Annotated in this window: 51 protein-coding genes, 4 tRNA genes and 3 rRNA genes (2 of these 58 cut by a window edge); 31 read left to right on the top strand and 27 right to left on the bottom strand. The window is 46.9% G+C overall.

Annotated features, from left to right (window positions below; all coding sequences use genetic code 11):
- From H3L97_RS11460 to H3L97_RS11445, 4 genes are all read left to right on the top strand, one after another.
- A protein-coding gene (locus H3L97_RS11460) for a monovalent cation:proton antiporter-2 (CPA2) family protein (protein ID WP_097114239.1) crosses the window boundary here: on the top strand, positions 1 to 479 show its 3' portion. Its footprint begins 1,408 nt before the window's first position; only the last 479 of its 1,887 coding nucleotides appear in the window; its start codon lies off the left edge, out of view; the stop codon is at positions 477 to 479.
- 341 nt (positions 480 to 820) lie between these two features.
- Entirely contained in the window at positions 821 to 1,024 is a 204-nt protein-coding gene (locus H3L97_RS11455) for a dioxygenase (RefSeq protein ID WP_097114238.1), read from the top strand.
- Positions 1,021 to 1,410: a VanZ family protein gene (locus H3L97_RS11450; RefSeq protein WP_097114237.1), complete on the top strand. Its 390-nt coding sequence runs from the start codon at positions 1,021 to 1,023 to the stop codon at positions 1,408 to 1,410. The genes H3L97_RS11455 and H3L97_RS11450 overlap by 4 nt, the downstream gene beginning before the upstream one ends.
- Positions 1,411 to 1,593: 183 nt before the next feature.
- Positions 1,594 to 1,794, top strand: coding sequence for a hypothetical protein (locus H3L97_RS11445; RefSeq protein ID WP_097114236.1), 201 nt, complete (start codon positions 1,594 to 1,596; stop codon positions 1,792 to 1,794).
- Positions 1,795 to 1,874: 80 nt separating this feature from the next.
- On the opposite strand, the gene H3L97_RS11440 is transcribed toward H3L97_RS11445, so the two are convergent.
- A complete protein-coding gene (locus H3L97_RS11440; RefSeq protein ID WP_097114235.1) occupies positions 1,875 to 2,654 on the bottom strand; it encodes a segregation and condensation protein A in 780 nt (259 codons plus the stop codon).
- A 584-nt stretch (positions 2,655 to 3,238) separates the two neighbouring features.
- Complete coding sequence (locus H3L97_RS11435; RefSeq protein ID WP_097114234.1) at positions 3,239 to 4,006, bottom strand: tRNA threonylcarbamoyladenosine dehydratase; 768 nt, start codon at positions 4,004 to 4,006, stop codon at positions 3,239 to 3,241.
- 111 nt (positions 4,007 to 4,117) lie between these two features.
- Between H3L97_RS11435 and H3L97_RS11430 the strand changes: the two genes are divergently transcribed.
- Positions 4,118 to 4,582: a universal stress protein gene (locus tag H3L97_RS11430; protein ID WP_097114233.1), complete on the top strand. Its 465-nt coding sequence runs from the start codon at positions 4,118 to 4,120 to the stop codon at positions 4,580 to 4,582.
- A 58-nt stretch (positions 4,583 to 4,640) separates the two neighbouring features.
- Positions 4,641 to 5,471 carry a DUF1853 family protein gene (locus H3L97_RS11425; RefSeq protein WP_179655823.1) on the top strand — a complete coding sequence of 277 codons (831 nt, stop codon included), beginning with the start codon at positions 4,641 to 4,643 and terminating at the stop codon, positions 5,469 to 5,471.
- A 3-nt stretch (positions 5,472 to 5,474) separates the two neighbouring features.
- Here H3L97_RS11425 and H3L97_RS11420 read toward each other — a convergent pair whose 3' ends face one another.
- On the bottom strand, positions 5,475 to 6,026 hold the full coding sequence (locus tag H3L97_RS11420; RefSeq protein ID WP_224446341.1) for a hemerythrin domain-containing protein: 552 nt from the start codon (positions 6,024 to 6,026) through the stop codon (positions 5,475 to 5,477).
- Positions 5,996 to 6,832 (bottom strand): ferritin-like domain-containing protein, encoded by an 837-nt coding sequence (locus tag H3L97_RS11415; protein WP_097114230.1) that lies wholly within the window; start codon positions 6,830 to 6,832, stop codon positions 5,996 to 5,998. Before H3L97_RS11415 ends, H3L97_RS11420 begins: the two co-directional genes overlap by 31 nt.
- A 225-nt stretch (positions 6,833 to 7,057) precedes the next feature.
- On the opposite strand from H3L97_RS11415, the gene lolA reads away from it, so the two are divergent.
- Entirely contained in the window at positions 7,058 to 7,675 is a 618-nt protein-coding gene (gene lolA, locus H3L97_RS11410; protein WP_097114229.1) for an outer membrane lipoprotein periplasmic chaperone LolA, read from the top strand.
- A gap of 145 nt (positions 7,676 to 7,820) precedes the next feature.
- Here lolA and H3L97_RS11405 read toward each other — a convergent pair.
- Positions 7,821 to 7,914 (bottom strand) — tRNA-Ser (locus H3L97_RS11405).
- 267 nt (positions 7,915 to 8,181) lie between these two features.
- On the opposite strand from H3L97_RS11405, the gene H3L97_RS11400 reads away from it, so the two are divergent.
- The 3 genes from H3L97_RS11400 (at position 8,182) to H3L97_RS11390 (ending at position 10,822) form a co-directional block, all read left to right on the top strand.
- Positions 8,182 to 8,271: transfer RNA gene (locus H3L97_RS11400), tRNA-Ser, on the top strand.
- 142 nt (positions 8,272 to 8,413) lie between these two features.
- Complete coding sequence (typA, locus tag H3L97_RS11395) at positions 8,414 to 10,222, top strand: translational GTPase TypA (RefSeq protein WP_097114294.1); 1,809 nt, start codon at positions 8,414 to 8,416, stop codon at positions 10,220 to 10,222.
- 111 nt (positions 10,223 to 10,333) lie between these two features.
- Positions 10,334 to 10,822, top strand: coding sequence for a GNAT family N-acetyltransferase (locus H3L97_RS11390; RefSeq protein ID WP_097114228.1), 489 nt, complete (start codon positions 10,334 to 10,336; stop codon positions 10,820 to 10,822).
- A gap of 479 nt (positions 10,823 to 11,301) precedes the next feature.
- On the opposite strand, the gene glyS is transcribed toward H3L97_RS11390, so the two are convergent.
- From glyS to H3L97_RS11360, 6 genes are all read right to left on the bottom strand, one after another.
- A complete protein-coding gene (gene glyS / locus H3L97_RS11385) occupies positions 11,302 to 13,365 on the bottom strand; it encodes a glycine--tRNA ligase subunit beta (RefSeq protein WP_179655826.1) in 2,064 nt (687 codons plus the stop codon).
- Positions 13,362 to 13,988 (bottom strand): hypothetical protein, encoded by a 627-nt coding sequence (locus H3L97_RS11380; protein WP_097114226.1) that lies wholly within the window; start codon positions 13,986 to 13,988, stop codon positions 13,362 to 13,364. Before H3L97_RS11380 ends, glyS begins: the two co-directional genes overlap by 4 nt.
- Positions 13,988 to 15,265, bottom strand: coding sequence for an AAA family ATPase (locus tag H3L97_RS11375; RefSeq protein ID WP_097114225.1), 1,278 nt, complete (start codon positions 15,263 to 15,265; stop codon positions 13,988 to 13,990). Before H3L97_RS11375 ends, H3L97_RS11380 begins: the two co-directional genes overlap by 1 nt.
- A 175-nt stretch (positions 15,266 to 15,440) precedes the next feature.
- The gene (gene ptsP / locus H3L97_RS11370; protein WP_097114224.1) at positions 15,441 to 17,210 is read right to left on the bottom strand and encodes a phosphoenolpyruvate--protein phosphotransferase; all 1,770 of its coding nucleotides are present in this window, start codon (positions 17,208 to 17,210) and stop codon (positions 15,441 to 15,443) included.
- 1 nt (position 17,211) lies between these two features.
- On the bottom strand, positions 17,212 to 17,481 hold the full coding sequence (locus H3L97_RS11365) for an HPr family phosphocarrier protein (RefSeq protein ID WP_097114223.1): 270 nt from the start codon (positions 17,479 to 17,481) through the stop codon (positions 17,212 to 17,214).
- 275 nt (positions 17,482 to 17,756) lie between these two features.
- Entirely contained in the window at positions 17,757 to 19,070 is a 1,314-nt protein-coding gene (locus H3L97_RS11360) for an MFS transporter (protein ID WP_224446342.1), read from the bottom strand.
- Positions 19,071 to 19,200: 130 nt separating this feature from the next.
- On the opposite strand from H3L97_RS11360, the gene H3L97_RS11355 reads away from it, so the two are divergent.
- The 3 genes from H3L97_RS11355 to H3L97_RS11345 are packed head-to-tail and all read left to right on the top strand — an operon-like array spanning position 19,201 to position 20,654.
- A complete protein-coding gene (locus tag H3L97_RS11355; protein WP_097114221.1) occupies positions 19,201 to 19,596 on the top strand; it encodes a PTS sugar transporter subunit IIA in 396 nt (131 codons plus the stop codon).
- 51 nt (positions 19,597 to 19,647) lie between these two features.
- Positions 19,648 to 20,265 (top strand): riboflavin synthase subunit alpha, encoded by a 618-nt coding sequence (locus H3L97_RS11350; RefSeq protein ID WP_097114220.1) that lies wholly within the window; start codon positions 19,648 to 19,650, stop codon positions 20,263 to 20,265.
- 53 nt (positions 20,266 to 20,318) lie between these two features.
- Positions 20,319 to 20,654, top strand: coding sequence for a hypothetical protein (locus tag H3L97_RS11345; protein ID WP_097114219.1), 336 nt, complete (start codon positions 20,319 to 20,321; stop codon positions 20,652 to 20,654).
- Between the two features lie 267 nt (positions 20,655 to 20,921).
- Here H3L97_RS11345 and glnD read toward each other — a convergent pair whose 3' ends face one another.
- Complete coding sequence (gene glnD, locus H3L97_RS11340; protein WP_097114218.1) at positions 20,922 to 23,450, bottom strand: [protein-PII] uridylyltransferase; 2,529 nt, start codon at positions 23,448 to 23,450, stop codon at positions 20,922 to 20,924.
- 85 nt (positions 23,451 to 23,535) lie between these two features.
- Between glnD and H3L97_RS11335 the strand changes: the two genes are divergently transcribed.
- Entirely contained in the window at positions 23,536 to 26,100 is a 2,565-nt protein-coding gene (locus H3L97_RS11335) for an AsmA family protein (protein ID WP_179655822.1), read from the top strand.
- An 81-nt stretch (positions 26,101 to 26,181) separates the two neighbouring features.
- Positions 26,182 to 26,895 (top strand): tRNA adenosine(34) deaminase TadA, encoded by a 714-nt coding sequence (gene tadA / locus H3L97_RS11330; RefSeq protein ID WP_097114293.1) that lies wholly within the window; start codon positions 26,182 to 26,184, stop codon positions 26,893 to 26,895.
- On the opposite strand, the gene tilS is transcribed toward tadA, so the two are convergent.
- Positions 26,880 to 28,187 carry a tRNA lysidine(34) synthetase TilS gene (gene tilS / locus H3L97_RS11325; protein WP_097114216.1) on the bottom strand — a complete coding sequence of 436 codons (1,308 nt, stop codon included), beginning with the start codon at positions 28,185 to 28,187 and terminating at the stop codon, positions 26,880 to 26,882. The genes tadA and tilS overlap by 16 nt on opposite strands.
- A 746-nt stretch (positions 28,188 to 28,933) precedes the next feature.
- On the opposite strand from tilS, the gene H3L97_RS11320 reads away from it, so the two are divergent.
- Both H3L97_RS11320 and folK read left to right on the top strand, forming a co-directional pair.
- Positions 28,934 to 30,595, top strand: coding sequence for an electron transfer flavoprotein-ubiquinone oxidoreductase (locus H3L97_RS11320; protein ID WP_097114214.1), 1,662 nt, complete (start codon positions 28,934 to 28,936; stop codon positions 30,593 to 30,595).
- A gap of 51 nt (positions 30,596 to 30,646) precedes the next feature.
- Positions 30,647 to 31,126 (top strand): 2-amino-4-hydroxy-6-hydroxymethyldihydropteridine diphosphokinase, encoded by a 480-nt coding sequence (gene folK / locus H3L97_RS11315; protein WP_097114213.1) that lies wholly within the window; start codon positions 30,647 to 30,649, stop codon positions 31,124 to 31,126.
- Positions 31,127 to 31,178: 52 nt separating this feature from the next.
- Here folK and H3L97_RS11310 read toward each other — a convergent pair whose 3' ends face one another.
- The gene (locus H3L97_RS11310; RefSeq protein ID WP_224446343.1) at positions 31,179 to 31,649 is read right to left on the bottom strand and encodes a SixA phosphatase family protein; all 471 of its coding nucleotides are present in this window, start codon (positions 31,647 to 31,649) and stop codon (positions 31,179 to 31,181) included.
- 103 nt (positions 31,650 to 31,752) lie between these two features.
- Here H3L97_RS11310 and H3L97_RS11305 point away from each other — a divergent pair, with 103 nt between their 5' ends.
- From H3L97_RS11305 to H3L97_RS11250, 12 genes are all read left to right on the top strand, one after another.
- Positions 31,753 to 32,172 carry an OsmC family protein gene (locus tag H3L97_RS11305; RefSeq protein WP_097114212.1) on the top strand — a complete coding sequence of 140 codons (420 nt, stop codon included), beginning with the start codon at positions 31,753 to 31,755 and terminating at the stop codon, positions 32,170 to 32,172.
- 248 nt (positions 32,173 to 32,420) lie between these two features.
- Positions 32,421 to 33,080 carry an amino acid ABC transporter permease gene (locus H3L97_RS11300; RefSeq protein WP_097114211.1) on the top strand — a complete coding sequence of 220 codons (660 nt, stop codon included), beginning with the start codon at positions 32,421 to 32,423 and terminating at the stop codon, positions 33,078 to 33,080.
- Complete coding sequence (locus tag H3L97_RS11295; RefSeq protein WP_097114210.1) at positions 33,070 to 33,738, top strand: amino acid ABC transporter permease; 669 nt, start codon at positions 33,070 to 33,072, stop codon at positions 33,736 to 33,738. The genes H3L97_RS11300 and H3L97_RS11295 overlap by 11 nt, the downstream gene beginning before the upstream one ends.
- A 4-nt stretch (positions 33,739 to 33,742) precedes the next feature.
- Positions 33,743 to 34,495 (top strand): amino acid ABC transporter ATP-binding protein, encoded by a 753-nt coding sequence (locus H3L97_RS11290; RefSeq protein WP_097114209.1) that lies wholly within the window; start codon positions 33,743 to 33,745, stop codon positions 34,493 to 34,495.
- Positions 34,496 to 34,577: 82 nt separating this feature from the next.
- A complete protein-coding gene (locus H3L97_RS11285; protein ID WP_097114208.1) occupies positions 34,578 to 35,456 on the top strand; it encodes a cysteine ABC transporter substrate-binding protein in 879 nt (292 codons plus the stop codon).
- A gap of 570 nt (positions 35,457 to 36,026) precedes the next feature.
- Positions 36,027 to 37,565: ribosomal RNA gene (locus tag H3L97_RS11280) — 16S ribosomal RNA — on the top strand.
- Between the two features lie 161 nt (positions 37,566 to 37,726).
- A tRNA-Ile gene (locus H3L97_RS11275) sits at positions 37,727 to 37,803 on the top strand.
- Between the two features lie 21 nt (positions 37,804 to 37,824).
- A tRNA-Ala gene (locus H3L97_RS11270) sits at positions 37,825 to 37,900 on the top strand.
- Positions 37,901 to 38,383: 483 nt separating this feature from the next.
- Positions 38,384 to 41,271, top strand: a 23S ribosomal RNA gene (locus H3L97_RS11265).
- 134 nt (positions 41,272 to 41,405) lie between these two features.
- Positions 41,406 to 41,517, top strand: a 5S ribosomal RNA gene (gene rrf / locus H3L97_RS11260).
- The 16S, 23S and 5S rRNA genes sit together here with 2 tRNA genes alongside, the layout of an rRNA operon.
- Before the next feature lie 232 nt (positions 41,518 to 41,749).
- Positions 41,750 to 43,423, top strand: coding sequence for a 30S ribosomal protein S1 (rpsA, locus tag H3L97_RS11255; RefSeq protein ID WP_097115174.1), 1,674 nt, complete (start codon positions 41,750 to 41,752; stop codon positions 43,421 to 43,423).
- A 13-nt stretch (positions 43,424 to 43,436) separates the two neighbouring features.
- Positions 43,437 to 43,742: an integration host factor subunit beta gene (locus H3L97_RS11250; protein WP_097115175.1), complete on the top strand. Its 306-nt coding sequence runs from the start codon at positions 43,437 to 43,439 to the stop codon at positions 43,740 to 43,742.
- 83 nt (positions 43,743 to 43,825) lie between these two features.
- Here H3L97_RS11250 and pyrI read toward each other — a convergent pair whose 3' ends face one another.
- The gene (gene pyrI, locus H3L97_RS11245) at positions 43,826 to 44,284 is read right to left on the bottom strand and encodes an aspartate carbamoyltransferase regulatory subunit (RefSeq protein WP_097115176.1); all 459 of its coding nucleotides are present in this window, start codon (positions 44,282 to 44,284) and stop codon (positions 43,826 to 43,828) included.
- A 24-nt stretch (positions 44,285 to 44,308) separates the two neighbouring features.
- Positions 44,309 to 45,244, bottom strand: coding sequence for an aspartate carbamoyltransferase (gene pyrB, locus H3L97_RS11240; protein ID WP_097115177.1), 936 nt, complete (start codon positions 45,242 to 45,244; stop codon positions 44,309 to 44,311).
- Between the two features lie 301 nt (positions 45,245 to 45,545).
- Here pyrB and H3L97_RS11235 point away from each other — a divergent pair, with 301 nt between their 5' ends.
- Complete coding sequence (locus H3L97_RS11235; RefSeq protein WP_097115178.1) at positions 45,546 to 46,574, top strand: ABC transporter substrate-binding protein; 1,029 nt, start codon at positions 45,546 to 45,548, stop codon at positions 46,572 to 46,574.
- Positions 46,575 to 46,632: 58 nt separating this feature from the next.
- Here H3L97_RS11235 and H3L97_RS11230 read toward each other — a convergent pair whose 3' ends face one another.
- The 6 genes from H3L97_RS11230 to H3L97_RS11210 form a co-directional block, all read right to left on the bottom strand.
- On the bottom strand, positions 46,633 to 47,229 hold the full coding sequence (locus H3L97_RS11230; RefSeq protein WP_097115179.1) for a dual specificity protein phosphatase family protein: 597 nt from the start codon (positions 47,227 to 47,229) through the stop codon (positions 46,633 to 46,635).
- Positions 47,230 to 47,284: 55 nt separating this feature from the next.
- Positions 47,285 to 47,422, bottom strand: coding sequence for a hypothetical protein (locus H3L97_RS11225; RefSeq protein WP_179655906.1), 138 nt, complete (start codon positions 47,420 to 47,422; stop codon positions 47,285 to 47,287).
- Positions 47,423 to 47,437: 15 nt separating this feature from the next.
- On the bottom strand, positions 47,438 to 47,737 hold the full coding sequence (locus tag H3L97_RS11220; RefSeq protein ID WP_097115180.1) for a hypothetical protein: 300 nt from the start codon (positions 47,735 to 47,737) through the stop codon (positions 47,438 to 47,440).
- Between the two features lie 99 nt (positions 47,738 to 47,836).
- A complete protein-coding gene (locus H3L97_RS11215) occupies positions 47,837 to 49,669 on the bottom strand; it encodes a lytic transglycosylase domain-containing protein (protein WP_371271294.1) in 1,833 nt (610 codons plus the stop codon).
- A 45-nt stretch (positions 49,670 to 49,714) separates the two neighbouring features.
- A complete protein-coding gene (locus H3L97_RS12110; protein WP_263480783.1) occupies positions 49,715 to 49,849 on the bottom strand; it encodes a hypothetical protein in 135 nt (44 codons plus the stop codon).
- Between the two features lie 147 nt (positions 49,850 to 49,996).
- Positions 49,997 to 51,409 (bottom strand): dihydrolipoyl dehydrogenase, encoded by a 1,413-nt coding sequence (locus tag H3L97_RS11210; RefSeq protein ID WP_097115182.1) that lies wholly within the window; start codon positions 51,407 to 51,409, stop codon positions 49,997 to 49,999.
- A gap of 452 nt (positions 51,410 to 51,861) precedes the next feature.
- Here H3L97_RS11210 and earP point away from each other — a divergent pair, with 452 nt between their 5' ends.
- Positions 51,862 to 52,938, top strand: coding sequence for an elongation factor P maturation arginine rhamnosyltransferase EarP (earP, locus tag H3L97_RS11205; RefSeq protein WP_097115183.1), 1,077 nt, complete (start codon positions 51,862 to 51,864; stop codon positions 52,936 to 52,938).
- Positions 52,939 to 53,168: 230 nt separating this feature from the next.
- Here earP and H3L97_RS11200 read toward each other — a convergent pair whose 3' ends face one another.
- The 5 genes from H3L97_RS11200 to minC form a co-directional block, all read right to left on the bottom strand.
- The gene (locus H3L97_RS11200; protein WP_097115184.1) at positions 53,169 to 54,500 is read right to left on the bottom strand and encodes a tetratricopeptide repeat protein; all 1,332 of its coding nucleotides are present in this window, start codon (positions 54,498 to 54,500) and stop codon (positions 53,169 to 53,171) included.
- A 150-nt stretch (positions 54,501 to 54,650) separates the two neighbouring features.
- Positions 54,651 to 55,580 carry a LysR substrate-binding domain-containing protein gene (locus tag H3L97_RS11195; protein ID WP_097115185.1) on the bottom strand — a complete coding sequence of 310 codons (930 nt, stop codon included), beginning with the start codon at positions 55,578 to 55,580 and terminating at the stop codon, positions 54,651 to 54,653.
- Between the two features lie 3 nt (positions 55,581 to 55,583).
- Positions 55,584 to 55,910, bottom strand: coding sequence for a cell division topological specificity factor MinE (gene minE, locus H3L97_RS11190; RefSeq protein ID WP_097115189.1), 327 nt, complete (start codon positions 55,908 to 55,910; stop codon positions 55,584 to 55,586).
- Between the two features lie 2 nt (positions 55,911 to 55,912).
- Positions 55,913 to 56,728 (bottom strand): septum site-determining protein MinD, encoded by an 816-nt coding sequence (minD, locus tag H3L97_RS11185; RefSeq protein ID WP_097115186.1) that lies wholly within the window; start codon positions 56,726 to 56,728, stop codon positions 55,913 to 55,915.
- Positions 56,729 to 56,800: 72 nt separating this feature from the next.
- Positions 56,801 to 57,671, bottom strand: the 3' portion of a protein-coding gene (minC, locus tag H3L97_RS11180; RefSeq protein ID WP_097115187.1) for a septum site-determining protein MinC. The gene runs 26 nt beyond the window's last position; the window shows 871 of its 897 coding nt (coding positions 27-897); its start codon lies beyond the right edge, outside the window — the gene reads right to left on this strand; the stop codon is at positions 56,801 to 56,803.

Raw genomic sequence — 57,671 nt, 5'->3', positions numbered from 1 at the left:
GCGCGGCAGGTTTGCATCAAGCCAAATTGCTGATAGTGTGTGTGGGCGACAACCACGATTCCACCGAAATTGTGGCGTATGCACGGCACAATTATCCGCATTTAATCATCATTGCCCGTGCGCACGACCGCTTGCACGCCTTTGATTTGAAACACGCAGGCGCAAGCTACATCATTCGTGAAACGGCAGATTCAGCCATGCGAAGCGGACGCATTGCCTTGGAATGCTTGGGTTTGAGCAGCGAAAAAGCGCGTGAAGCCGCCAAATTTTACGAAGCACGCGACCGTTATCAGTTGGAACAAGCGTCCAATGTGTACCGCGCTGGGCAGTCGTTTTTTGACAATCAGGAAATGATGGATTTGGCACGCACCACCGATGAAGAAACCCATCAACTGATGATGAAACTGTTGCGCGGCGAAACGGTGGAATGGCAGGAAAACCCCGACAGTTGGACACGCCGACAAAAGGGCATTTCGTGATTTTTCAGGCAGCCTGAAATGTTTTTTGAAACGCAAACCGTTTGGCATTCATGTATTTGGCTTACTTTTTCAAAAGTAAGTCGCCGAAGGCAAAAACGTTGATTTTGTCGTGTGCAGTAGGGGCTAATGACAATTTGGGTGCGAAGTTGGTTTTTCAGGCAAACACCGCTTCGCTGTCAAATTCAAGGAAAAAATGCGAGTCAATGCCACCCATTGGCGCGTATTTTTGACGCAGAAGTTGGCGATTTTGATGAAAAAACAATCGCGAAACGAATTGTCATTAGCCCCTAAGGCTGCCTGAAACACCGAACCCATTTGATTTTCAACAAAAAAAGACAACCATGAATGAAATTACCCAACAAATCCAAACCGACAGCGCAGGCAATGTTGCCGAAACCCTCCAATTTATGCTGGAAGAATGCGCCCTAGACCAATCTCCCGACCGCCCAACCGTAGCCCAATGGCGCGACATTTTGCAAACGCGCGGGGGGAAATTTCAACGTTTGGCACAAATCTGCCAAACATGGCTGGACGAAAACCCATGACTTTACCCAAAAATAAATGGTTGCTGTTTGCCTTGATTTGGCTGGGTGTGGGCGTGTATGGTCTGATTTTTCGTGAAAGTACAGGCAGCCACGCCGCGCCTTTTCCGCATTTTGATAAAATGGCGCATGGTATGTTGTTTTTTGTGCAAATGTGTTTGATTTGTAAAGCCTATTTGCAAGAAAATCAAACCATAGCTTTGCGTTTTTGGTGGCTTTTTGCTTTGGCGTATGCGGGTTTGAGCGAATGGGCGCAAGCCGCTTTCACCACCACGCGCCAAGCCGATGTGTGGGACGCGCTCGCCGATATGGTGGGGGCAAGTTGCGCCCTTTATTTGGGCAATGCGGTGCAGCAAGTGCGAAAAAATCGCGTCAATACAAAAACCTAATAAGTTAAAGATTGCAAAATGTGATGATTGCCGCTTTGTGCCAACTAGACAATTTACCCAAATTTAGGCAAAATAAGCCAAATTGAAGTTTGAGTATTTCGCTGCTAATGCCTTTTTGCTGTAAATGCTTGTTTCAATTTAAATAAATTTAGTCATCAATATTTTTTGCGAAGGAGCCTGAATATGGCACAAACGAAAATCACCATTACTGGTCTGAACAACAAAGCAGACGGCGATAAATTAGCAGAACAAACTTCTGGCGTTGTAGGCGTTAAATTTGTGAATGTGAATCATGAACAAGGCTATGCGGTTGTTACCCATGGCGATGATTTTAATGTGGATAATTTTAAAGCCGCCGTTGCCGCAGCAGGTTTTGGCGCGTAATCTTTAAAATGATATTGCAAAACGGTTTCAGCATGGTGTTGAAACCGTTTTTGCTTTTTCAGGCTGCCTGAAACGGCTTTTTAGGTGTTTGCCGCAATATCAATCTCGCCAAATGCTTGGCTTTGCTCGCAACGCACCAAGCCTTCTTTGATTAATTCCAGCAAGGCGATGAAATTGACCACAACGTGTGCCACGCCCTGTTCGGCTTGAAAAAGCTGGCTGAAACGGCATTGACCTTCGTTTTGCAAACGGCGCAAAATGTGGGTCATGCGTTCGCGTACGGAAATGGCTTCTTGAATCACGGCATGGCTGCGCGAATTTTTGGCGCGCGACAAAATGCCCAACCACGCTTGGGTTAAGTCGGCTGCCTGAACTTCGGGCAAACGTGCTGCCACCGCAATTTCCAAAGGCAAATACACCCATGCAAAATCGCGTCCTGCGCGTGGCAGCGCGTCCAATTCTTGCGCGGCAAGTTTCATTTGTTCGTATTCCAACAGTCGGCGTACCAATTCGGCGCGTGGGTCGGCTTCTTCGTCTTGGTTTTCGCTTTCGGGCAAAGGCAGCAGCAGGCGCGATTTAATTTCAATCAGCACCGCCGCCATGAGCAAATATTCGGCTGCCAAATCAAATTGATGTGTGTCCATTTGCGCGATGTAGCCCAAATATTGTTCGGTGATTTGCACCATGGGAATGTCCAGCACATCAATGTTTTGCTTGCGGATTAGATACAGCAGCAAATCCAAAGGCCCTTCAAAACTGTGCAAAATCACTTGTAGGGCATCGGGGGGGATAAACAAATCTTTGGGTAAATCGGTAACGGGTTGCCCAAAAATGTAGGCGATGGTGTTGTTTTCACTCATATTGTTTTTGTGAGATGGGGTTCAGGCAGCTTTTCACTGCCCTACAAAAAATAAAATAGGTGTACTTTTTAACAAAGTAAGCCAAACAAACCGAAAAATAAAGATGATTTCCAATTTTTTCAATGGCTTAATCTTTTCAGGCTGCCTGAAATGTTTGTTTAAACCGAAACCGTTGGGCATCCATGTATTTGGCTTACTTTTTTAAAAAGTAAGTTGCCGAAGGCAAAATCCATTTGGGGTAGGGTAGTGAAAGCCTGAAACTTTTGCAAAACTCAATTCGTAGGGGCAGATTTCATATCTGCCTTTTTTCAATTTATTGATAACGCGATTTCGGGATAAAAGTGATTAATCAATTTAAGTCAATTTGCTCCCTCTCCCTGTGGGAGAGGGCTGGGGAGAGGGTATGCTGCTCAACAAGCCCTCTCTCCAACTCTCTCCCATAGGGAGAGAGGGCAGGTTTGTTGGCAAATTGACAGTGACTTATCCCGAGTTCACGTTATTGATAAAAGCAAGTCTAAACAGGACAGATGTGAAATTTGCCCCTATGAACTGAGTTTTGCAAAGGTTTCAGCCTGCCTGAAAATTCATTTTTTCGGTTTCACAATGTGTTCAATCGCAGCGGTGGCGCAATGCAAGCCGAAACTTGCCGTTACCAGCATGCTTGCGCCATAACCTGCACAGGATAAGCCTTGCGGGGCGGTGGGGTCGGTGTCGCAGGCTGCCTGAATTTGGGGCGGTGTGATTTGTTCGCGTGAATAAACGCAGGGTACGCGCATTTTGCCTTCGCGTGGCAAGCCGTGCTTTTTGCGTAGGGTGTAGCGGATTTTGGACAGCAAAGGGTCTTGGGTGGTTTGCGACAAATCGGCGGTTTCAATCAGGGCGGGATTGCGTTGCCCACCTGCACCGCCACTTATGATAAAGGCTTGTTTGTGTTTGAGAAAATAATCTATCATGGCAACTTTAACGCGCATTTGGTCTATGGCATCTATCACAAAATCAAAGGGTTGGCTAAACAGTTCGGGCAAATTGTGTTCATCAACAAAATCTTCAATTTCATGCACGATACAGTGGGGGGCGATTTGGGCGATGCGCTCGCGCAGCGCGGTTACTTTGGCTTTGCCAAAATCGGGCGTGAGGGCGTGTAATTGGCGATTGACGTTGGAAATGGCAATGTTGTCCAAATCAATGAGCGTGAGTTCGCCTATGCCACTTCGGGCGAGGGCTTCTACTGCCCATGAGCCTACGCCGCCCACCCCCACCACGCAAACGTGTGCTTGTGATAATTGTTGTAAACCGCGTTCGCCATACAATCGTGCGATGCCACCAAAGCGGCGGTCGTGTTGTTGTGTCATGTTTTATCCTTAATCTGTCTCAAATTTGGCGTGATTTTGTTTGTGGTGTGTTTGGGTTTTGGATTATACTTGATTCGGCAATCCCACCATTAACTTGAATGGAGAATTTTTATGTACAAACATTTGCTTGTTGCCGTTGATGGCAGCCACACGGCTTTGAATGCTTTGAATCATGCTTTGGGTTTGGCGGTGCAAAGTGGCAGTCAAATGACTTTGGTTCACGTTGCCAACCCCAGCGAATACATGACGCTTGCGCCTGAATTTTTGCAACACGAAAGCTATGAGGCGGCAGCCGTTGCCAGTGGCAATGATGTGTTGAGTGAGGCGAAAACCATCGCCCAAAACGCAGGGGTGCAAAATGTGCAAACGCATTTGTTGCTCGCCACCAAGGGCGCGAAGGAAATGGCGCAAGAATTGGTGGATTTTGGCAATACGCAGGGCGCGGATTTGTTGGTGTTGGGAACGCACGGTCGCACGGGTTTGATGCATTTGTTGATGGGCAGCTTTGCGGAAACGGTTATGCGCCACAGCAATTTGCCTTTGTTGATTATTCGCAGCCAAGGCGAAGACGAATGATTTGATGGTTTCAGGCTGCCTGAAAAGCGTTCAGGCAGCTTTTTTGTGGGATAAAAACATGAATCACGCCCAAGATGCTTTGTATTGGCGATTGCGCCACCCGATTGTCCGCGATTTGGCAAGTGTGTTGCTTGCGCCACCGTTGTGGCTCAATCAGCATGAATTGTCGCGTCCGCAATTATTGGGGGCGCACGGTTTTCGGTATTTGCTGGATTTGGACGACAACCCAAGCAGGCTGCCTGAACATCTGTTGCACCCTTTGCTGGGCAAATATGCGGAAAACTTGCTGGCATTTTGGTTGAGCAGCGCACCGCATACGGCTTTGTTGGCGCGAAATGTGGCGGTGCCGCCTTTGGGGGAATGCGATTTTGTGGCAAAAATCCATGATGAGGTTTACCACATTGAATTGTGTTGCAAATATTTTGGCGGACAAAATGTGTGGCGCGGACTCAATCCCAACGATACGCTGGCAAAAAAAGCCGAAAAAATCCAACAACAAATCCAACTTTCGCAACATGAACACGCCCAAAAAATTTGGCGTGAAATGGGCATTTCAGGCAGCCTGAAACGCGCTTGCGTGATTCGCGGCAACATTTTCACGCCGCAAGCGCAAATACCAGCCGAATGTGCGCCAACCGCTTGGCAGGGTTTTTGGTTTGACGATTTTGGCAAATTGGCAGATTGGGTGGCGCAACAGCCTTTGTTTTCAGGCAGCCGCGTGTGTCATTTGGCGCGAAATGCTTATCTTGCGCCCGCGCGTGTTGCGTTTGAACAAACCCAGTCGTGGCAAGACGCACCGCCCGATAAACAGGGCATTTGCGCGATTGTGTTGCCGCGCCCAGACGGTTATTGGCATGAACACAGTCGCGCCATGTTTCAGGCTGCCTGAACATCAACCCAGCCGCCTTTGCGCCATGATTTTGCCGATTGCACGCAATTTTTCTGGTGGAATGAATTGCTTGCCCATTTCAAATAAAGGTTCTTCGTATTCAATGTGTTGGGCGTAAGATTGCGTGAATTTTGCCACGTTTTGTGCCGATAAAGTTACCGTGTCGCCCAACAAAATTGCGTTCAATTCTTGCGCCAAAATGCGCCAATTTTCTTCCAACACATCGTGTTCAGCCGCCAATTTGGCGATTAAATCGTGCGATTGCGGTGCGTATTGTTGCAGCAATGGGAAAAAATCCACTTCTTCATCAGCATGATGCAAAGGCGCGGCTTGATTGAAATAAGTCAAAATTTGCGCCACGCTGCCGCGTACCACATCATTGCAGCCGTGTTGCGCCAAATATTCAGGCAGCCGCAATAATTGTTGGCAAAAATTCTTGATTTTGCCATGACAGGCATACAGCATTTCTATGGGTTCGTCCCAAGTGGCTGATTTGGCTTGAATATTGTTTAAATTCAACATTTTCAGGCTGCCTTTCCATGCGTTTCGTGCCACGATTTTTCAAAATCTTCCAACATCGCCATCTCAAATTGGGAAAAACCTGCTCGTTCACGCGCTTCCAAATTCACATAGCCGCGAAAAATGAACATATCAAATCTTCTCAACAGGTTGCGGAACAAACCCATCGGCTCCAAACCGCGCTGTTCGCACAAATGCGCATACCAGCGCGTGCCAATTTGCACATGCCCCACTTCATCGCGGTAAATGATGTCCAACACATCGCAAGTGGGCAAATCGCCACGCTGTTTCACTTTTTCGCGGATTGCGGGGGTAACGTCCAAACCACGCGCCTCCAACACGCGCGGCACGAGTGCCATGCGCAACAGGGGGTCAAATGCCGTTTTGTATGCCATGTCCCACAAATGTCCGTGCGCGGAAAAATCGCCATAATCGTAGCCGTGTTCGCGCAAACGGTCGCGCATTAAGGTGAAATGTTGCGCTTCTTCATAAGCCACTTTCAGCCAATCCAGCGTAAACTGTTCGGGCAGCGTGCGAAAGCGGTATGCCGCGTCCAAAGCCAAGTTAATTGCATTAAATTCAATGTGGCAAATCGCGTGCAACATCGCCGCATAGCCTTCGGGCGTGGACGTTTTGCGCTGTTCCACTTTATAAGGTGGCACCAGTTCGGGTTTTTCGGGGCGACCTGCCACGAAAACATCGCGCGGTAAATCTTCGTTTGGCGCAATTTTCAGGCTGCCTGAACGGTAATCCGCGTCAATTTGAAAGATGAGTTCACATTTTTGCGTGGGGTCGGTTTCGCATAAAGCGCGTTCCAAGCGCGGAAAAATGTTGTCTTGCATGAAAAATCCTTTCAGCCAAAAAGCAATAATGTGTGAAAACTTTAAAATTCGGTTAAAATAAAGCCATTTTGTTATTCAAAATAAAACACTTAACATTTTCAAGCAACTTAACAAACCATTCGCTAACATTCAGGCAGCCTGAAAATGTTAATATAGCCGCCGTGTTACAACGTAACAGCCATTTTTTCCACAAACATGAAACATTTTACTCCGAAAGGCGATACCATGAAGCATTTCAAAAAAACATTATTGGCTTTAATTGGCAGTGTTGCTCTGGCAAACGCCGCCCACGCAGGCGCGATTGACGCGCTGAAAAAATTCAACCAAGACACAGACGGCTTAACAGGCAGCTTTTCCCAAACCGTACAATCCAAAAACAAAACCCAACGCACATCAGGCAGCTTTAAAGTGTTGCGCCCTGGTTTATTTCAATGGGAATACGTCAAACCCTACAAACAAACCATTGTGGGCGATGGGCAAACCGTGTGGTTGTATGATGTTGATTTAAAACAAGTAACCAAATCCAGCCAAAACCAAGCCATTGGCGACAGCCCCGCCGCCATTTTGTCGCACAAAACCGCGCTGGAAAGCAACTACGCCCTGAAAGAAGAAGCCAGCAAAAACGGCATAGACTATGTATTGGCAACCCCCAAAAAGAGCAATTCAGGCTACCAATACATTCGCATTGGCTTTCAAGGCGACAAGCTGAACAATATGGAATTGAAAGACGGCTTTGGCAACATCACCCACATTCAATTTAGTGGTTTGAATATGAAACCGAATTTGTCCAAACAACACTTTAAATTCACACCGCCCAAAGGTGTGGACGTGTTGAGCAATTAAACCCACACAGCAAAAAAGCTGCCTGAAAAACCATTCAGGCAGCTTTTGATTTATTTGAAGTTTTGAATTTTTTATCCCAAGTCGGTATTGAAAAAGGCAACAAAAAAGCCCTGAAACATTTCAGAGCTTGTTTGTTCTCAACTTTTGGCGGAGTAAGAGGGATTCGAACCCTCGATGCAGATTTTAGTCCACATGCTCCCTTAGCAGGGGAGTGCCTTCAGCCTCTCAGCCATTACTCCGTTTTCGGAAACAACTTATGAAAGTGCGTACTATACCCCCAAATTTTTTATCGGTCAAGTGCATTGGGTAAAAATTTTATTTGTGATTGAATTATCAGCATTTTTATTTTGAAGAAGCAGAAAAATGGGCTGTGGAAAAATGTTTTTGCATTGAGTATGAAATAAATATCATTAAAAATCATTTTATTAAATCAAAATTAGCCAAAAAATCAAAATAAGACTTGGCAAAAAAACAAAACATCGGTATAGTAGCAATCTTTCAAAGACGGAGGCTTGGCAGAGCGGTTTAATGCAACGGTCTTGAAAACCGTCGAGGGTTTGCGCCCTCCGTGAGTTCGAATCTCACAGCCTCCGCCAAAATTCAAAAACGGTCTGAATCGCAATTTCAGACCGTTTTGTTTTGTCTGTTTTTTGCATTTCAGGCAGCCTGAAAAGTGAAAAAACCGTGTATAATGCACGGTTTTTATTTTTTGATTCAATTATTTTTGTAAAGCAAACCATGAAACAAATCCGCAACATCGCCATCATCGCCCACGTTGACCACGGCAAAACCACACTCGTAGACCAACTTTTGCGCCAATCAGGCACATTCCGCGACAATCAACAAGTGGAAGAGCGCGTGATGGACAGCAACGACATTGAAAAAGAGCGCGGCATCACCATTCTCGCCAAAAACACCGCCATTGAATACAACGGCTACCACATCAACATCGTGGACACCCCCGGACACGCCGACTTTGGTGGCGAAGTGGAGCGCGTGTTGGGCATGGTGGATTGCGTGGTGCTGTTGGTGGACGCGCAAGAAGGCCCGATGCCACAAACCCGTTTCGTTACCAAAAAGGCTTTGGGCTTGGGCTTGAAACCCATTGTGGTGATTAACAAAATTGACAAACCTTCTGCCCGCGCAAGCTGGGTGATTGACCAAACCTTTGAATTGTTTGACGCTTTGGGCGCAACCGATGAGCAGTTGGATTTCCCCATTGTGTACGCCTCTGGTTTGAGCGGTTTTGCGCGTTTGGAAGAAGACGGCACGGAAACCGATATGCGCGTGTTGTTTGACACGATTTTGCAACACACACCTGCACCGTCTGGCGATGCGAACGCGCCTTTGCAGTTGCAAATTTCGCAGTTGGATTACGACAATTACACAGGTCGCTTGGGCATTGGTCGCGTGTTGAACGGCAAAATCCGTTCGGGTATGCAAGTTGCCGTGATGAATCATGAAGACCAAGTCGCCACAGGTCGCATTAACCAGCTTTTGGGTTTCAAAGGCTTGGAACGCGTGCCTTTGGACGAGGCGGAGGCGGGCGACATCGTCATCATTTCGGGCATTGAAGACATTGGCATTGGTGTAACGATTTGCGACAAGGAAAATCCTGTTGGCGTGCCGATGTTGAGCGTGGACGAACCGACTTTGACGATGGACTTTATGGTGAACACCAGCCCATTGGCAGGTACGGAAGGCAAATTCGTTACCAGCCGCCAAATCCGCGACCGTTTGAATAAAGAATTGCTGACCAATGTGGCTTTGCGCGTGGAAGACACGGAAGATGCAGACGTGTTCCGCGTTTCAGGCAGGGGCGAATTGCATTTGACGATTTTGTTGGAAAACATGCGCCGCGAAGGTTATGAGTTGGCAGTGGGCAAACCGCGCGTGGTGTACCGCGAGATTGACGGTCAAAAATGCGAGCCTTACGAGAATTTGACGGTTGATGTGCCTGATGACAATCAAGGTGCGGTGATGGAAGAATTGGGTCGCCGCCGTGGGGAATTGACCAATATGGAAAGCGATGGCAACGGTCGCACCCGTTTGGAATACCACATTCCTGCGCGTGGTTTGATTGGTTTTCAGGGCGAATTCATGACGATGACGCGCGGCACAGGTTTGATGAGCCACGTTTTTGACGATTACGCGCCTGTGAAACCCGATATGCCGGGTCGTCATAATGGCGTGCTGGTGTCGCAAGAGCAGGGCGAGGCGGTGGCTTACGCTTTGTGGAATTTGGAAGACCGTGGTCGCATGTTTGTGTCGCCCAACGACAAAATTTACGAAGGCATGATTATCGGCATTCACAGCCGCGACAACGATTTGGTCGTGAACCCATTAAAAGGCAAAAAATTGACCAATATCCGTGCAAGCGGCACAGATGAAGCGGTGCGTTTGACCACGCCCATCAAATTGACTTTGGAAAGCGCGGTTGAATTTATTGACGATGATGAATTGGTGGAAATCACACCCAAATCGATTCGTTTGCGTAAACGCCATTTGAGCGAAGCGGAACGCCGCAAACATTTCAAAAAAGATTGATGATGTGATTTTTCAGGCTGCCTGAATGGGATTTTTTCCGTTTCAGGCAGCCTTTTTTTGTAAAAAACGGTTAAATCGGCTACAATTTGCGTTTTCTTTTAAGCCCATCATATTGTGTTTATTACCCATTTACGACCCGCCCGCCCCAGCGATTGCGTTGCCATTTTTCAGGCGCATTATTACGCTGTTCGTTTGGCGTGTTTGCAAAGCTATGACGCGATAATACGCCATGAATGGTTGGCTTTATTAAATGAAAACAGCTATTTACGCGATATGAATCAACCCAACATTGCCTTGTGGGTGGCGGAATATCACGGTGCGGTAATGGGTTTTTTTCAGTTGGATTTGTTGCGGGCGCATTTGTCGGCGGTGTATGTGCATCCTGCGGTGCATAAGCAGGGCATAGGCACGGCGTTGTTGCAGCGTGCCGAACAACTGACTTTGGATTCGGGCGCAAGCGCGTTGAGTTTATATTGTCCCAACAATGCGTTGGCGTTTTTTCGTTTGAACGGCTACCAAACTTTGTCGGAGGCTTTTTTACCTTTGAATCAAGACGTTAAAGTACCGTGTCGTTTGATGCGCAAATATTTGGATAAATGACATTCGGGCAGCTTTTCATTGTCCGACAAAAATAAAATGGGGTTTGTTGGGATTTGCGCTCTATCGCCACTCGGGCGACTGACTTTTTGAAAAAGTCAGCCAAACAACTTGAATGAAAACGGTCATTTTTATTGTGTTTCAGTGGTTGATATTTTCAGGCTGCCTGAAATATTGGTTTGCAACACAACCTTTTGGCATTCATTCATTTGGCTTACTTTTTTAAAAAGTAAGTCGCCGAAGGCAAAATCCATTTTTTTGTAGGATAATGAAAGGCAGCCTGAAACTTTTGCAAAAATCGGTTCGTAGGGGCAGATTTCATATCTGCCCCGTTTGAGCTTGTGGCAATTTTCATTTTTATCAATAAATTGAAAAAAGGGCGGATATGAAATCCGCCCCTACGTCAGCTTGCAAGTGGGTTTTGCAAAAGTTTCAGCCTAAAAATGTGCTTTCAGGCTGCCTGAATGATTTTGATGTGGATATTATTCGCTCAACAAAGCAATGTCCGCCACAGCATTCATCAAATTTGCCAACAAGTTCAACAAATTCAAGCGATTTTGTTTCACAGCCACATCATCAGCCATCACCATCACGCCATCAAAAAATGCGTCCACTTGCGGTTTGATTTTTGCCAATTCGGTTAAAGCCGACACAAAATCCTGATTTTCCACCGATTTTTGCACAATCGGTTGCAAATTTTGCACCGCTTGGAACAAGGCTTTTTCCTCGTCTTGCGCCAACAAATCGGCACGCACTTCGCCCAAATCGCCATCGGCTTTTTTCAACAGATTTTGCACGCGCTTGTTTGCTGCCGCCAAAGCAGCCGCTTCGGGTAATTGCTTAAATGCTTGAACCGCTTGCAATTTTGCCAACAAATCGTCCAAGCGGTCGGGGCGTTGCGCCAACACAGCCACCACCACGTCTTGCGCGAAATCGTTTTGCAACAACACCGCCAAACGCGCTTGCATGAAATCCGCCACTTCCGCCACCGTGTTTTCAGCCAGCAAATTGGCAGGAAATTGCGCCGCCACAAAATCCAATAAATCTTTGATAGACAAAGGATAATTCATCAGCATGCGCAACACGCCCAAAGCGGAACGGCGCAGCGCGTAGGGGTCTTTGTCGCCCGTTGGAATCAAGCCAATGCCCCAAATGCCGACCAGCGTTTCCAGCTTGTCTGCCAGCGCAACGGCTGTGGCGATGGGGCTTTCAGGCAGCGTGTCGCCCGCAAAACGCGGATAATAATGCTGCTCAATGGCTTGCGCGATTTCGGGCATTTCGCCATCAAGTTGCGCGTAATATTTGCCCATAACCCCTTGTAATTCAGGGAATTCGCCCACCATTTCCGTCAGCAAATCGGCTTTTGCCAGCATTGCGGCACGTTCCGCCACCGTTTTGTCGGCATTCAGGCAGCCTGCAATGTAAACCGCAATTTTTTGCAATCTTTCAACACGTTGTGCTTGCGAACCGATTTTGTTGTGGTAAACCACATTCGCCAATTTGGGCAAACGGCTTGCCAAATCCGCTTTTTGGTCTTGTTTGTAGAAAAATTCCGCGTCCGACAAACGTGCGCGTAAAACACGTTCATTACCGTGAATAATGTGTGAAGAATCAGCCGTTTGCAAATTGGATACCAGCAAAAATTGGTTCATCAATTTGCCGTTTTTGTCCAAAAGCGGGAAATATTTTTGATTTTGCTGCATGGTCAAAATCAGGCATTCTTGTGGCACCGCCAAGAATTTTTCATCAAAACTGGCTTGTAAAACAACGGGATATTCCACCAAAGCGGTTACTTCGTCCAACAGACTTTCATCGGCGGCAACGGTGGCGTTCAGGCTGCCTGCGATTTTGTCCAATTCAGATTTGATGTGGTTTTTGCGTTCGGCAAATTGGGCGATGACTTTGCCTTGTTCGGCTAATTGTGTTGCATAATCATCGGCTTGGGAGAGTACGATTGCGCCTTGCGACAAGAAACGGTGTCCCAAAGTTTGATTGCTGCTGTCCAAGCCCAGCACGTTAATCGGCACAATTTGATTGCCATGCAAAGCCATCAAGCCGTGAACAGGACGCACAAAGGTGTGGGTGCTGCTGCCCCAACGCATGACTTTGGGAATGGGCAATTTTTTCACGGCTGCCTGAACGATGTCGCCCAGCAAAACAGCAAGTGTTTGACCTGATTGGGTAAATTCATGCGCGTACACATCTTGTTTGCCGTCATTGATGATTTTCAGGCTGCCGATTTCCACACCACACGAACGCGCAAAGCCTTCCAAAGCCTTGCTTGGCACACCGTCTTTCATGCCTACCGCCACCGACACGCCTTTTTTGACGATTTGCTGGTCGGCTTGTACGGCTTTGACGTTTTGCACCGCCACCGCCAAACGTCTGGGCGAGGCGTAGGCGGTAAAATTCAATGCACCATCAATCAGTTGGGTTTTTTCCAAACCTTCGGCAATGGCTTGCGCGAAGTGCTTGCCCAAGTTGTTCAGGGCTTTGGGGGGGAGTTCTTCGGTGAGAAGTTCAATTAAAAGGATTGGGGACATTATGTTGTTTCCTGATTGTCAAATTGTAATAAAAATTGGTCGATTTCTTCTTGTGTTAAAAGTGCATTAACTTTTATTCGGATACCAAATTTTGATAGTCCTTCCAGTAGTTTTTGGATGTGCATTAATTTTCCATCTTTACTTTTTTGATGATTACTAACATCTTGATTAGAAGTTATTTTACTTCCTGATTCTTCAAGATTTTTTTGAAAGACACCAAAAACTGGATTTTCTTCTCTTGTCTTTTCAACACTAATAGGGTTCTTATCAGGATTACAGATAATAGTACAATGAATATCTATTTGTTGTAATTTAGTAGTATTTTGACTGTGAAAACCAAAAATAGAAATTCCATCATATATTTTTCTTAAATAATTAGAAATATCTATTTTCCTCCATGGTTGATTTTTAAATTCAACAAAATGTATTGTATTACCATTTAATGCTAATCCATCCGATGAACAAACAATGTTTCCAACTTCTTTTGCTAGTGCATCAAAATCAATCATTACTATATCAGATTCTACAAAACTGGTATTTGTGTTTTTATCGACACACAATTCAGTAACTGTCTTTTGTTTTGTTTCTGAACGTAGTTTAATTTGATGAAAACTTTGAATTGGCATCAATACATTCCTTCTAATGCAAGCGCAAATTTCTTAACAATACCACCCATCACATTTTTAGTTTCATCTGAAAAATAAGTACCATACATACCTTTTTCTGCCCAATAGAAATTTCTATGAATGGAGATATTTTTTGAGTAATGGTGTAAAGCAGATACCATATATGGGCTGTGCGTTACTACCAGTACTTTCACACTAGATTGAGCCAGTAAGCAAATTATTTCTGCATATTTTTTCTGCCATTCAGGGTGTAGATTGACTTCAGGTTCATCCAAAATCAAAATATCATTTGGATTTAAAATATTATTTTTAATTAAAATATCTATCATACCTAATGATTTGATACCTGAAGCAATATCCATTGATGGAATAACGACACCATTTCTATTTAGGAAAAAGTCCTTTTGATTATTATCATAAGCAAAATCCCCCTGAATGGATTCGTGAATCATTTCATGAATATTATAGAAAATCTCATGATTTGAAATATTATCTGAATTAAATAATTTTCTGGTCAAGTCCTTTGTATGCAATGGGACAGTTTCTTTTGCACGACTTTGTTCAGTTAGTTTAACACCTGCACTCATAATTAATTTAAAAAATTGAATGACTGAAGGGGTCTCAATATAAGTGATTTCACTAAAATAAAAATTCTCTAAATTAGATAAATTGCCTTTAATTTTAGATTTTGAATTAAATGCAATATCTAATTGATGATTATTTTGTAAAAAACTAATATTTGACGAACTTGTAATCAAACTTTGAAATTCTGAAAAAAATGCTCGCTCCAATGCCAATTTTTGTTTTAAATTTGAGTTGTTTGTTTGTTGCAAAAAATCTTCAATATCACGAATATAAAATTCAAATCTTTCATAAACACTTTCAGTAATCAAATTATTACTCAATAAGTCTTTCAATAATTGAATTAATGATGTGAAATAATTGTTTTGCAATTTCCCAGATTTAATTCTTCTTGTTAAGAAAAAACTATTTATTTGAGTATATTTTTGAATGTCTTCTAACTGTTTGTCATCTAATTTTTCTAAATTAATACTGTGTTCAATTAATCTACTAATTTGTCTAAACCGTGTAAAAATTTCATAGGATAATTCCTCTTGAAACTCTTCTTCATAACCAATAATTCCTTTAACCAAAGCAAATAAAGTTTTACCAATAGTACTTTTGCCTGTATCGTTTTCTCCACAAATAACGGTTAAACCATTAAATTGGATGTTGGCTTCTTTTACAACACCGATATTTTTAATTTTTAATTCCATGATATATACCTTTAAAAGTTAAACTAATTTTTTAATTACTTGAGACCTTAGACCTTATTTGTGAATATGTGGACAAGTGTCTCATTCATGTTCATCGGCATAAAGTGGTTAACCCAATTACTCAAACGCCAATTCAGGCAGCCTGAAACCCAAAAACCGCCATTTTACTGAATTTTCAGGCTGCCTGCATGGGTGCAATGCCGTTGGGGTCAAATTCGTTCAATTTTTTCAGCAGTGCATCGGTTTTATCGGGGTCTTCGTTGCGGACGATTTTGATGATGTCGTTTTCCAAATCTTCGGTGTCGCTGCGCAAAATCACGTCCTTTACATCAAGTAAATTATTGATGTTCATTGAAAATTTTCTCAATCCCAAACCCAACAACAGACGCGTGTAGGTGGTGTCGCCTGCCATTTCGCCACACAATGAAACGCCTTTGCCCACGCGATTGGCGGTGCGTATGATGTGCGAGAGCAATTTAATCACAGCAGGGTGCGCTGGCTGATACAAATGGCTGACCGCGTCATCGCTCCTGTCCACCGAAAGGGTGTATTGAATCAAATCGTTGGTGCCGATGGAAACAAAATCCACCCATTTCAATAAACTGGATACGGTTAAGGCTGCCGATGGGATTTCTATCATGCAGCCCACGTCCACTTCGGCAAAAGGTTCGCCGCGTTCGGTGAGCTGTTTTTTGGCGGTTTCTAAATGAACAAGGCTTTGTTTTAGTTCAGATAAACTGGCTATCATCGGGAACATCATGCGGATTTTGCCATGCACGGCAGCGCGCAAAATCGCCCGCATTTGGGTGCGAAACATCACAGGTTCGGCGTGGCACAAACGAATGCCCGTCAAGCCCAAAGCAGGGTTTAAGGCAGCGTTGGGCGTACCGTTGTTGCCAAACCAGCGCGGATTTTTGTCCACGCCCAAATCCACCGTGCGGATTGTGAGCGGCTTGCCTTTCAATTTTTTGGCAATGTCGCTGTACACTTGATACAACTCTTCTTCTTCGGGCAGCGTGTCGCGGTTGAGATACAAAAATTCGGTACGCAACAAACCCACACCGTCTGCGCCCAAATTGTGCAGGGCTTTGATGTCGTCTGCGCTTTCAATGTTGGCGAGCAGTTCAATTTCTTCGCCATCGGCGGTGGTGGCGGCGGTTTTTTTCAGTTTGTTCAAAGCCCTTTGCCGACTGCGAAAGGCTTTCAAACGGCGGCGGTATTCTGCCAACACAATTTCATCGGGATTGATGATGAGTACACCGCCTATGCCGTCCACAATCACCCATTCGTGTTCGCTGATGAGTTGTCGCGCATTGCCCACGCCAATCACAGACGGAATATTCAGGCTGCGTCCCAAAATTGCGGTGTGGCTGGTGCTGCCACCGATGTCGGTAACAAAACCTTCAATGCGTTGGTCTTTGAAATAGACCGTGTCGGCAGGCGACAAATCGTGGGCGATGAGTATGGTGTCGTCCAGCAAATTGGCGTCCAGTACGATTTCGGTGCTTTTGCCGACCAAGTTTTTTTGAATGCGCTCAACCACTTGGAGCATATCTTGTTTGCGTTGGCGCAAATATTCATCGTCAATTTCATCAAATTGTTGGCTCAAACGGTCGGTTTGGATTTTCAAAGCCCATTCGGCATTGATGGCTTGTTCTTCTAAAATATCAATGGGTTCGCGCGATAGGGTTACATCGGTCAGCAACATCAAATGCAGGGAAATGAACGCGCCCAATTCGGTGGGGGCATTTTCGGGAATGGCGCTGCGTAGCTGCTCCAACTGTTTGCGTGTGGCTTTGATGGCGGTTTCAAAGCGATTGATTTCGCTTGAAATTTCATTTTCATGCAGATGATATTGTGGCACTTCCGACACGCCGCGCACCACCAAATGCGCCCGTCCAATGGCAATGCCTTTACCTGCCGCATAGCCGTGTAACACAATCATTTTATTCCCCTTCGCCAAAATAATCGCCCACCAAATCAACTAGGGCTTGCATGGCGGCGATTTCGTCTGTGCCTTGGGTTTCAATTTCAATTTCGGTGCCTTGGGCGGCAGCGAGCATCATCAAGCCCATGATGCTTTTGCCGTTTACCCGTTTGCCATTGCGCGATACCCACACTTCGCTTTGGAATTGTGCGGCGGTTTGCGTGAATTTGCTGGACGCGCGTGCGTGTAAACCCAATTTGTTGATGATTTGAACGGTTTGATTTGGCATGATTTTTTTCCTTGTTTTTTGGGAGATGGGTTTTCAGGCTGCCTGAAAATGTTGTTGGGACACACATTAATTTACAGTAAAGCAAATACAAAATGAGACACCATGTAGGGTGCAACTTGTTGCACCAAACTCATGATTTATCAGTAAAATGGTGCAACAAGTTGCACCCTACACTTATCCTATTTTTAACTGTATTTGGCTTACTTTTTTAAAAAGTAAGTCGCCGAAGGCAAAATCCATTTTTTGTAGCGCAGTGTAAAGGCTGCCTGAAAAGTTTAATTGTGCTTTTTGGTGTGCAAAAATGCAATGCCCAAAGTGGCAAGCAACAACACCACCGCCGAACCAAAATACAGTTGATTTTTCTGCCAGCCTGCGTCCAGCAAAATGCCAACTGCCAAGGGCGATACAATCGAACCCAATCGCCCCACGCCAATCGCCATGCTCACACCTGTGCTGCGAAATTCGGTGGCATAAAGCGTGGGATTGATGGTGTACAAACCCGCAATGCAGCCGTTAATCAGCGCACCCAATGCGATTGCCAGCACCAATGCCAACGACAAAACCGATGTGGCTGGCACAAACGCACACACCGCCAAAGCCGATAACACGGTAAATGCCAACAGCACTTTGCGGCTGTCCCAACGGCTGACCAAAAAGCCGAATGCCAATGAGCCGATTGTGCCGCCTATGGAAATGCCCATGCCTACGGTTTGGCTTTTTTCTTTTGCCATGCCTGCGTTTTCCAGCAAACTGGGTGTCCACGAGCTGATGAAGTAAAACGATGCCATCACGCTCACAAATGCCAACCAAATCAACAAGGTGGTTTTGATGTTGTCGCGTTCAAACAGGCGCAAAATGGACGCTTTTTGTTGGGGGTTTTCGCTGGTGTGGGGCAAATCCCAATCGCCTGCCAAGCCGATTTTGTTGGCAATTTGGTTCAATCGTGCTTTGGCGTTGGTGGGGCGTTTGCTCATCAAAAAATCCACGCTTTCAGGCAGCCACACCAATACAATCAACCACGCCAAAGCCGTTGCCACCGCGCCTGTTAAAAACACGCCACGCCAACCGTATTCGTTTTGCAACATCACCGCCGCCATGCCGCCCAACATCGCGCCCACGCCAAATCCTGCCGCATAAATGGCAATGGCTAAACCGCGCCATTTTTTGTTGGCGTATTCGCTGACAATCACGTTGGTGCAAGGCAAAATGCCGCCTACGCCTATGCCCGTTATCACGCGCGATAGGGCAATGCTTTCAAATGAATGGGCAAAATAGGTCATCAACATACCGCCTGCTGCCAATGCGGTGGCAAGCAACAACACGGGACGGCGACCCCATTTATCGGCAAAAGGCCCCAACAGCAGCGACCCTGCCGCCATGCCCAACAAACCTGCACTCATTAAAGTGCCAATTTGTGCGCCGTTTAAACCCAATTCGCTGGTAATGCTTTTGGCGGTAAATGCCAATGCCAGAACATCAAAGCCGTCTAACATATTGAGCAATACTGCCAATGCCACCACCAGCCATTGTTGTAAACCCATGGGGCTTTGGGCAATTTTGTCGCGTAAATCCATTTGTTTATCTCGCAAAAAATGCTCAAATATAGCAGATTTTACCGAAAATGGCTGCCTGAAAACGCACCGTGCCACCCTTTCAGGCAGCCTGAAAATCGGCTACACTTGCCGATTCCTTGATTTTGTCTGTGAAAGATAATAAACCATGATTGGGATTTTAATCATTACCCACGAAACCATGGGCGCGGCATACACGCAGCTTGCCCAACATTTTTTTCCCCATTTGCAATCCGACCACATTCGCATTTTGAACGTGGAAAACACCGATGACCACCACAACATCATCACACGCGCCCAAAATATGCTGCCTGAACTCAATCGCGGACACGGTGTGTTGATTTTAACCGACATTTTTGGCGCAACCCCCTGCAATGCCGCGATGAAAATGATTGTGCCACAACAATCTGCCATGATTAGCGGCTTAAACGCGCCCATGTTGATTCGGGCGATAAACGATTCCAGCCGCGAGTCGGATTTGGACGCTTTTGTCGCGCGTGTGAAACAATCGGGTATAGACGGCATTATGGCATTTTGTGAATAGCATTCAGGCTGCCTGAAAAAAATTCATCAATCAAATCATAAGGAAAAAATCATGTTCACAGGAATTGTACAAGGCATGGGCGAACTCATTGCCATCAACCAAAAAAGCGATGATTTTCGCAGCCACACCGTTGCTTTGCCGCCGCACATGGCACACGATTTGCAAGTGGGCGCGTCCATTGCCCACAATGGCTGCTGTTTGACCATTACCGAGTTTGACGGCAACCACGTTGCCTTTGATTTAATGGCAGAAACTTTGGCAAAAACCAATTTGGGCAGCCTGAAAATTGGCGATAAAGTGAATTTGGAACGCGCCGCCCGTTTTGGCGATGAAATTGGCGGTCATGTGATGAGCGGACACATCATCGCCCAAACCCCCATCACCCACATTGAACGCAGCCAACACAACTGCACCATTTGGTTCAGGCTGCCTGAACATTTACAAGCCTATGTTTTACCAAAAGGATTTGTGGGTTTAGACGGTTGCAGCCTCACCATAGGCGAAGTGGCAAACGGGCAATTTAATGTGCATTTGATTCCCGAAACGCTCAATCGCACGCTGTTTGGCAGCCGTCAGGTGGGCGATGTCATCAACGTGGAAATTGACCCACAAACCCAAGCCATTGTGGATACGGTGGCGCGTGTGTTGGCGCAGCATTCGGCAAAATGATGTTGCAGACAATTTTCCGTTAATCGGCTTTTTGTTTAAAAAGGAAAATCATCATGAGAACATCGTCTATGCTGCTGCCTTTGTTTTTGATTGTGGCGGGTGTGTTGTGGTTGCTCAAATCTATGGATTGGTTTCCCAGCACCGCCATGATTGTGGCGTATGGCTTGGTGGCAACAGGCTTGCTGCTGCTGATTTTTGACGGCATCAACAAACAAAGCATCGTCAGCGCACCTTTGTTGATGTATGTGGGTGGCGCGATTTATGCGCGACATGAATACCTGATTGCCACTTCGCCACTGATTGCCATAGGCATGATATTTTCAGGCTGCCTGATGTTGCTCTCGCGCAGCAGCATGGTGCCATACAAGAAAAACACCTTGCCCAAATGAGCATTCAGGCTGAAACCTTTGCAAAACCTACTTTTAAACTGACGTAGGGGCGGATTTCATATCCGCCCTTTTTTCAATTTATGTAAAAATAGGACGAGTGTAGGGTGCAACTTGTTGCACCATTTTCCTGATAAAACATGGATTTGGTGCAACAAGTTGCACCCTACATGGCGTCCCAAAAATAAAAATTTCTGCAAGTCTAAACAGGGCAGATATGAAATCTGCCCTTGCGAACCGAGTTTTGCAAAGGTTTCAGGCTGCCTGAATTTAAGCCAATTGTGCCAACAAATCGCGTTGAAATGCCCATTGTTGCAACGAATCCAGTTGCCATTGAGGGGCGTGTACCCAAAAGCGGTCTTCCACGCGGTCGCCCAAAGTGGAAATGTGGGCGTGGCGCAAACGCACTTGATATTGGGCAAACACTTCCGTGATGTCGGCAAGCAGCGCATTGCGATTGGCGGCGATGATTTCAATGTTGTACCAGCCTTGCTGTTCGTTGTCGGGCTGAATGTCCAAAATGGGCATGAAGGGCAAATGTTTGGCGCGGCGACTTTTTTTCAGGCTGCTGGGGGCAATTTCAAAAGGTTGAGCAATAAAACGGTGCAATTTTTGCAACAAAGCCGCCTGAATTTGAGGGTATTCCTCGGGCAAAACGCGCTCATCAAACGCCACATGAAACGTATCCAAAATGAAATTGTGTTCCGTAATAAAAGCGCGCGCGGCAACAATATCCAAATGATGTTGGCTCAACAATCGGCACAGGCGCGTAAACAGGCGGTCGCCATTGGGCATGTAAACCAAAATTTGCAACACATTGTCGGGCAAAGGCAAAATTTGCGCGGTAGGCAAATCGGGTTGGGCAGACAAAATCGGCAAATGCCACGCCATCATCTCCACCGAATGGCTGACAAAATAGGCTTGCCCCAAAATTTGCCACAATTTTTTGATTTGCTTGGGCGTGGCGTGGTGTTGCGACAAAATCGCGTGGGCGTGCTGCTCGCGCACATTCAAAAGCGTGCTGGGTGGCGTGTTTTCGCCCGATAAATGTTTTAAGGCTGCCTGAAAAAGCCGTTGCAATAATTGCGCTTTCCAGCCATTCCAAATTTTGGGGTTGGTGCCGCGAATGTCGGCAACGGTAAGCAAATACAGCGCGGTTAAACGTTGTGGCGAAACCACTTTTTCACAAAAATCGGCAATCACTTGGGGGTGGTCAATGTCTTGTTTTTGGGCAACTTGCGACATCAACAAGTGGTGTTCCACCAGCCATGCCAGCAAATTGGCGTGTTCGGTGGGCAGATGGTGGTCGTGGGCGAAACGTTGCGCGTCTGCCACGCCCAAAATTTCGTGTTGTCCGTTGCGTCCTTTGGCAATATCGTGAAACAGGGCTGCCAAATACAAAACCGATTTGGGTTCAAACTCGTGCATCAAGCCCGATGCGAAAGGCAATTCGTGGCTGTGCGCGTCTATGGCAAAACGGCGCATGTTTTGCAACACCATCAAAATGTGGTCATCAACAGGATAAATGTGAAACAAATCGTGTTGCAACAAACCCACAATTTTGTGCCATTCGGGTAAATATCGCCCCAAAATCCCATAAACATTGAGCAAACGCATGATGTGCGTTAGCCCATCGCCCCATTCAAAAAAACGCAAAAAACGGGCGCGATTGGCAGGATTATTGTAAAAATGCGCGTTGATGTTTTGCGATGCCGCCCACCATTGGCGCAAGGTTTTGGGGGCAATGCCATTGAGTTGGCGATTTTGTTGCAATTTTTCAATCAAAATAAACAGGTGTTCGGGCTGTTTTTCAAATAATTTGAGGTCTTTGGCGGCGATTTTGTTGCCCACGGCGTAATAATCATCGTCCAAATGCGTGATGTGGCGCGGAAAGTGGCTGTACACGCGCCCACACAGCATGGGCACAATCATTTCATTGAGCTGACACACGGTTTTTAAGGCACGATAGGTTTGGTGCATCAGCTTTTCGCTGCCTTGCTGGGCGTGCTGACCCAAACCCAAATTGTGTGCCAAAGTGCTTTGTAAATCAAAAATCAGGCGGTCTTCGGCGCGGTTGGCGGCAAGGTGCAGTTCTATGCGAATTTGCGCCAAAATGCGGTGGCTTTGGCGCAACAAGCCCCATTCTGCTCGGTGGAGCAGGGCGCGTTCGGCAGCATGAAACCAGTCGCCCGATAAATTTTGGACTTTTGCCAGCCACATCATGGTGTGTATGTCGCGCAAGCCGCCTGTGGCGTTTTTGATGTTGGGTTCTAGGGCGAAACTGGGTTGCTTGGCGTGGCGTTGTTGCATTTCCAGCACTTTGCCTTGCATGAAGGAGACGATATCGCGTTGTTGGGAAAAGGCTTTTTCGCAGCGTTGCGCCAAATTCAGGCTGCCTGAAAGGTATTTCATTTCCAAAAAGGCGGTGTCGGTACTCAAATCGTGTTGTGCTGCTTGGCATAATTCGTTCAGGCTGCCTGAACGCACGGCAGGATTGAGTTGCGCGTCCCACAGCGTTTGCACAAATTGGGCGATGCGTTCCTGTTGTGCCGTGTGCAATGGCTCGGGGGCAACGATAGCCAAATCCAAATCGGAATGCGGATACAGCTCGCCACGCCCCAAACCGCCCACCGCCAGCAAACACAAAGGCGAATCTGCCCCAAAATGTTGCAACCACACTTGTTGCAAAAAGGCGTAAATGGCTTGACTGTGGCGGCGAAAAAATTTCAAAGGGCTGCGTTCGCGCAAATACAGTTGTGTGGCTTGTTCTTTTTGCGCACAAAGGTGTTGATGGGGCATGATTTTCTTTCTTGAAAAAGGGTTCAGGCTGCCTGAAAAGCAATGTGTGTTAAAATAGGTTTATTCTGATTCAATGATATTTGATATGCAACCGTTTTCACATTATCTTAATCAAACTTGGTTTCGTGTGGCTTTTTATGGCACATTGGGGATTTTTGTGCTGATTGGGGGGCTGTATTTTGCCCTGTATCGCATTTCCGATGCGGCAAAATTGAGCCACATGGCAAATCAAGCCTTGGCAGGCACACAACGCCAGCTCACATTTGATGCCGATGTGGGGCGGAGCTTAACGCCGCGTCCCACCATCATTTTGCGCAATGTGGTGCTGACCGAACCCGATGGCAAAACCCCCGCCGCCCAGTTGGGCGAAATGCGCGTGGGCGTGGCGTGGCGCAGCCTGTTGGGGCAAACCGAAATTGAAAAATTGGTTTTGAACAATGTGGCTGCCGTGTTGAGCCGCAACGAACAGGGTGTGTGGAATTTTGCCGATTTGCTCAATCAAAGTGCGGGTAAATTGCCTGTGAATCGGGCTTTTATCAACAATGGCAATATTTTGTTGCACATTCACAATCAGCAAATTCAGTTGAACAAAATTGCCTATCAACACGAACACCGTGGCAGCGATGTGGTCTATAACCTCACCGCGCAAGCGCAGCATTCATCGTGGAATCAATTACACCTTCAAGCACAAGGCATTGCCAAATACAATGAAAAAGGCGATTTGCTGTTGCCCAATGTGCTTGCCAAATTCAATGGTCAAGAAAGCAATCAGGATTTTTCAGGCAGCCTCAGCACCCATATTGTTGCCAACCCACAGCAAATTGTGGCAGAAGACAGCCAGTTGATTGTGCGCAGCAACCGCTTTGCCAGCCACAGCGATGTGAGCGTGAAAAAAATCACCCAAATCGGCAACGATTGGCGCGTAAAAGACGTAAACAGCGTGTTTACAGGCAGCCAAGGCAATCAACAATTAAGCGGCACCATCACCATTGGCGAAGCCGATTGGCAAAACCAACAATGGCAAAGCCAAGAAATGACACTCAATTTTGATGCGCGTAGCCCCGATTTTGGCACGACCTATCTCACATTCAACGGTTCGGCAAATTGGCGACCCAACCAAAGTTTTAGCATGCCCGATGTGAAAATCAGCACCCGCCAAGAACAAGCAGGCAAAGTGCCACGTTTGCTTGCCGAATTGTCGGGCAGCCTGAACGTGCAAAATGCCGAAAATTGGCAAACCCAAGCACAAGGTATGTTTGACCGTCAGCCCGCGCAATTTTCATTGGTGCGCCAAGGCAATGTGTTGAGCGGCACGGTGCAGCTTGCCAAATTGAATTTGGACGCGTATTTGCCACAAATTCAAAAAGGGGCAGAATCGTCTTATCCCCAATGGTTGCGCGATGATGTGCAGGCAACCATTGATGTTGCCATCAGCACCTTGAATTTGCCCTCGCTGGAAATCAACGACATTCAAACCACCCTGTTGGCAAACAGCAAAAGCATGACTTTTGAACCATTGAGTGCCGATTTGTATAGCGGACACACATCAGGCAGCTTGGTGGTGGCAAACGAATCGCCCTTGCGCTATACGCTCACACAAAAGGCGCAAGGGGTGCAGATTTTGCCGCTCATGCAAGATTTGTTCCGCAGCAGCGAATTGAGCGGCAAAGGCGATGCCGAATTGAACTTGACCACCACAGGCAGCACGCGCCAGCAATTAACCGAAAACCTGGCAGGCACATTGCATTTGAATGTGGCAAACGGCAGTTGGCACGGTTTGAACATTGCAGAATTGATGAACAATGCCGACAATGGCAACAACAAATTGCAAAGCAACCGCGATTCTGCCACACCATTTAGCCAATTTGAGTTGAAATCCGATATCCAAAAAGGCGTGAGCAGACATCAAATAAGCAGCCGTTTTGTTCAGCCAGCCGTGGAAATGACCAGCACAGGCGAAACCAATTTGTTGAGCGGACAAATCGGCAACGATGTATTTTTAACCAGCAACAATGGACAAAACATTCTGCCCATCAAATTAAGCGGCACGATTGATAATCCCGCCATCAGCTTGAATTATGAAAAATTGACGCGCGGCTTAAAAACCGCCCAACAGAAAAAAGAAGCGGTGGAAAATGCACTGAAAAAACAATGGGAATGGATAAGAGAAGGCAGAGAAAAAGCCATCGCATCCACCGAAAATCAAACGGAAAACGATAAGGGTGTTGCCAATGTGTTGGTGCAGCCTGAAAGCCCACCGCCAGCCAAAGCCAGCGCAGAAGACGTGCAACTTGCCCCCCTGCCCAAGCCCGATTTGAAACCCGAACCCAAACAGCCGATTAAGCCCATTTTGCAACCATCGGCAAATGCGCGTGGCGAAAAATCGGACAAAACCGACAAAATCGCCAAAGACAAAAAACAGGCAAACGACAAGAAAACCACCGCCGACAAAAAGCCCAATCCTGACAAAAAAGCCCCAGTCGCGCCCAAAGAAAAGGACAAACCCAAACCCCCCAATAAATCCAACGAAGACAAACCCAAGCCCAAACCCAGCGCAGACAAAAATGCCGCCAAAGACAAAAAAACCGTTGTGAAAAAAGATGCCGCCCCCAGCAAAAAGGACGATAAGAAAAAAGCCAATTCGCGTTAGATTGGGCTTTCAGGCAGCTTTTTAAAATTGGGTAGGGTCGTGAAAAGCAGCCTGAAATTTTTTCTTTTTGATGAAACAACCATGTTAAGCACCCCCCCATTTGCCCCCAAAGTTGCCCAATGGCTTGCCGATTTGGGCATTGCCCATGCCGATGATGTGCGCCAAATCAACCCGTGCCGTGCCTTTTTGTTGCTCAAACAGCACGCCAATGGCATCACGCAAACCGTGTTTTGGCAACTGGTGGCTTTGGTAGAAGGTTGCAGCGTTGCCCAATTATCGCCGCAGCAGCGCGTGTTTTGGCAGACGCAATTACGCGATTGTCCGCCTGTTGCCGTGTTTCCACCGCGCGATGAGATGAATTATTTTATGCAATTTGCTTTGCAACAAGCGGCGCAGGCAGCCAAATTGGGCGAAATTCCTGTGGGGGCGATTGTGGTTCATCGGGGCAACATCATTGCCCAAGCGCACAATTCATGTGTTTCACAACACAATGTGAGCCACCATGCCGAAATTTTGGCATTGGCGCAAGCAGGGCAGGTGTTGCAAAACTATCGCCTGAATGATTGTGATGTGTATGTGAGCCTTGAACCTTGCGCCATGTGTGCCAGCGCGATTTTGCAGGCGCGAATCAGACGCTTGATTTTTGCCGCGCCCGAACCGAAAACAGGCGCAGCAGGCAGCGTGTTGGATTTGTTTGCGATGAAAAATTGGAATGCCCACACCGCCGTGTTGGGTGGCGTGTTGGCAGATGAATCACGACAACTGTTGCAGGACTTTTTTCAATCCAAACGATGAGACACAAAAGGCAAAGTGAGTTGCCATTCAGGCAGCCAGCCGTTTGCCACCGCCACGCTTTCGCACACGGCGATGTTTGCCACCGCCACGCATTTGCCTGCCATTTCCACCACCAACCAATGGCGGCGCACGGGTGGGGGTATTTTTTTGTCTTGCAACAATTTGACCACGCTTTTTCTGCCCAGTGGTGTGATGAGCGTGTCGCTGGTGCGATAGGGGCGCACAATCGCATCACGATTCAAATCTGCCCACGCCAAACCGCGCGGTGCGGCTTGCCAAGTTAATTGCGGTGCGCGATTCAGGCTGCCTGAAAAATTTTGCGTTTGCGCCACATAATCGGCTTGTTGTTGCGCGTGCCACGCCCACAGGTGCTGGCGATAAAGCCAAATTGCCCCTTGTGGCAACGACCAAATGTGTTGTGCCGAATCGGGCAAATGTGCCATAAAATCATTCAGGCTGCTTTTGCGTGGCAGACCCAATTTTTTGATTTCACAAAATTTCAATAACACCGCCTTTTGTCTTGCCGCGCTCAAACGCAACAGGGCAGGGCGCGACACAATCCCATTGTGGCAACAATCTTGCCAATCTTGCGCCAAAACTTGATTCACAACCGACAATTCATCTTGCAAAACCTCAATGCTGCCCAAAATGTGCTGCCGAATGTCGGGAACGCGATTTTGAATGTGGGGCAACAAATCGTGGCGCACCCAGTTGCGCAAAAAATCGGTGCAATCGTTGCTGGTGTCGTGAATGTGTGTGAGTTGATGTTGTTGAATATATTGCTCAATTTCGGCACGAGACGCATTCAAAAATGGGCGCAAAACATTCAGGCTGCCTGAAACGCGCGTTTCGGGCATTGCCGCCAATGCGCGTAAACCCCCACCACGCAACATCGCCAACAAAACCGTTTCCACTTGGTCGTCAGCGTGGTGCGCCAAAATCAGGCTGCCTGAACCGATGTTTTTCGCAAAAGCGCGATAGCGTGCCGCCCGAGCTGCGGCTTCCACGCCCAAATCGCTGGCGTCAATTTGCACGCGCTCAATGGTGAGTGGCACAGCGTATTGCTGGCACAAATTGGCGCAAAAATCCGCCCACATATCCGCATTTTCATTCAAGCCGTGATGGACGTGAATGGCTGCCAAATTCAGGCTGCCTGAACACATTTGCCGATGCCGATACCGTGTCAGCGCGTGCAGCAAAGCCACCGAATCCGCGCCGCCGCTCAATCCCACCCACACAGTTGGTGGGCGCGTGTGTTGTTGAAAAAAAGTGTGAATGTGGTGCAGCAGCATAAATGAAACCCCGTTTCAGGCAGCCTGAAATCATCTGTTGTGAACAATAAAGCAAAATTCAATGGCACAAACATACATGTATGTGCAATAAAAGGCAGCAAAATCAATCATCATTTTGCTTGTGGTGATTTTTTATCATGGATATTTTTTATCACATTCATATCGTTTTTTTATGAAAAAAGATTTTAAAGTGCGCCAAAGTGCATTATTGCACAATAAAATCGTTTTTGTGAAAAAACAGGCACATTTGTGCTTGTCAATTGGCATAAAATTTTATATAGTTCGTTACACAGAGCTACAAAAATAGAGAGAAACAACATTTCAGGCAGCTTTTCTTACGTTTCGGTTGCGTGAAATATCGGCTTTGCGGTGTCGCTTTTTTCCTTTCGGGCGGCATGGCAAAGGCAGGCGCAAGCCTGTATGTTTGTGAAGCGTAAAATCTCTGATTTGAGGTATTTCGGGCAGTTTTCCCCAAAGCTGCCCGTTTTTTTTTGGCTGAAACCTTTGCAAAACCTACTTTTAAACTGACGTAGGGGCGGATTTCATATCCGCCCTTTTTTCAATTTATTGATAAGAATGAAAATTTCTGAGAACCTAAACGGGGCAGATATGAAATCTGCCCCTACAAACCGAGTTTTTCAAAGGTTTCTGGCTGCCTGAAAACGATTTGCTGCGTTTTCAGGCAGCTTTTTGCCAATAATGATAAAATTCGCGCATTTTAAAAGCAAAAACACAGGACAACAAACATGACACAAACCACAGAACGCGACAGCATGCAATATGATGTGGTGATTGTTGGCGCAGGCGTGGCTGGCTTAACCGCCGCCATCAAATTAAAACAAATTGCCCAACAAAATCAACGTGAAATCAGCATTTGCGTTTTGGAAAAAGGCAGCGAAGTGGGCGCGCACACCCTTTCGGGGGCGATTATTGACCCGATTGCTTTGGGCGAATTGTTTCCGAATTGGCGCGAATTGGGCGCGCCGCTCACACGCACGGTTACGCAAGACAAAATTTTGTTTTTAACTGAAAATCAATCGTTTACCATGCCGATTACGCCACCCAGTTTTCAAAACGAGGGCAATTACATCATCAGCTTGGGCTTGTTGTGCAAATGGCTGGCTGAACAAGCCGAATTGTTGGGCGTGGAAATTTACGCAGGTTTTGCCGCCAGCGAGATTTTGTATCACGAAAATGGCAGCGTAAAAGGCGTGGCAACAGGCAATATGGGCGTGGACAAAAATGGCAGCCCCACCGAAAATTTTCAGGCAGGCATGGAATTGCACGCCCAACAAACCCTGTTTGCCGAAGGCGCGCGCGGTTCGTTGAGCAAACAAATCATCAAACAATTTGCGTTGGACAAACACAGCCAACCGCAAACTTATGGTTTGGGCATTAAGGAAATTTGGGAAGTGTCGCCCGAGCAATGTCAGGCAGGTTTGGCAATGCACACCGTGGGTTATCCTTTGGACAGCAAAACCTATGGCGGTTCATTCATTTATCATTTGGACAACAATCAAATTGCCATTGGTTTGGTGGTGGGTTTGGATTATCAAAATCCCTATTTGTCGCCTTTTGAAGAAATGCAACGCTTGAAACTGCACCCCGCCATTCGCCCCATGCTGGAAGGCGGCAGACGCATTGCCTATGGTGCGCGCGCTTTGGTGGAAGGCGGCTTGCAAAGTTTACCTAAATTGGCGTTTGAAGGTGGGGTTTTGATTGGCGATGCGGCTGGTTTTTTGAACGTGCCGCGCATTAAAGGCAGCCACGCGGCAATGAAATCTGCCATGCTTGCCGCCGAAGCGATTTTTCCGATTTTGGACGATTTGGGCGATGTGCCGCCTGAAAAAGGCAAAATCGCCACACAGTATCAAACTTTATTTGAAAACAGTTGGTTGTATCAAGAATTGCACCAAGCGCGCAATATTCGCCCTGCGTTTAAATGGGGTTTGTTGCCTGCCATGGCATACACGGCTTTGGAACAATATGTTTTCAAAGGCAAAACGCCTTGGACAATTTCCCATCACGGCAGCGATTCAGGCAGCCTGAAAAAAGCCGATTTGTTTCAAGCCATTCATTATCCCAAGCCAGATGGCAAGCTCACTTTTGACCGATTGAGCAGCGTGTTTTTGGCAAACGTGTCGCACGAAGAAAATCAACCCGTTCATTTGCAATTAAAAAACCCCAGCTTGGCAATCGATGTGAATTACCGTGATTATGCCAGCCCCGAAACGCGCTATTGCCCTGCTGGTGTGTACGAAATTGTGCAAGAAAACAACGTACCGCGTTTGCAAATCAACGCCGCCAACTGCGTGCATTGCAAAACCTGCGACATCAAAGACCCCACCCAAAACATCAATTGGGTTTGTCCAGAAGGTGGCGGTGGACCCAATTATGGCGCGATGTAGTTTTCAGGCAGCCTGAAAATCATCAATCCCTTATTTTTGAAAAGGAAAAACATGAATACCGCCATCATCGCTTTGGGCAGCAATTTGGACAACCCCATTGCCCAAATCCAAAACGCGCTGGCAAAATTGCGTCAGCAGCCTGAAATTGCCGATTTGCGCGTGTCGTCTTTGTACCGCACCGCGCCCGTGGGCTATGCCGACCAACCCGATTTCATCAATGCGGTGGCGGTGCTGCGCACACCGCTCCATGCCTTGGCGTTGCTGCATTTGTTGCAAAATGTGGAAAATGAATTTGGGCGCGTGCGTTCATTTCAAAATGCACCGCGTACTTTGGATTTAGATGTGATTGATTTTAATCATGAAAAATGGGATACGCCCGAATTGACTTTGCCCCACCCACGCGCCCATTTGCGGGGATTTGTGATGTTGCCATTGGCAGAAATCGCACCCGATTGGGTTTTGGGGGAATACGGTACTGCCGCCGAAATCGCCACTCTTTTGGGTGATGAAGGCATGGTGCGTTTGCCCTGAAAAGCCAAACAGGCAGCCTGAAAAACCATGTTCAGGCTGCCTGTTTTTGTGTTTAAATGTCTTTGGGATTCATGACCATACGCAATTTAACCGACAAAGTATCGTCTGCCGTGCGACCAATCTCAAACCACCAAATCGCCCCCCTTTTAAACGCCCACGACCGTGCCGCCACCTCGCCATTGCCATTGAGCAGCAATGCCGCCAAATCGCCAATCCACGGTTGATGACCCACCACAATCACGGTTTGGTTTTCGCCACATTCGCCCAAAATGGGGGCGATGTCGTATGCCGCCACGTTGGGGTTCAGCCCAGCCAAACGGCGCGTGGGGCGACCCAAATAGGCTGCCGTTTGGCGACTGCGCTTGGCTTCCGATACCCACAATTCGGGTTTTTCAGGCAGCTTTTCGCGCAAAAATGCCGCCATTTTTCGCGCTTGTTTGCGCCCTTTTTTCGTCAAACGCCGTGCCAAATCTTTGTCGCCCACTTCGGCTTGGGCGTGTCGCCACAAAATCAAATTCAACATGAGCTGTTTTCTCCACAACAAAAAATCCGATACTACCCACTTTCAGGCAGCCTGAAAACACGTTATCATCAAAATTTTAACCTTTTAAACGAAAGAATCCAATATGAAAATCACAAGCCAATGGGTAGAAAATCGCTGCTTTGTCGCCACCAACGAAACAGGACAAAGCGTGGTCATGGACGGACAAGCCGCCAGCGAAGGCGGCAAACGCGGTGCCAGCCCAATGGAGCTGCTGCTGATGGGCGTGGCGGGCTGTTCCAGCATTGACGTGGTAGAAATTGCCAAAAAACAACGCCAACGCATTGTGGATTGCATTGCCACCGTAGAAGGCACACGCGCCGACAGCATTCCTAAAGTGTTTACCGAAATACACATTCATTTTCAAGTGATTGGCCATGATTTGAACCACGAAGCCATTGCCAAAGCGGTGTCCTTGTCTGCCGAAAAATACTGTTCCGCGTCCATTATGTTGGGCAAAGCCGCCAAAGTGAGCCACAGTTTTGAAATTGTGGCGGCAGAATAAAAGTTTCAGGCTGCCTGAATGCATATTTCAGGCAGCTTTTGTCATTTTTTGTCATTGGATTTTCAAAATGTTAAATGTGAACTTTATTTGGCTAAATGGTTTGATTGGTGCGTGTGGATTAAGTTTTAACTTTAAAATTTAAGTAATACAGAATCATTTTTAATTAAAAATGGATTTCATTTAATAGCGGCATAATAATGGCTTTCATTTTATTGAGAAAAACATCATTTTTGATATAAAACACCAATATGAACTGGCAATACATCTGGCAAACCGCTCCCCGATTTTTTCAGGCAGCCTTAATGACTTTGGAATTGGCTGTTTATGGCATTGTTTTGTCATTGTTATTGGGTGGTGTGGTGGCGATTTTCACCGCCTACAAAACCCCCATCTTGAACAAAATCAGTCGAGCTTATATTGAATTGTCTCGCAATACCCCTTTGTTGATTCAGTTGTTTTTTTTGTATTACGGCTTGCCCAAAATCGGCATTAAATGGAGTGGCTTTACCTGTGGCGTGATTGCCCTTGTGTTTTTGGGGGGCAGTTATATGGCAGAAGCCTTGCGAGCGGGCTTGATTGCCGTTCCCAAAGGACAAATAGAAGCAGGCAAAGCCATTGGTTTGAATAAAATTCAAATTTTTTGGTATGTGGTGTTGCCCCAAGCGTGGGCGATTGCCCTGCCTGCGGTGGGAGCGAATGTCTTGTTTTTAATCAAAGAAACTTCCGTCATCAGTGCGGTAGCGGTGGTGGAATTGATGTTCTTAACCAAAGACATTATTGGTATGGATTACAAAACCAACGAAGCCTTATTTTTGTTATTTATCAGCTATTTGCTGATTTTGTTGCCTGTGGCAATGTGGGCAAGATGGGCAGAGAAAAAAGCAAGGAGTGCAAAATATGGCACTTGATTGGTTGTTTCAGGGACAAAATCTCCCCCGCCTTGCCGAAGGCTTGTGGCTGACCGCTCAAATTTCCTTTATTTCGGTGGGCATTTCGTGCATCACAGGGACTTTGTTTGGCTTGATAATGCGGTCGTCCAACCCATTTGTTCGCTTACTGAGCATACTTTATTTGGAAACCATACGCATTGTGCCGATTTTGGTGTGGCTGTTTATGTTGTATTTTGGGCTGGCTGAATGGACGGGCGTGCATTTGAGTGGACTGTGGGTGTGCGTGTGGGTGTTTGTGCTGTGGGGAACAGCAGAAATGGGCGACTTGGTGCGTGGTGCTTTACAATCCATTGAAAAACATCAAGTAGAAGCAGGATTGGCATTGGGGCTTTCTAGGTTTCAGGTGTTTTATCTGATAGAAGCCCCACAAGGTTTACGAAGATTGTTGCCCAGTGCCATTAACCTGTTTACCCGTATGGTCAAAACCAGCTCGCTTGCGGCATTGATTGGCGTGATTGAGGTGGTAAAAGTGGGTCAGCAAATCATTGAAAACTCCTTACTAACCGTGCCAAATGCGTCTTTTTGGGTATATGGTTTGATTTTTGTGTTGTATTTTGTGATTTGTTACCCTTTATCTTTACTTGCCAATCGCCTAGAACAACAATGGGAAAGTTAATTTTATGAACCAAAACAAAACGCCCTTAATTCAAATTAAAAATTTACGCAAATGCTATGGCGACACCATTGCCATTCCCAATTTGAACTTGGATTTGCACAAAGGCGAAGTGGTCGTGATTTTAGGTGCATCAGGTTGTGGCAAATCCACCTTACTTCGTTGTGTGAATGGTTTGGAAAGCATACAAGACGGCAGTATTACAATGCGCGGCGTGGGCGAATTTGGCGTGGACATTGCGTGGGAAAAAGCACGCCAAAAAGTCGGTATGGTGTTTCAAAGCTATGAATTGTTTGCCCATATGAATGTGATGGACAATATTTTGCTTGGGGCAATCAAAGCCCAAAAAAGGGACAAAGACGAAGCCACCCAGCAGGCTCATCAATTATTAAAACGGGTTGGCTTGTACGACAGACGCACCGCCTTTCCACGAGAATTGTCGGGCGGACAAAAACAGCGTATCGCCATTGTTAGGGCGTTGTGTATGAATCCAGAGGCGATTTTGTTGGACGAAATCACCGCAGCCCTAGACCCCGAAATGGTGCGTGAAGTGCTTGATGTGGTACTGGAATTGGCAAAAGACGGTATGAGTATGCTCATCGTAACGCACGAAATGGGCTTTGCCCAAAAAGTTGCCGACCGCATTGTCTTTATGGATAAGGGTTTGATTATTGAAGAAAATACGCCAGAGCAATTTTTTACAAACCCCACAACCGACCGTGCCAAACAGTTTTTAAATATGATGGAATACAATGCCTGACAGGTTGTTTAAGGCAGCCTGAAAAACAGCAAAGTGCCATTTAACCCTTTTTTTTAACCAACAAAACAATGGAGTAATTGTAATGCAATTGACCAAAAAATCCCTTTCATTTTTTTCCGCCATTGCGTTAAGCCTTGGCTTGGTGGCTTGCGGTGGTGGCGACAAACCTGCCGACTCTCAGTCCAAAGCCGAAACCAACGCAGCCGCCCCAGCCGATGCCGATACTTTGGCAAAAATCAAAGCCGCCGACAAAATCCGCATTGGCGTATTTGGCGACAAGCCCCCCTTTGGCTATGTGGACGCAGATGGTAAAAATCAAGGCTTTGATGTGGAAATCGCCAGAGAATTGACCAAAGATTTGCTTGGTAGCCCTGATAAAGTGGAATTTATCTTAACCGAAGCCGCCAACCGTGTGGAATACGCCAAGTCAGGTAAAGTGGATTTGGTATTGGCAAACTTTACCCAAACCCCAGAGCGTGCCGAAGTGGTTGATTTTGCAACACCTTATATGCAAGTGTCTTTGGGTGTGATTTCGCCAGCCAATGCCAAAATCACCGATATTGCTCAATTAAAAGGCAAAACTTTGCTTGTAAACAAAGGCACAACCGCCGATGCCTATTTCACCAAAAATCACCCCGAAATCACCTTACTTAAATTTGACCAAAACACCGAAACTTTTGATGCCTTAAAAGACGGTCGTGGTGTGGCATTGGCACACGACAACGCTTTATTGTGGGCGTGGGCAAAAGAAAATCCAAACTTTGAAGTGGCGATTGGCAAATTGGGCGAACCTGAAAACATCGCCCCAGCCGTGAAAAAAGGTGATACGGCTTTGCTTAATTGGGTAAATGAAGAAATGGCGAAAATCAAACAAGATGGTCGTTTGGTTGCTGCCTATGATAAAACGCTAAAACCTGTTTATGGCGACAAAGTGAAACCAGAAGAGTTGTTGGCTAAGTAAGCGGATTATTTGATGAAAACCGTTTGTATTCCAAAATCTTAAATTTTCAATTCAAATTGATGATGAATGATAAAATGGATAAAGGATACAAGCGGTTTTTGATGTTTTAGAGGAGTATTTGAACGTTGATTTTTATTTATCTGTTTGTTTTTATATTGATATAATGTGTGAGTGGATGGGGTGTGCGTACTTGATGCTGGTTCGGGTAGCCTGAAATAATCAACTTTAAGGTTGAGGTGGAATGAGTGTGAATTTCCCATTTTTTGAATGGTTTTGTATTTTTTAAAAGAAAATTTCCTTAACTATCATTGATTTTGTGTGTTGTTGGGTGTTTGGATGTGATTGGGTGCTTGACGTTGTGTGAGATTGTGGGCATAATTCGGTTTTTCGCTGCTACGGCGGCGGAGAAATGTTTAGTTGAATTTTTTAGTTCTTTAAAAAATGATTACCGATAAGTGTGAGTGTATTGAGCCTCACACTGTTTTGAGAGTTTACAAGATTGAATGTGTTTTTCATATTTATTTCTTGTTAATTTCTTTGAAGCAGACCAGAAGTTGTAAGTTAGAGATTGAACATAAGAGTTTGATCCTGGCTCAGATTGAACGCTGGCGGCATGCTTTACACATGCAAGTCGAACGGCAGCACGAGTACTTGTACTTGGTGGCGAGTGGCGAACGGGTGAGTAATGCATTGGAACGTACCGAGTAGTGGGGGATAACTGTCCGAAAGGATAGCTAATACCGCATACGACCTGAGGGTGAAAGCGGGGGACTTTTAGGAGCCTCGCGCTATTTGAGCGGCCAATGTCTGATTAGGTAGTTGGTGGGGTAAAGGCCTACCAAGCCGACGATCAGTAGCGGGTCTGAGAGGATGATCCGCCACACTGGGACTGAGACACGGCCCAGACTCCTACGGGAGGCAGCAGTGGGGAATTTTGGACAATGGGGGGAACCCTGATCCAGCCATGCCGCGTGTCTGAAGAAGGCCTTCGGGTTGTAAAGGACTTTTGTCGGGGAAGAAAAGCGGATTGATAATACCAGTTCGTGATGACGGTACCCGAAGAATAAGCACCGGCTAACTACGTGCCAGCAGCCGCGGTAATACGTAGGGTGCGAGCGTTAATCGGAATTACTGGGCGTAAAGCGAGCGCAGACGGTTTGTTAAGTCAGATGTGAAATCCCCGAGCTCAACTTGGGAACGGCGTTTGAAACTGGCAAGCTAGAGTATGTCAGAGGGGGGTAGAATTCCACGTGTAGCAGTGAAATGCGTAGAGATGTGGAGGAATACCGATGGCGAAGGCAGCCCCCTGGGATAATACTGACGTTCATGCTCGAAAGCGTGGGTAGCAAACAGGATTAGATACCCTGGTAGTCCACGCCCTAAACGATGTCAATTAGCTGTTGGGGCACTTGATGCCTTAGTAGCGTAGCTAACGCGTGAAATTGACCGCCTGGGGAGTACGGTCGCAAGATTAAAACTCAAAGGAATTGACGGGGACCCGCACAAGCGGTGGATGATGTGGATTAATTCGATGCAACGCGAAGAACCTTACCTGGTCTTGACATGTGCGGAAGGCTTTAGAGATAGAGCTGTGCCTTCGGGAACCGCAACACAGGTGCTGCATGGCTGTCGTCAGCTCGTGTCGTGAGATGTTGGGTTAAGTCCCGCAACGAGCGCAACCCTTGTCATTAGTTGCCATCATTAAGTTGGGCACTCTAATGAGACTGCCGGTGACAAACCGGAGGAAGGTGGGGATGACGTCAAGTCCTCATGGCCCTTATGACCAGGGCTTCACACGTCATACAATGGTCGGTACAGAGGGTAGCCAAACCGCGAGGTGGAGCCAATCCCAGAAAACCGATCGTAGTCCGGATTGCACTCTGCAACTCGAGTGCATGAAGTCGGAATCGCTAGTAATCGCAGGTCAGCATACTGCGGTGAATACGTTCCCGGGTCTTGTACACACCGCCCGTCACACCATGGGAGTGGGGGATACCAGAAGTAGGTAGGGTAACCGCAAGGAGCCCGCTTACCACGGTATGCTTCATGACTGGGGTGAAGTCGTAACAAGGTAGCCGTAGGGGAACCTGCGGCTGGATCACCTCCTTTCTAGAGAAAAGAAGAGGTTGAATGCACTCACACTTATCGGTAATCGTATTATAGATGCAAGAATTAAAAAGCAGATTAAAGAAGAAATGATAAGGTTTAAGATTGTTTATTTTTAAATTTTAAATTTTGATGTTTCTTTGATTTGTTTTAAATAAGTTCATGGGTTTGTAGCTCAGGTGGTTAGAGCACACGCTTGATAAGCGTGGGGTCGTAGGTTCAAGTCCTACCAGACCCACCAGTTGCAAAACAAAGGAATACTGGGGGCATAGCTCAGTTGGTAGAGCACCTGCTTTGCAAGCAGGGGGTCATCGGTTCGATCCCGTTTGCCTCCACCAAGATTCAGGCAGCCTGAAAGTGGAATAAAAATAAAATAAAAAACTTTTAAAAAGAGTTAAGCTTAAAAAGTTTAATTTTTTATTTTTGATTATTTTTCTTTTTTAAATTGCAAATTAAAGCGAGTTTGTGTAGAATGGCTAGCTTGCTTGTTTTAATTTGCAATTTGCTGATGATTTTATCAGTTAATTGATTGCATCGCTCTTTAACAAATTGGAAAGCCGAAATCAACAAACAAAGACAATTTTGGTTTGATTTGGTTTGAAATCAGTTTGCAAACTGATTTCAGGCAGCCTGAAACAAAACTCAGGTTAAAAAGAATTGAACAACAGTATTTGGGTGATGATTGTATCAATACCCGTCTTGAAACACAAAAGGCAAGATGGGTATCACAACAAAGCAGTAAGCTTTATTGTTTGAGAATCTAAGTAGAATATGGTTGTCAACGCTGTATTCTGCAAAGTCAAAGGTTCTTCAAATGATAGAGTCAAGTGAATAAGTGCATCAGGTGGATGCCTTGGCGATGATAGGCGAAGAAGGACGTGTAAGCCTGCGAAAAGCGCGGAGAAGCTGGCAAAAAAGCAATGATACCGCGATGTCCGAATGGGGAAACCCACACAGCAATGTGTATCCCAGTCTGAATACATAGGACTGGCGAAGCGAACCGGGAGAACTGAACCATCTAAGTACCCCGAGGAAAAGAAATCAACCGAGATTCCGCAAGTAGTGGCGAGCGAACGCGGAAAAGCCTGTGCGTGATAATGGCACTGTTAGGAGAAGGACTTGGAAAAGTCCGCCACAGTGGGTGATAGCCCCGTATCCGAAAACAGTATCATGGTACTAAGCGCACGACAAGTAGGGCGGGACACGTGAAATCCTGTCTGAATACGGGGGGACCATCCTCCAAGGCTAAATACTCATCATCGACCGATAGTGAACCAGTACCGTGAGGGAAAGGCGAAAAGAACCCCGGGAGGGGAGTGAAATAGAACCTGAAACCTGATGCATACAAACAGTGGGAGCACCTTTAATGGTGTGACTGCGTACCTTTTGTATAATGGGTCAACGACTTACATTCAGTAGCGAGCTTAACCGAGTAGGGGAGGCGTAGGGAAACCGAGTCTTAATAGGGCGATCAGTTGCTGGGTGTAGACCCGAAACCGAGTGATCTATCCATGGTCAGGATGAAGGTGCCGTAACAGGTACTGGAGGTCCGAACCCACGCATGTTGCAAAATGCGGGGATGAACTGTGGATAGGGGTGAAAGGCTAAACAAACTCGGAGATAGCTGGTTCTCCCCGAAAACTATTTAGGTAGTGCCTCATGTATCACTTCTGGGGGTAAAGCACTGTTATGGCTAGGGGGTCATTGCGACTTACCAACCCATTGCAAACTCAGAATACCAGAAAGTGCAATCATGGGAGACAGACATCGGGTGCTAACGTCCGGTGTCAAGAGGGAAACAACCCAGACCGCCAGCTAAGGTCCCAAATGACAGATTAAGTGGTAAACGAAGTGGGAAGGCACAGACAGCCAGGATGTTGGCTTAGAAGCAGCCATCATTTAAAGAAAGCGTAATAGCTCACTGGTCGAGTCTTCCTGCGCGGAAGATGTAACGGGGCTCAAATCTGTAACCGAAGCTGCGGATGCTAGTTTACTAGCATGGTAGGGGAGCGTTCTGTAAGCCTGTGAAGGCAGCTTGTAAAGGCTGCTGGAGGTATCAGAAGTGCGAATGTTGACATGAGTAGCGATAAAGCGGGTGAAAAGCCCGCTCGCCGAAAGCCCAAGGTTTCCTACGCAACGTTCATCGGCGTAGGGTGAGTCGGCCCCTAAGGCGAGGCAGAAATGCGTAGTCGATGGGAAACGGGTTAATATTCCCGTACTTTGATTCAATGCGATGTGGGGACGGAGAAGGTTATGCTGGCAATCTGTTGGAATAGATTGTTTAAGCCTGTAGGTGGAAGGAGTAGGCAAATCCGCTCCTTCTTAACACCGAGACGTGATGACGAGTGTCCACGGACACGAAGCAGCAAATACCACGCTTCCAGGAAAAGCCACTAAGCTCCAGTTGAATCAAAACCGTACCGCAAACCGACACAGGTGGGCAGGATGAGAATTCTAAGGCGCTTGAGAGAACTCGGGAGAAGGAACTCGGCAAATTGATACCGTAACTTCGGGAGAAGGTATGCCCTGTAAGGTTAAGGACTTGCTCCGTAAGCCTATCAGGGTCGCAGAGAATCGGTGGCTGCGACTGTTTATTAAAAACACAGCACTCTGCTAACACGAAAGTGGACGTATAGGGTGTGACGCCTGCCCGGTGCTGGAAGGTTAATTGAAGATGTGCAAGCATCGGATCGAAGCCCCAGTAAACGGCGGCCGTAACTATAACGGTCCTAAGGTAGCGAAATTCCTTGTCGGGTAAGTTCCGACCCGCACGAATGGCGTAACGATGGCCACACTGTCTCCTCCCGAGACTCAGCGAAGTTGAAATGGTTGTGAAGATGCAATCTCCCCGCTGCTAGACGGAAAGACCCCGTGAACCTTTACTGTAGCTTTGCATTGGACTTTGAAGTCACTTGTGTAGGATAGGTGGGAGGCTTTGAAGCAGAAACGCCAGTTTCTGTGGAGCCGTCCTTGAAATACCACCCTGGTGGCTTTGAGGTTCTAACCCAGACCCGTTATCCGGGTCGGGGACCGTGCATGGTAGGCAGTTTGACTGGGGCGGTCTCCTCCCAAAGCGTAACGGAGGAGTTCGAAGGTTACCTAGGTCCGGTCGGAAATCGGACTGATAGTGCAATGGCAAAAGGTAGCTTAACTGCGAGACCGACAAGTCGAGCAGGTGCGAAAGCAGGACATAGTGATCCGGTGGTTCTGTATGGAAGGGCCATCGCTCAACGGATAAAAGGTACTCCGGGGATAACAGGCTGATTCCGCCCAAGAGTCCATATCGACGGCGGAGTTTGGCACCTCGATGTCGGCTCATCACATCCTGGGGCTGTAGTCGGTCCCAAGGGTATGGCTGTTCGCCATTTAAAGTGGTACGTGAGCTGGGTTTAAAACGTCGTGAGACAGTTTGGTCCCTATCTGCAGTGGGCGTTGGAAGTTTGACGGGGGCTGCTCCTAGTACGAGAGGACCGGAGTGGACGAACCTCTGGTGTACCGGTTGTTTCGCCAGAAGCATAGCCGGGTAGCTAAGTTCGGAAGAGATAAGCGCTGAAAGCATCTAAGCGCGAAACTCGCCCAAAGATGAGACTTCCCCTGTGGTTTAACCACATTCAAGGGTCGTTGTAGACCACAACGTTGATAGGTCGGGTGTGGAAGAGTGGTAACACTTGCAGCTAACCGATACTAATTGCCCGTAAGGCTTGACTCTATCATTTGAATAACTTTAAACAGTTCTACTACAAATGACAAAGCTTACTGATGACTCAGTCATCACCAAAAATACAAAATCAATACAAACACAAAACCTTTGTTTTATTGGCTTCCCAATTTACCCCCTTTACGTTTGGCGACCACAGCGGTTTGGACCCACTCCTTCCCTTCCCGAACAGGACAGTGAAACATCCCTGCGCCGATGATAGTATACTCCGTATGCGAAAGTAGGTCATCGCCAAACTCCTTATTCTCTACCCCAGCTCCTTTTATTTTATTAGGTGCTGGGGTTTTGCTATTAAAAAAGCAAATAAAATACAATAGACTACTGGTAAAGATAAAAAAAAGGCGTATAATGCAATTTTGATGTTTCAGGCAGCCTGAAACCTTTTTTCTGTTTGTGAGCCAAGGACATGAACTGATTTTTTTAAACTTAACCTGCACACCTTGGCGGTGCATTTGAAAGCAAATCCAATATGGAAAATTTTGCCCAGTTACTGGAAGAATACTCAGCAACCCAAGAAATGACTCATGGCGAAGTAATTACTGCCGAAGTTGTTGATATTACCGATAAATTTGTTGTGGTTAATGCTGGCTTGAAGTCTGAATCTTTGATTGACATCGCCGAATTTAAAAATGCACACGGCGAATTGGAAGTGAAAGTTGGCGACTTTGTTACCGTTACCATTGAATCTGTGGAAAATGGTTTTGGCGAAACCAAATTGTCGCGTGAAAAAGCCAAACGTGCTGCTGATTGGATTACTTTGGAAGAAGCCATGGAAGATGGCGAAATCTTGTCTGGCGTGATTAATGGCAAAGTGAAAGGCGGCTTGACTGTGATGATTAACAGCATTCGCGCATTCTTGCCTGGTTCTTTGTTGGACGTTCGCCCCATCAAAGACACTTCTCATTTTGAAGGCAAAGAGATTGAATTTAAAGTCATCAAATTGGATCGCAAACGCAACAATGTGGTGGTATCTCGCCGCGCTGTGTTGGAAGCCACTTTGGGTGAAGAACGCAAAGCTTTGATGGAAAACTTGCAAGAAGGCACCATCGTTAAAGGCTTGGTGAAAAACATTACCGATTATGGTGCATTCGTTGATTTGGGCGGCATTGATGGCTTGTTGCACATCACTGATTTGGCTTGGCGTCGTGTTAAGCACCCAAGCGAAGTGTTGGAAGTGGGTCAAGAAGTGGAAGCCAAAGTATTGCGCTTTGACCAAGACAAACAACGTGTTTCTTTGGGCTTGAAACAATTGGGCGAAGACCCATGGGACGGTTTGGCTCGCCGCTATCCACAAGGTCATCGCTTGTTCGGTAAAGTGTCTAACTTGACTGAATACGGTGCATTTGTTGAAATTGAACAAGGCATTGAAGGTTTGGTTCACGTTTCTGAAATGGACTGGACAAACAAAAACGTTCACCCAAGCAAAGTCGTTCAGTTGGGCGATGAAGTTGAAGTGATGATTTTGGACATTGATGAAGACAAACGCCGCATTTCTTTGGGCATGAAACAATGTCAAGCTAACCCATGGGAAGCTTTTGAAGCGGACTACAACAAAGGCGACAAAATCAAAGGTGCGGTTAAATCCATTACCGATTTTGGCGTATTTGTAGGTTTGCCTGGTAACATTGATGGCTTGGTACACTTGTCTGATTTGTCTTGGACTGAATCTGGCGAAGAAGCGGTTCGCAAATACAAAAAAGGCGAAGAAGTGGAAGCGGTTGTATTGGCAATTGATGTGGAAAAAGAACGCATTTCTTTGGGCATCAAACAATTGGAAGGCGACCCTTTCAACAACTACTTGGCAATGAATGACAAAGGTGCTTTGGTTAAAGGTACGGTGAAAGCGGTTGAAGCCAAAGGTGCAACCATTACTTTGGCTGACGAAGTGGAAGGTTATTTGCCTGCTTCTGAATTTGACAGCGAGCGCGTTGAAGACTTGACCACCAAGTTGAAAGAAGGCGATGAAGTGGAAGCGATTATCGTAACCGTGGACCGCAAAAACCGCAGCATCAAATTGTCTGTGAAAGCCAAAGACGCAAAAGCCAACGATGAAGCGTTCAAAGCGGCTCAAACGGCTGCTCCTGCTAATGCGGGTACAACCAGCTTGGGCGATTTGTTGAAAGCCTCTTTGGGCAAAAACTGAATAGGTAAACCAGATGACAAAATCTGAATTGATGGCGCGTTTGGCAGAAGTTTTTGCTGAAAAACACCCTGAATCGGAATTGCAAGCAAAAGACGTTGAACAAGGCGTGAAAGTTTTGGTGGACACCATGACGCGCTCTTTGGCAAAAGGTCAGCGCATTGAGATTCGTGGTTTTGGTAGTTTCAGTTTGAACCATCGTCCTGCGCGTGTGGGTCGCAACCCAAAAACGGGCGAAAGTGTGAATGTGCCTGAAAAACACGTTCCGCATTTTAAACCCGGTAAGGAATTGCGCGAACGCGTAGACCAAGCTGCTAAATAATTGATGATACTCAACACCCCAAAATCAGTGTGATGATTTTGGGGTGTTTTTGATTGTGTGTGGTTCAGGCTGCCTGAACAGGCTCATGCTTCGGTAACGGCTTCACGCGCAAAGGTTTTTTCGCAATAGTGGCATTTTAATTTGACCAAACCGTTTTGTTGATGAACGTGAAAGCGGCTGACCACGGGTTCGCTGTGGCTGGCGCAATTTTGGTTGGGGCAACAAAAGACTTCGGTAATGCTTTCAGGCAGGCTTAAACGCATTTTTTTGATGACGACAAAATTTTCAATTTGGTTTACCACCGCATTGGGCGAAAACAATGCCAAACGGTTGGCATCTTCTTCGGAAAATTGCACATCTTTGATTTTGATGATGTCTTTTTTGCCTTGACTTTGGCTGGGCAGGTTGAAACCCACGGTTACGGCGTTGCCATAATGCAACAGTTTGAATTGTCGCAAAATGGTTAAACCCAAACCTGCGGGAATGTGGTCAATCACGGTGCCATTTTCAATGGCTTCTACACTTAATTGATTGTTTTTCATGTTTTTTTATCCGTAAAATGGTTTTCAGGCTGCCTGAAATGACACTTCTTCATTCAGCAACAATGCCAACATCGCCATACGCGCATACACGCCATTGGTGGCTTGCTCAAAATAGTAGGCGTGGGGGGTGTTGTCCACATCGGGGGCGATTTCGTCCACGCGGGGCAGGGGGTGCAACACGCGCAAATTGGCTTTGGCATTTGCCAACATATTGGCGGATAAATTGAATTTGCCTTGAATTTTGGCAAATTCTTCTGCGTCAAAGCGTTCGCGTTGCACGCGGGTCATGTACAAAATGTCTGCCCATTCAATCGCGCTTTCCAAGTCGGGGAAAATTTGCCATTTTGCGCTGTGTGCGTCCAATTCTTCGGTGATGTAGTCGGGCATGGCGAGACTGGGCGGCGAGATGAAGGCAAATTCACAATCAAATAATTTTAAAGCCTGTGCCAATGAATGTACGGTGCGACCGTATTTTAAATCGCCGCACATGGCGATTTTCAGGTTGTTCAGGCTGCCTTGCGTTTCGTAAATGGTTAATAAATCAAGCAATGTTTGGCTGGGGTGCTGGTTGGTGCCGTCTCCTGCGTTGATGACGGGAACGCGCGAAAATTCGGCTAACACCCGTGCTGCGCCGTCTTTGGGGTGGCGTTGGATAATTGCGTCTGCGTAACTGCTGATGATGCGTGCGGTGTCGGCAAGGGTTTCGCCTTTTTTTGCGCTGGTATTGGCACCGTCTGCAAAGCCGATGACTTTGCCGCCCAAGCGTTGAATGGCGGTTTCAAACGACAGCCGTGTGCGTGTTGATGGCTCAAAAAAGCATGATGCAATCAATTTGCCTTCCAGCAATGTGTTTTGTGGATTGTGCTTTAATTTCAAAGCAGTATCCAGCAATAATTGTAATTGTGTCATGCTCAAATCGGCAATGGAAATGATGTTTTTTTGATACAGGGGATTGGGCATAATGTTCCTTTCAGGCTGCCTGAAAACGCAAAAAAACCTGTTTCGCCAACAAAACAGGTTTTGATGAAAAAGCCAAATCATCTGCACCGCCACAAGTGCGGTTGAAACGAGATGATGGGCTGATGTTCATGGTTGTCTCACACAGGGTCATACAAATGTGGCAATTATAGCGATTTTCCGCCCTTTGCTTGTAAAAATTTTTGTGTGATGGGGCAGGCTGCCTGAAAACGCATTTTTGTTACACACAATAACAAAACACGCTATCATTGCATTTTTTTACACAGTATAAAGGAACACCATCATGCACGTTTTGCGTTTGAGTTTGCCCATTTTAACGGCTGCGATTTTGGCAGCGTGTTCGCCACAAAATGCGTCTGCGCCACAAAATGCCGCGTCTCAACCCACATCGCCTGCCAGCACACCTGTGGCGGCTGGCGAAACGAAAAATCTTGCCATCACCGCCATCACCGAACACCCTGCTTTGGACGACATTCGCTATGGCTTGTTGGAACAACTGAAAACCGAAGGCTTTGAAGAAGGCAAAAATCTGAAAATCGATTTCCAAAGCGCACAGGGCAATCCTTCTACTGCCGCGCAAATTGCCAAAAAATTCGCTGGCGACAAACCCGATGTGATTGTGCCAATCAGCACGCCCAGCGCACAAGCGGTGGTGGCGACAAGCAAAGACATTCCCATTGTGTATGCGGGCATTACCGACCCCATTGGCGCGAAATTGGTGTCATCGTGGGACGCATCTGGCACCAATGTTACGGGCATGTCCAACCAAATGGACGTGCAGCCTGAATTGGATTTGATGCGCGAGCTCATCCCCGATTTGAAAGCGATTGGCTATGTGTTCAGCCCAGGGGAAGTCAATTCGGTAACGGTGTTGAATCAGTTGCGCGAAAAAGCCGCCAGCCACAACATCAAAATTGTGGACGTGCCAGCACAAACCACATCTGACGTGTTAGCCGCCGCGCGCAGCCTGAAAGGTAAGGTGCAAATCATCTTTACCGCGCACGACAACAATGTGGTTGCCGCCTATCCTTCCATGTACAAAGCGGCGGTGGAGATGAAAATCCCCTTGCTGGCAGCCGATTCCAATTCGGTGGGCAAAGGCGCGGCTTTGGCTTTGGGCGTGAACGATTACAATTTGGGCAAAGAAACAGGCAAAATGGTTGCCCAAGTGTTGCGCGGCAAAGCGGCTGGCGAAATGCCATCGCAAAAAATGCAAGATTTGGAATTGGTCATCAGCCCCAAACACGCGGCAGAACAAGGTTTGACGCTGCCTGAAAGCGTACTCAAACGCGCCAATAAAACGGTGGAATAATTCCATTTAAAAAACATTTCAGGCAGCCAAATTCGCATTTTGGTTGCCTGAAATGTTTTTATGAATTTTGACGAAGTTGCGCCAAATGCGCCCGAATTTCTGCGACCGTGTTTTCGGTAAACAATTTATCCAAATTTTTCCAAATTGAATGGTAGCCAAATCCGCCTTGTTGCATTTCCGCTTTCGCGTCTACCAGCGACCAATTTTGATATACCACGCGATACATTGCAATCACAATGCCTGTACGGTCTGCGCCATGATAACAATGCACCAATACCGCACCGTGTTTTTGCTGCTGCTCAATTTCCCACAACACTTCGGCTAAATCTTTGGGCGTGATGTGCCATGTGGTCAAGGGTTTGTTAATCAATTTGATGTGCGTGTTATCGGCAAACACTTTCGCTGTGGTGTTGCGTTTGAAAAAGCGCAAATTCACAATGCTTTGGATATTGTGTTCGGCAATGGCGGCTTTGTCTTCGGCTTGGAGCTGTTCGCTGCGGTAGAGTTTGTCGTCCACGCGATACAAGTTGGCATCTTGTTTCAGCAGTTGTGCGGCTTGGCTGGCTGAATGGATTTGGGGTGTGTGGGTTTCATTCGCCATACAAATTGGCAACAGGCAGCACAATGCGATTGCCGTGAATTTTTGTTGATTCATCAAATGTTTTTCCTTGTGTTTTGGGTTTTCAGGCAGCCTGAACATTCCCCACCAATCAAAAACGTGTCAAATACAAAAGTTTGGCACATTTTGGTTTGCGGACGTGGCGTTGCGCCGCCACACCCACGCTTTGGGTGCGTGGCATACCATAAAATTGCGCCTTAATTTCGGTAGAATGGTGCGTGGTACGCACCCTACAAATTCTGATTTAAAACATACTGTCAGTTCGCCTTTTTAATGCAATGAGTTTAATCCAAATCGGACAAATAATCACATTAAAAAACATGAGTATATGAAATACCCATTGTTGTAAGGTGGTCATATTTGAAACGCGACAAGCATGATATTCACAATCACGGCTACCGAAAATGGCATACAACACATTGCTCCAAAATAGCCATAAAATCGGCTTTTTGTAGGCTTGCCAACGCTCTTGCATGGATTCCCAAAAAGTCATTTCGTCCATGATGTCTATATTCCACCAATTAAAGCCTTGTAGGTCGGGCATTTATGCCCGACAATGTGCTGTGATTGCTTATGTCGGGCATGAATGCCCGACCTACGGAAATCATTTTTTGTCGTGTACTGAAAGGCTGCCTGAAACACATCAATAACGCGCTGGCACCACGCCCATGCGCTGTTTCAACGATGTGCGCGGCAAATTCATCAATGCCGAGTAGTAAGTGGCATTCGTCATCACTTTTTTCACATAATCGCGCGTTTCATTAAATGGAATGGTTTCGGCGTAAATGGCACCTTCCAAGCTGTTGCTGGCTTGCCATTTGCGTGCGCGCCCTGGCCCTGCGTTGTAGCCTGCGGTTGCCAAAACTTCGTTGTTTTGCAAGTTGTTACGCGCGTCTGCCATATACCATGTTCCCATGCGAATGTTGCCGTCCATGGTGTAAAGTTCGCTTTGGCTCATGCCCAATTTACGCGCAATCATGCTGGCGGTAGAGGGCATGACTTGCATCAAACCCTGTGCGCCCACGCTGGATTGTGCGCCCAACACAAAACGGCTTTCTTGGCGGATTAAGCCATAAACCCAAGCCGCGTCCACGCCATTTTGTTGCGAATAGGCTTGCACCAAATTTTGGAAAGGCGTGATGTAGCGCAAATTGAAATTGAGCAAATGGTCGGTGCTGTCGGCAGAATGAATCGCCATTTCATAAAATTGTTGATTGAATGCCAACTGTGCGGCTGCCAAGCGCGTGGTTTCGTTCATGCCGCGCGTGGCGTAACGCCATTCGGTTTGCGCTTGACGGCGCATTTTCCAATCGCCCGATTGCTGGCTGGTGTGAAACAAATTCAAAGCGCGTTGAATTGCCCCATCGCGGCTGATTTCGTTCACTTGATTGGGGCTGGCTGGCGACACATTGTTTTGGGCATTCACTTTGCCGCCCAATTCTTCGGTTGCCAACAGCGCGTAAAAATTGCGTCCCGTCTGCGCGGCTTGTTGATACAGATTTTTGGCTTGATTGCCTTTGCCTGTGTGTTGGTAACTGCGTCCCAGCCAATACAGCCAAGTGGGGTCTTTTTGTAAATCGGCGGGCATGGTTTCAATGATGTTTGCCAAATCTGCCCAACGTTGCAATCGCAATGCCGAACGCGCATACCATTCAAATTGTTCATCGGTAAATTGGCTGCGGTCGCTGGCTTGGCTGTAATAATTGAATGCGTTGCCGAAGTTTTGCTCTTTTGCCAATTTTAAGCCCAATACGCCCCATGCAAAGCTGCTTTGCTGCGCGTTCAGGCTGCCCAAATTGGCGGTTGAGCCTGTGCGAATGGCGTTTGCCAACAAGCCTTCTGCGCCGCCATCAATGCTGCCACCCAATGCGGCTGCCAAATTGCGCGCGTCTGTGATTTGGTTGTTGCTGATTAAGCCGCGTACACGTCGCCAAGCATCATTTTGATTCAGGCTGCCTGCGCGATTTTGCAACAGGGTGTTGCAACCCAAAGGCAAGCGTGCGGTGTTGCGTACCAATTTGTTCACAAATTGGGCATCGTTTTCCATGCCAAACAAATGGGCGTAGCAGCGCACTTCTTGATGGCGACCTTCTGGCTCAACTTGTTGATATTGTTGCTTGAAAGTGGCAAATTGTTGGCGTTTGCCCAAACTTTTGAGCCATTCGTTGCGCACGTTTTCAGCCATGGCGCTGTTGTGTTGTTGAGCCAAAAATTGACTGGCAGCCATGTCGTTGTCCATTTTGACCGCATTCAACACGCTTTCTAATTGGCGATAGCTGTTTAGGCTTTGGTTCACATTTTCGCCAGCGCGTGGCTGCCATGCAAACACATCGGCAGACGCATTTTGTGTGGCAGATGGCTGTAAAATCACGGTTTCGGGCGCAGGCTTTTTGGGGGCTTGTTTGGAAGAACATGCTGCCACCAATGAAATGGCAAGCGTGGTAAGGGCATAAGTCATATTTCGCGGCACGGTCATCATGTGGGTCTTTGATTTGTTTAAAAATTTAATGAAAAGCGCAAATCATAGCATTTTTTGCGCATTCAGGCAGCCTGAAAATAAAGTTTTCACACAATTTTTACGTTTAATCAGCAAAAAAGCTGCCTGAAAATGGGTTTCAGGCAGCCAAAATGGTTTGAAATTAGAACCTGTATTCATAAGATTGATGGCTGATTTTATGGATAATGCTTGCGAATACAAGGCGGCTTTTTATGCCAATAACAAAACGATTGGCGTGAAAAGCCAACGCCGTAGGCGCATGAAGTAGCGATAAAAGCGAGCCATTAAGATTGTGAATGCAGGTTCTCAACTGTTCAAGGCTTTTGCCACATCGCGTAAAGCGGTACGCAAGCCTTCTTCAATCACAGGGTGATAGAAAGGCATATCCAACATTTGCGGCACGGTCATGTTCATTTGGTGCGCCCACGAGAGCAGATGTGCCAAATGTTCGGCGGCAGGTCCCACCATTTCCGCGCCCAATAATGCGCCCGATTGCTTGTCGGCATACACGCGCAAATGCCCTTTATTGACCAACATCACACGGCTGCGACCTTGATTTTTAAAGGAAACTTCGCCCACTGCCACTTTGTTGGCAAAATCATCGCCATGTTTTTGTTGCAGTTGGGCAAAGCGCGAGCCAATGCTGGCAATTTGCGGATTGGTAAACACCACACCGATTGGGCTGCGGCGCAAACCTTCGGTAATGTGGGGGAATTTGCCCGCGTTGTCGCCCGCAATTTTGCCTTGGTCGCTGGCTTCATGCAGCAAAGGCAGTTGGTTGGACGCATCGCCTGCAATGAAAATGTGTGGAATGCTGGTTTGCATGGTCAAAGGGTTGGCAATGGGTACGCCACGCGCATCGCGTTCAATATTGATGTTTTCCAAGCCGATGTTGTCCACATTGGGGCGGCGACCAATGGCTGCCAGCAAATAATCTGCCACAAACGTGCCGTTTTCGCCATTTTGCGACCAATTTACCGCCACTTTGCCATCGGCATTCAATGCCACTTCGGTTTGTGATGACAAATGCAAATCCAATTCTTCATCAAAAATTTCAATGGCTTGTTGCAAAACCACAGGGTCGGTAATGCCGCCCAATGCGCCACCTCTGCCAAAAATGGCAACTTTCACACCCAAGCGGCTCAAAGCCTGACCCAATTCCAAGCCAATCACACCTGGTCCAAATACCGCCACGCTTTCAGGCAGCGTGTCCCATGAAAACACGTCATCGTTGATAATCAGTTTGTCGCCCAAAGCCTGCCATTCGGGGGCGATAACGGGGCGTGAACCTGTGGCAATCACAATGCGTTCGGCGTGGATTTGGGTGTGGTCGTCAATTTGAATGGTGTGTTCGTCAATGAATTTGGCTGCACCCATGATGCGGCGGCTTTCGTCCCAAGCGTTTACGTCTTCCAACACAAAGCCGACAAAGCGGTCGCGTTCGGATTTAACGCGCTGCATGACTTCTGCGCCGTTTACTTGAATGGATTGTTTGTCCAAATGCACGCCAAATGGGTCGGTGTGCAAGGCGTGATGACGCGCTTCGGCAGCCGCAATCAGCAATTTGGAAGGCATACAGCCCACACGCGCACAGGTTGTACCAAACACATGGCTTTCAATCAAATACGCATTGGGCGTGTGCAACAAGGCATTGCGAAACGCGCCCATGCCTGCGGTGCCGACACCTATGACCACCACATCTGCTGTGAGTTTTTTCATTTTTGAATCCTTTAATATAGACAAGTATCGTCAATCAAATACAAAATGGAACGCCATGTAGGGTGCAACAAGTTACACGCTACACTTGTCCTGTTTTGTAAAAAAATAGACCAAATAATTTAAGAAAAGGGTTATTCAGGCAGCACAACTATTTGAATCACATCAATAATTGGGCTGCCTGAATAACCCTCGGGTCATTCAGGGGGGCAACGCCAGAAAAGGAGGAGAAAACTGCCGTTGCCCCAAAGTGGGCGCGTTAGAAAAGGAGGAGAAAACTACCGCGCCCTAGGAGGTAATCGCCATGAAAATGACGATGTGATTATAGCGGATTTTGGGGAGAAATGGCAATGCGTTTTTAATGGGTATTTTGCGTTAAAATCGCGCATTTGTGCGTCAAAAATGCGCATTTGGGCAGATATTTGTAATAATATTTCAAATGAAAGGGAATTTGCATGAAAACCGTTTGGCTGTTTTGCACGGTCATTGACAATTTTGGCGACATTGGCGTGGCATGGCGTTTGGCGCGTGAATTGCGTAGCCGATTGAATGTCAAAGTTTTTTTATTTTTGGATAATTGGGACGCGCTCATGCAGCTTGCGCCGAATTTTGCCGATGAACGCGATGTTGTCGTTAAACGTTGGCGTGAACACGAGTGGGCAGATTGCGACCATGTGCCTTTGCCCGATTTGACCATTGAAACCTTTGCTTGTGGGCTACCTGAAAGTGTGTTGCTTAAAATCAAGAAAAATCAATCGCTTTGGTTGAATTGGGAATATTTGAGCGCGGAGGATTGGGCAGTCAAAACCCACGCGATGCCATCTTTGCAGGGCGATGGTTATCCGAAATATTTTTGGCAAATGGGCTTTGTGCCTGAAAGTGGCGGTTTGATTCGTGAACGCGATTTCAGGCTGCCTGAAAAAACATTCCCAAAAGAAAACAATGCGTTGAATGTTTTGATTTTTGGCTATCGCAGCGCAATTTGGGCAGACATTTTGCGCGCGTGGCAAACTTTGGGCTGGTGTGTGAATGTGGATTTGGCTGGTGGGCAGGTTGCGGCAAGTTTGCGAGAAAGCGGATTTTTGCCTGAAAAGGGCGCGGAATGTGTTTCAGGCAGCCTGAAAATCCGCCAAATTGATTTTGTGCCACAAGCGGATTTTGATGATTTGTTGGCGCGATACGATTGGCTTTTTGTGCGTGGCGAAGACAGTTTTGTGCGCGCCCAATTTTCGGGCAAGCCTTTGTTTTGGCATATTTATCCGCAAGATGAGCTGGCGCATTTGGACAAATTGGACGCATTTTGGCAAACGGTTTTTGGCGACAATCACACGGTGTGGCAGCAGGCGTATCAGAGTTTGTCGCGCGAATTGAATGGCGATTTCAGGCTGCCTGAAAATGAGCGGCTGGCGCATTGGCAAACTTTGCGTCAGCATGAAAATGAGTGGCGGCAATCGGCACAATCGTGGCAGCAAAATCTTTTTAATCAGAAAGATGCCTTATCGCGTTTGGCGGATTGGTTGGCGCAAAAATGATTTCAGGCAGCCTGAAAGTATGTGAGAGAATGAAAGTTTTTGCCTTCGGCGACTTACTTTTTAAAAAAGTAAGCCAAACAACTTGACGCACAATAGTAACTTTGATTATTTTCAATAACTTCTGTTTTCAGGCAGCCTGAAATTGTTTTTTGATAAGTTAAACGTTCGGCTTTAAAGTATTTGGCTTACTTTTTTAAAAAGTAAGTCGCCGAAGGCAAACCTTTTTTATCTTATTTTTTGCGCGAAAATGCCCAACTGGTGTCTTCTTTTTGTTGCAACAATTCCACGGCTGCGGCAGCACATTCGTGTCCCGATTCGGACGCGAGTTTCAAATAACGTTTGCCTGCGGTGCGGTCTTTGTCGGCACGTTCGCCGTTCCACAGCATTTTGCCGAGCAAATAGGCGGCATGTGGGTTGCCATCGTTTTCCACGGCTGCCTGTAAACGGGCGGTGTTGCCTGTGTAATAGCAGGCTGTTTGAATTTCTTCTTGCGCGATGTCGCCTGTTCTAATGGCTTCTTTGTAAAGCAATAATGCGTGTTCAGCGTGGGCTTTTACCCCATCGCCAGCGCGATAGCATTCTGCCAAATAAAATTTGGCAACAGCCGCATTTTTCCAAGGCGTTTGCGCGGCAAGGGCAAACAGCTTGGCGGCTTCGCGGTGTTTGGGCAAAATGTGTGGAATCAAGCGATAGGGGCTGTTTTTCAAGCGTAAATGGTTGAACGTGCCAGTACGCAAATAAATGCCTAAATCCAGAGCTGCTGCCATGATTTTGCCGTCCAAAGCTGTTTTCAGGCAGGCAATCGCGGCTTCATCGCTTTGCACAATGCCATCGCCCGTAATGCAAGCGCGTGCCAAACGATACGCTGCCAAAGGGCTGCCCAATTCCATGGCGTGCCGAAAACACGCCACCGCTTTGCTGGGATTGCGTTCCAACAAATCGCTGCCTTCGTATGCCAAGCCCAATTCCAGCCAAGCGGCAGCAAAATTTTGTTGCGCGGCTGCCTGAAAAAATTGCAAGGCTTGGTGGGGATAAAACGCCTTGCGTTTCCACAATCCTGCCGCAAACAAACAGTATGGATTGCCCACTTCGGCGCGTTCATACACGGTTTGCTGAATAAATTCATCATACAAATCTTCGGGTTCGGGATAGGGAATGGTGGTGTCCAAAGGCTGCATGCTGGTCAGCTTGGATTCGGGATTCCACAACCGCGCATAGCGTCCCAAACGAAACAAGGGCGACAAATGCCCCGCAATTTTTTCTTGGGATACGGTTAGTTTACCGCGAAAATATTTGGTTTCTTCGCCAAAATGGTTTTTAACCGTAAAGGTTTCAAATTCAGGCAGCGCATCGCGGCGGCTTTCCGCATCAACCAGCACCACGCCAATGGGCAAACCATCTTGATAATAAATGCAATCCCACACACGCATGATTTGGGCTTCGGTAATGCGCCCTTCTTCTTCGTGCAAATATAAAACCACATCGCCACGTTGTGCCAAAGTGTTGTCGGCATAATGCAGGGGGTGGGTTGATGATTCGTAAGTATTGGCGTGTTGTTGCATGGCGGTGTTACCAAAAAATGTAATTTAATTAAATGAATGGGAATTTTAGGGATAAAGCCACATCTTGTCAAAAAACAGGCGCGTTTGCCACGCAAACAAAAGCTGCCTGAAAAAAAGGTTTCAGACAGCCTTTGGCATGAACACCGCTTCTTAATCCTGATTGGGCTGAATAAAAGACACACCCGATAATTGAGCCGAAAAAATCGCCTTGCGAATGGCACTCAATGCCTTGGGGCGCACAAAATTGCGCCGATAAGCCAACAAAATGCGGCGCGTTGGCACATGGCTTTCAAAAGGAATAATGGAAAACAGCATGTGGTCATTTTCCGTTAAAGCCGTGGCAGGCAGCACACTAATGCCCAAACCACTTGCCACCATATGCCGAATCGTGTTGATGGAGCTGCCTTGCAAAGTGCTGGTTAAGCCCGTGATTTTTTGTCGCGCAGCCAAGTCGGTGCAACTGCCCAGCACATGGTCGCGCATACAATTTCCCTCGGTTAAAAGCAGCACACGTTCATCGCTCAAAGCCTGTGGCGACACCGAATCCAATTCCTCAAAACGATGCCCTTTTGGCACAATCGCAAAAAACGGCTCATCATACAAAGGAATCGTTTCCACACCCGTTTCGTGATACGGTTCGGCAATCACAATCGCGTCCAAATCGCCGTGTTTGAGCAAATCGGTTAAAGGCGTGGTGTAATTTTCTTCCAACATCAAAGGCATTTTGGGGGCAATGTTGCGCAAAGACAAAATCAGCTTGGGCAACAAATAGGGCGCAACCGTAAAAATCAAGCCCAATTTAAATGCCCCCTCCAATTCATTTTGCTCTTCATTTGCCAAATTGCGGATAACGTCCGCCTCGTCCAATACTTTACGCGCTTGGGCAATGATACGCGCACCTGCATCGGTGGTAATCACTTCATTGCTGCTGCGGTCAAACAGCGATACCGCCAATTCCTCTTCCAATTTTTTGATGGCAATGGACAATGTGGGTTGGCTGACATGGCAACGCTGTGCAGCGCGTCCAAAATGACGCTCTTGGGCAACGGCAACGATATAGCGCAATTCGGTTAGCGTCATGAATTACTCCAATTTAAAAGGGGAATCTTCGGCTGGGGCTTCTTCGGTGTTTTGTTCCACGCGTTTGGCTTCAGGCAGGGTAATATTCAATTCCAGCATATCAATGCCATCGCGTTTTTCGTGGGAAATGTTGATGTCGTTGAGTTCAATTTTGACGTATTTGGACAAAACTTCCATCAACTCTTTTTGCAACATGGGCAAATAATCGGGTGTGGCGTTTTCGGTGTCGCGCACATCGCGTTGTTGTGCAATGATGATTTGCAAGCGGTCGCGTGCCACGTTTGCGCTTTGCTTATCGCGTTTGCCAAACAAAAATTCAAAAATGGACATCATCATTTACCCCCAAATAAGCGTTGGAAGAAACCTTTTTTCACAGGTTCAAGGAAACGGATTTCGCGGTTTTCGCCCAACAAGCGTGCCACCACGTCTTTGTAGGCTTCGGCGGCATTGGCGTTTTCTTGATGAATCACGGGCGAGCCTGCGTTAGACGCTTGCAACACGCTTTGTGATTCGGGAATCACGCCCAATAAGGGAATGCGCAAAATGTCTTGAATGTCTTGTACCGACAGCATTTCGCCTTTGGCAACGCGCTCGGGCGAATAGCGGGTAATCAGCAAATGCTCTTTCACGCTTTGACCGCGCTCGGCTTTGCGCGATTTGCTTTGCAAAATGCCCAAAATGCGGTCAGAGTCGCGTACGGAAGACACTTCTGGGTTGGTGGTGATGATGGCTTCATCGGCAAAATACAATGCCATCAATGCGCCTGTTTCAATGCCTGCTGGCGAATCGCAAATCACATATTCAAAATTCATGCCTTGAATCAATTCTGCCAAAATGCGTTCTACGCCTTGTTTGTTCAGGGCTTCTTTGTCGCGCGTTTGCGATGCGGGCAAAATGTACAAATTGTCGCAATGTTTGTCTTTGATTAAGGCTTGATTTAATGTGGCTTCTTTTTGAATCACATTGATTAAGTCGTACACCACGCGGCGTTCGCAACCCATAATCAAGTCCAAATTGCGCAAGCCCACGTCAAAGTCAATCACGCAGGTTTTGTGTCCGCGCAATGCCAAGCCCGATGCAATGCTTGCCGATGTGGTGGTTTTGCCCACGCCACCTTTACCAGATGTTACTACAATGATTTTTGCCACTGTTTTGTTCCTTATTTTAAATAAAATAAAATTGAAAAAGCCGTTTTCAGGCAGCCTGAAAATCGTAAAACCTTATTCTGCATTGATTGCGCCAATTGCCAAACGGTCGTCTTGCAATTCAATTTGTACGGCTTGGCGGTGCAAATGCGGCGGCAATTTTTGGTCAAACACGCGATAAATGCCTGCTATGGAAACCAATTCTGCCTGCATGGATTGCACAAAAATGCGCGCTTTGGTGTCGCCCGAAGCCCCTGCAATGGCACGTCCGCGCAAGGGCGCGTAAATGTGAATGTTGCCATCGGCAATCACTTCGGCACCAGGGCTGACAATGCCCAATACAATCAAATCTGCTTGTTCCGCATAAACCTGCTGCCCTGTGCGCACGGGTGTGGAAACCACAATGGTTGGCTTGGCGGGCATGAGACTCACGCGCTCATCGCTGATGATGTCTTCTGTTGTATCATCAATGGCATCAAAGGCATTTTCTGAATGCTCTTCGGCAACCATTTCCACCAAATCTGCCATTTTTGCCATTTCCACGGTTTTGATGGCGGCATTGTCGTTCATCAAAATGCCATCATCTATTTCAGGCTGGGCGATGGGGTTTTCGGCTGCCTGAATGGGGTCGTTGGGCATTTCGGTTTGGGGCAATTCTTGCAAATCTGCCTTGTTGCCCGCAATAAATGCCAAACCATGCGCTTCGGCATATTTTGCCCAATGGGGCAGATGGTGGCGCAAACCCACAATGCTCAAACCATGCACCGCAAACATAGCCATGATGTCGGTTAAAGGCAAATTATCGCCATTGTCCAAATGACCAGCATCTAAAATAAAGGGCAATGATTTGAATTTCAAATATTTATCAATATTAAATTGCAGGGTTTCGCGAATATTGCCTGCGTTGTCAGAGTGAAGCAGAATCGCCAACGCATCAATGCGTGCC

The organism is Alysiella filiformis (genome assembly GCF_014054525.1).
GTDB classification, from domain to species: Bacteria; Pseudomonadota; Gammaproteobacteria; order Burkholderiales; family Neisseriaceae; genus Simonsiella; species Simonsiella filiformis.
This window is presented reverse-complemented; position numbering and strand designations above follow the sequence as displayed.

Bases quoted from the DNA above. Each gene is read 5' to 3' on its own strand.
- H3L97_RS11455 (WP_097114238.1), top strand. From the start codon at position 821: ATGAATGAAATTACCCAACAAATCCAAACCGACAGCGCAGGCAATGTT.
- H3L97_RS11450 (WP_097114237.1), top strand. From the start codon at position 1,021: ATGACTTTACCCAAAAATAAATGGTTGCTGTTTGCCTTGATTTGGCTG.
- H3L97_RS11445 (WP_097114236.1), top strand. From the start codon at position 1,594: ATGGCACAAACGAAAATCACCATTACTGGTCTGAACAACAAAGCAGAC.
- H3L97_RS11440 (WP_097114235.1), bottom strand. From the start codon at position 2,654: ATGAGTGAAAACAACACCATCGCCTACATTTTTGGGCAACCCGTTACC.
- H3L97_RS11435 (WP_097114234.1), bottom strand. From the start codon at position 4,006: ATGACACAACAACACGACCGCCGCTTTGGTGGCATCGCACGATTGTAT.
- H3L97_RS11430 (WP_097114233.1), top strand. From the start codon at position 4,118: ATGTACAAACATTTGCTTGTTGCCGTTGATGGCAGCCACACGGCTTTG.
- H3L97_RS11425 (WP_179655823.1), top strand. From the start codon at position 4,641: ATGAATCACGCCCAAGATGCTTTGTATTGGCGATTGCGCCACCCGATT.
- H3L97_RS11415 (WP_097114230.1), bottom strand. From the start codon at position 6,832: ATGCAAGACAACATTTTTCCGCGCTTGGAACGCGCTTTATGCGAAACC.
- lolA (WP_097114229.1), top strand. From the start codon at position 7,058: ATGAAGCATTTCAAAAAAACATTATTGGCTTTAATTGGCAGTGTTGCT.
- typA (WP_097114294.1), top strand. From the start codon at position 8,414: ATGAAACAAATCCGCAACATCGCCATCATCGCCCACGTTGACCACGGC.
- H3L97_RS11380 (WP_097114226.1), bottom strand. From the start codon at position 13,988: ATGCCAATTCAAAGTTTTCATCAAATTAAACTACGTTCAGAAACAAAA.
- H3L97_RS11375 (WP_097114225.1), bottom strand. From the start codon at position 15,265: ATGGAATTAAAAATTAAAAATATCGGTGTTGTAAAAGAAGCCAACATC.
- ptsP (WP_097114224.1), bottom strand. From the start codon at position 17,210: ATGATTGTGTTACACGGCTATGCGGCAGGTAAAGGCATTGCCATTGGA.
- H3L97_RS11365 (WP_097114223.1), bottom strand. From the start codon at position 17,481: ATGCCAAATCAAACCGTTCAAATCATCAACAAATTGGGTTTACACGCA.
- H3L97_RS11355 (WP_097114221.1), top strand. From the start codon at position 19,201: ATGATTGGGATTTTAATCATTACCCACGAAACCATGGGCGCGGCATAC.
- H3L97_RS11350 (WP_097114220.1), top strand. From the start codon at position 19,648: ATGTTCACAGGAATTGTACAAGGCATGGGCGAACTCATTGCCATCAAC.
- H3L97_RS11345 (WP_097114219.1), top strand. From the start codon at position 20,319: ATGAGAACATCGTCTATGCTGCTGCCTTTGTTTTTGATTGTGGCGGGT.
- glnD (WP_097114218.1), bottom strand. From the start codon at position 23,450: ATGCCCCATCAACACCTTTGTGCGCAAAAAGAACAAGCCACACAACTG.
- H3L97_RS11335 (WP_179655822.1), top strand. From the start codon at position 23,536: ATGCAACCGTTTTCACATTATCTTAATCAAACTTGGTTTCGTGTGGCT.
- tadA (WP_097114293.1), top strand. From the start codon at position 26,182: ATGTTAAGCACCCCCCCATTTGCCCCCAAAGTTGCCCAATGGCTTGCC.
- tilS (WP_097114216.1), bottom strand. From the start codon at position 28,187: ATGCTGCTGCACCACATTCACACTTTTTTTCAACAACACACGCGCCCA.
- H3L97_RS11320 (WP_097114214.1), top strand. From the start codon at position 28,934: ATGACACAAACCACAGAACGCGACAGCATGCAATATGATGTGGTGATT.
- folK (WP_097114213.1), top strand. From the start codon at position 30,647: ATGAATACCGCCATCATCGCTTTGGGCAGCAATTTGGACAACCCCATT.
- H3L97_RS11310 (WP_224446343.1), bottom strand. From the start codon at position 31,649: ATGTTGAATTTGATTTTGTGGCGACACGCCCAAGCCGAAGTGGGCGAC.
- H3L97_RS11305 (WP_097114212.1), top strand. From the start codon at position 31,753: ATGAAAATCACAAGCCAATGGGTAGAAAATCGCTGCTTTGTCGCCACC.
- H3L97_RS11300 (WP_097114211.1), top strand. From the start codon at position 32,421: ATGAACTGGCAATACATCTGGCAAACCGCTCCCCGATTTTTTCAGGCA.
- H3L97_RS11295 (WP_097114210.1), top strand. From the start codon at position 33,070: ATGGCACTTGATTGGTTGTTTCAGGGACAAAATCTCCCCCGCCTTGCC.
- H3L97_RS11290 (WP_097114209.1), top strand. From the start codon at position 33,743: ATGAACCAAAACAAAACGCCCTTAATTCAAATTAAAAATTTACGCAAA.
- H3L97_RS11285 (WP_097114208.1), top strand. From the start codon at position 34,578: ATGCAATTGACCAAAAAATCCCTTTCATTTTTTTCCGCCATTGCGTTA.
- rpsA (WP_097115174.1), top strand. From the start codon at position 41,750: ATGGAAAATTTTGCCCAGTTACTGGAAGAATACTCAGCAACCCAAGAA.
- H3L97_RS11250 (WP_097115175.1), top strand. From the start codon at position 43,437: ATGACAAAATCTGAATTGATGGCGCGTTTGGCAGAAGTTTTTGCTGAA.
- pyrI (WP_097115176.1), bottom strand. From the start codon at position 44,284: ATGAAAAACAATCAATTAAGTGTAGAAGCCATTGAAAATGGCACCGTG.
- pyrB (WP_097115177.1), bottom strand. From the start codon at position 45,244: ATGCCCAATCCCCTGTATCAAAAAAACATCATTTCCATTGCCGATTTG.
- H3L97_RS11235 (WP_097115178.1), top strand. From the start codon at position 45,546: ATGCACGTTTTGCGTTTGAGTTTGCCCATTTTAACGGCTGCGATTTTG.
- H3L97_RS11230 (WP_097115179.1), bottom strand. From the start codon at position 47,229: ATGAATCAACAAAAATTCACGGCAATCGCATTGTGCTGCCTGTTGCCA.
- H3L97_RS11220 (WP_097115180.1), bottom strand. From the start codon at position 47,737: ATGCCCGACCTACAAGGCTTTAATTGGTGGAATATAGACATCATGGAC.
- H3L97_RS11215 (WP_371271294.1), bottom strand. From the start codon at position 49,669: ATGACCGTGCCGCGAAATATGACTTATGCCCTTACCACGCTTGCCATT.
- H3L97_RS12110 (WP_263480783.1), bottom strand. From the start codon at position 49,849: ATGAATACAGGTTCTAATTTCAAACCATTTTGGCTGCCTGAAACCCAT.
- H3L97_RS11210 (WP_097115182.1), bottom strand. From the start codon at position 51,409: ATGAAAAAACTCACAGCAGATGTGGTGGTCATAGGTGTCGGCACCGCA.
- earP (WP_097115183.1), top strand. From the start codon at position 51,862: ATGAAAACCGTTTGGCTGTTTTGCACGGTCATTGACAATTTTGGCGAC.
- H3L97_RS11200 (WP_097115184.1), bottom strand. From the start codon at position 54,500: ATGCAACAACACGCCAATACTTACGAATCATCAACCCACCCCCTGCAT.
- H3L97_RS11195 (WP_097115185.1), bottom strand. From the start codon at position 55,580: ATGACGCTAACCGAATTGCGCTATATCGTTGCCGTTGCCCAAGAGCGT.
- minE (WP_097115189.1), bottom strand. From the start codon at position 55,910: ATGTCCATTTTTGAATTTTTGTTTGGCAAACGCGATAAGCAAAGCGCA.